54 protein-coding genes and 1 other RNA gene (2 of these 55 running past the window's edge) are annotated in these 55,851 nt (G+C 69.6%); 18 read left to right on the top strand and 37 right to left on the bottom strand.

Features of this window, described 5'->3' with window-relative positions:
* From FHR90_RS09070 to FHR90_RS09050, 5 genes are all read left to right on the top strand, one after another.
* Positions 1-2,265, top strand: partial view of a sensor histidine kinase gene (locus FHR90_RS09070; protein WP_183275083.1) — the 3' portion only. 336 nt of this gene lie to the left of the window's left edge; the window shows 2,265 of its 2,601 coding nt (coding positions 337-2,601); its start codon lies off the left edge, out of view; its stop codon occupies positions 2,263-2,265.
* 24 nt (positions 2,266-2,289) lie between these two features.
* Positions 2,290-2,976: a response regulator gene (locus FHR90_RS09065; protein ID WP_176626645.1), complete on the top strand. Its 687-nt coding sequence runs from the start codon at positions 2,290-2,292 to the stop codon at positions 2,974-2,976.
* Positions 2,977-3,078: 102 nt separating this feature from the next.
* Positions 3,079-3,921 carry an NAD(P)-dependent oxidoreductase gene (locus FHR90_RS09060; RefSeq protein ID WP_183275082.1) on the top strand — a complete coding sequence of 281 codons (843 nt, stop codon included), beginning with the start codon at positions 3,079-3,081 and terminating at the stop codon, positions 3,919-3,921.
* A 68-nt stretch (positions 3,922-3,989) separates the two neighbouring features.
* Positions 3,990-4,280 carry a type II toxin-antitoxin system RelE/ParE family toxin gene (locus tag FHR90_RS09055; RefSeq protein WP_176625089.1) on the top strand — a complete coding sequence of 97 codons (291 nt, stop codon included), beginning with the start codon at positions 3,990-3,992 and terminating at the stop codon, positions 4,278-4,280.
* A complete protein-coding gene (locus FHR90_RS09050; protein ID WP_176625091.1) occupies positions 4,270-4,572 on the top strand; it encodes a HigA family addiction module antitoxin in 303 nt (100 codons plus the stop codon). Before FHR90_RS09055 ends, FHR90_RS09050 begins: the two co-directional genes overlap by 11 nt.
* A 43-nt stretch (positions 4,573-4,615) precedes the next feature.
* Here the strand turns inward: FHR90_RS09050 and FHR90_RS09045 are convergent, their stop codons facing one another.
* The 4 genes from FHR90_RS09045 to FHR90_RS09030 form a co-directional block, all read right to left on the bottom strand.
* Positions 4,616-5,113 (bottom strand): hypothetical protein, encoded by a 498-nt coding sequence (locus tag FHR90_RS09045; protein WP_176625093.1) that lies wholly within the window; start codon positions 5,111-5,113, stop codon positions 4,616-4,618.
* Positions 5,114-5,141: 28 nt separating this feature from the next.
* Entirely contained in the window at positions 5,142-8,630 is a 3,489-nt protein-coding gene (gene mfd, locus FHR90_RS09040; RefSeq protein WP_408871433.1) for a transcription-repair coupling factor, read from the bottom strand.
* Positions 8,631-8,710: 80 nt separating this feature from the next.
* The gene (locus tag FHR90_RS09035) at positions 8,711-8,998 is read right to left on the bottom strand and encodes an FAD assembly factor SdhE (RefSeq protein ID WP_176625567.1); all 288 of its coding nucleotides are present in this window, start codon (positions 8,996-8,998) and stop codon (positions 8,711-8,713) included.
* A 33-nt stretch (positions 8,999-9,031) separates the two neighbouring features.
* Complete coding sequence (locus FHR90_RS09030) at positions 9,032-10,378, bottom strand: amidohydrolase family protein (RefSeq protein ID WP_176625569.1); 1,347 nt, start codon at positions 10,376-10,378, stop codon at positions 9,032-9,034.
* An 81-nt stretch (positions 10,379-10,459) separates the two neighbouring features.
* Between FHR90_RS09030 and recG the strand changes: the two genes are divergently transcribed.
* Complete coding sequence (gene recG / locus FHR90_RS09025) at positions 10,460-12,574, top strand: ATP-dependent DNA helicase RecG (protein ID WP_246330137.1); 2,115 nt, start codon at positions 10,460-10,462, stop codon at positions 12,572-12,574.
* A gap of 71 nt (positions 12,575-12,645) precedes the next feature.
* Here the strand turns inward: recG and FHR90_RS09020 are convergent, their stop codons facing one another.
* From FHR90_RS09020 to FHR90_RS09005, 4 genes are read right to left on the bottom strand one after another with little or no spacing between them, the layout of a single operon-like run.
* Positions 12,646-14,010, bottom strand: a complete 1,365-nt coding sequence (locus FHR90_RS09020; RefSeq protein ID WP_176623656.1) for a TIGR00366 family protein — start codon at positions 14,008-14,010, stop codon at positions 12,646-12,648.
* Between the two features lie 55 nt (positions 14,011-14,065).
* Positions 14,066-15,268, bottom strand: a complete 1,203-nt coding sequence (gene pcaF, locus FHR90_RS09015) for a 3-oxoadipyl-CoA thiolase (RefSeq protein ID WP_176623654.1) — start codon at positions 15,266-15,268, stop codon at positions 14,066-14,068.
* Entirely contained in the window at positions 15,265-15,912 is a 648-nt protein-coding gene (locus FHR90_RS09010) for a 3-oxoacid CoA-transferase subunit B (RefSeq protein ID WP_176623652.1), read from the bottom strand. The genes pcaF and FHR90_RS09010 overlap by 4 nt, the downstream gene beginning before the upstream one ends.
* On the bottom strand, positions 15,912-16,619 hold the full coding sequence (locus tag FHR90_RS09005; protein ID WP_176623650.1) for a CoA transferase subunit A: 708 nt from the start codon (positions 16,617-16,619) through the stop codon (positions 15,912-15,914). The genes FHR90_RS09010 and FHR90_RS09005 overlap by 1 nt, the downstream gene beginning before the upstream one ends.
* 127 nt (positions 16,620-16,746) lie before the next feature.
* On the opposite strand from FHR90_RS09005, the gene FHR90_RS09000 reads away from it, so the two are divergent.
* On the top strand, positions 16,747-17,556 hold the full coding sequence (locus FHR90_RS09000) for an IclR family transcriptional regulator domain-containing protein (RefSeq protein ID WP_266152784.1): 810 nt from the start codon (positions 16,747-16,749) through the stop codon (positions 17,554-17,556).
* Positions 17,557-17,595: 39 nt separating this feature from the next.
* Here FHR90_RS09000 and FHR90_RS08995 read toward each other — a convergent pair whose 3' ends face one another.
* The 13 genes from FHR90_RS08995 to FHR90_RS08935 form a co-directional block, all read right to left on the bottom strand.
* On the bottom strand, positions 17,596-18,543 hold the full coding sequence (locus tag FHR90_RS08995) for an alpha/beta fold hydrolase (protein ID WP_176623648.1): 948 nt from the start codon (positions 18,541-18,543) through the stop codon (positions 17,596-17,598).
* On the bottom strand, positions 18,540-19,475 hold the full coding sequence (locus FHR90_RS08990; RefSeq protein ID WP_221188240.1) for an SDR family NAD(P)-dependent oxidoreductase: 936 nt from the start codon (positions 19,473-19,475) through the stop codon (positions 18,540-18,542). The genes FHR90_RS08995 and FHR90_RS08990 overlap by 4 nt, the downstream gene beginning before the upstream one ends.
* On the bottom strand, positions 19,472-20,200 hold the full coding sequence (locus FHR90_RS08985) for an SDR family NAD(P)-dependent oxidoreductase (RefSeq protein ID WP_183275080.1): 729 nt from the start codon (positions 20,198-20,200) through the stop codon (positions 19,472-19,474). Before FHR90_RS08985 ends, FHR90_RS08990 begins: the two co-directional genes overlap by 4 nt.
* A complete protein-coding gene (locus FHR90_RS08980; protein WP_183275079.1) occupies positions 20,197-21,672 on the bottom strand; it encodes a flavin-containing monooxygenase in 1,476 nt (491 codons plus the stop codon). Before FHR90_RS08980 ends, FHR90_RS08985 begins: the two co-directional genes overlap by 4 nt.
* A gap of 100 nt (positions 21,673-21,772) precedes the next feature.
* Positions 21,773-22,897 carry a 3-isopropylmalate dehydrogenase gene (leuB, locus tag FHR90_RS08975; RefSeq protein WP_176625826.1) on the bottom strand — a complete coding sequence of 375 codons (1,125 nt, stop codon included), beginning with the start codon at positions 22,895-22,897 and terminating at the stop codon, positions 21,773-21,775.
* Positions 22,898-22,910: 13 nt separating this feature from the next.
* Positions 22,911-23,537 (bottom strand): 3-isopropylmalate dehydratase small subunit, encoded by a 627-nt coding sequence (gene leuD, locus FHR90_RS08970; RefSeq protein WP_176625828.1) that lies wholly within the window; start codon positions 23,535-23,537, stop codon positions 22,911-22,913.
* Positions 23,537-24,964 (bottom strand): 3-isopropylmalate dehydratase large subunit, encoded by a 1,428-nt coding sequence (gene leuC, locus FHR90_RS08965; protein WP_183275078.1) that lies wholly within the window; start codon positions 24,962-24,964, stop codon positions 23,537-23,539. Before leuC ends, leuD begins: the two co-directional genes overlap by 1 nt.
* Before the next feature lie 14 nt (positions 24,965-24,978).
* Complete coding sequence (gene rplS, locus FHR90_RS08960; RefSeq protein ID WP_176626009.1) at positions 24,979-25,371, bottom strand: 50S ribosomal protein L19; 393 nt, start codon at positions 25,369-25,371, stop codon at positions 24,979-24,981.
* Positions 25,372-25,400: 29 nt separating this feature from the next.
* Positions 25,401-26,126 carry a tRNA (guanosine(37)-N1)-methyltransferase TrmD gene (gene trmD, locus FHR90_RS08955; RefSeq protein WP_183275077.1) on the bottom strand — a complete coding sequence of 242 codons (726 nt, stop codon included), beginning with the start codon at positions 26,124-26,126 and terminating at the stop codon, positions 25,401-25,403.
* Entirely contained in the window at positions 26,123-26,656 is a 534-nt protein-coding gene (gene rimM, locus FHR90_RS08950; RefSeq protein ID WP_183275076.1) for a ribosome maturation factor RimM, read from the bottom strand. Before rimM ends, trmD begins: the two co-directional genes overlap by 4 nt.
* 15 nt (positions 26,657-26,671) lie before the next feature.
* Positions 26,672-27,016 (bottom strand): 30S ribosomal protein S16, encoded by a 345-nt coding sequence (rpsP, locus tag FHR90_RS08945; RefSeq protein ID WP_176624639.1) that lies wholly within the window; start codon positions 27,014-27,016, stop codon positions 26,672-26,674.
* 43 nt (positions 27,017-27,059) lie between these two features.
* On the bottom strand, positions 27,060-28,493 hold the full coding sequence (ffh, locus tag FHR90_RS08940) for a signal recognition particle protein (RefSeq protein ID WP_176624641.1): 1,434 nt from the start codon (positions 28,491-28,493) through the stop codon (positions 27,060-27,062).
* A 173-nt stretch (positions 28,494-28,666) separates the two neighbouring features.
* The gene (locus FHR90_RS08935) at positions 28,667-31,306 is read right to left on the bottom strand and encodes a TonB-dependent receptor plug domain-containing protein (RefSeq protein WP_246330136.1); all 2,640 of its coding nucleotides are present in this window, start codon (positions 31,304-31,306) and stop codon (positions 28,667-28,669) included.
* A gap of 446 nt (positions 31,307-31,752) precedes the next feature.
* Here FHR90_RS08935 and FHR90_RS08930 point away from each other — a divergent pair, with 446 nt between their 5' ends.
* Positions 31,753-34,389 carry a TonB-dependent receptor plug domain-containing protein gene (locus tag FHR90_RS08930; protein ID WP_246330135.1) on the top strand — a complete coding sequence of 879 codons (2,637 nt, stop codon included), beginning with the start codon at positions 31,753-31,755 and terminating at the stop codon, positions 34,387-34,389.
* Between the two features lie 39 nt (positions 34,390-34,428).
* Here FHR90_RS08930 and der read toward each other — a convergent pair whose 3' ends face one another.
* From der to FHR90_RS08915, 3 genes are read right to left on the bottom strand one after another with little or no spacing between them, the layout of a single operon-like run.
* Positions 34,429-35,901 carry a ribosome biogenesis GTPase Der gene (gene der / locus FHR90_RS08925; protein ID WP_183275075.1) on the bottom strand — a complete coding sequence of 491 codons (1,473 nt, stop codon included), beginning with the start codon at positions 35,899-35,901 and terminating at the stop codon, positions 34,429-34,431.
* Positions 35,901-37,280: an outer membrane protein assembly factor BamB family protein gene (locus FHR90_RS08920; protein ID WP_176626460.1), complete on the bottom strand. Its 1,380-nt coding sequence runs from the start codon at positions 37,278-37,280 to the stop codon at positions 35,901-35,903. The genes der and FHR90_RS08920 overlap by 1 nt, the downstream gene beginning before the upstream one ends.
* A complete protein-coding gene (locus tag FHR90_RS08915; protein ID WP_183275074.1) occupies positions 37,277-38,008 on the bottom strand; it encodes a tetratricopeptide repeat protein in 732 nt (243 codons plus the stop codon). Before FHR90_RS08915 ends, FHR90_RS08920 begins: the two co-directional genes overlap by 4 nt.
* A gap of 107 nt (positions 38,009-38,115) precedes the next feature.
* Between FHR90_RS08915 and FHR90_RS08910 the strand changes: the two genes are divergently transcribed.
* A complete protein-coding gene (locus FHR90_RS08910) occupies positions 38,116-38,520 on the top strand; it encodes a hypothetical protein (RefSeq protein WP_176626342.1) in 405 nt (134 codons plus the stop codon).
* A 131-nt stretch (positions 38,521-38,651) separates the two neighbouring features.
* On the opposite strand, the gene FHR90_RS08905 is transcribed toward FHR90_RS08910, so the two are convergent.
* Complete coding sequence (locus FHR90_RS08905; RefSeq protein WP_176626340.1) at positions 38,652-39,026, bottom strand: hypothetical protein; 375 nt, start codon at positions 39,024-39,026, stop codon at positions 38,652-38,654.
* Positions 39,027-39,137: 111 nt separating this feature from the next.
* Between FHR90_RS08905 and FHR90_RS08900 the strand changes: the two genes are divergently transcribed.
* Positions 39,138-39,947: a creatininase family protein gene (locus FHR90_RS08900; RefSeq protein WP_183275073.1), complete on the top strand. Its 810-nt coding sequence runs from the start codon at positions 39,138-39,140 to the stop codon at positions 39,945-39,947.
* On the opposite strand, the gene FHR90_RS08895 is transcribed toward FHR90_RS08900, so the two are convergent.
* The 6 genes from FHR90_RS08895 to FHR90_RS08870 all read right to left on the bottom strand — a co-directional run bounded on the left by FHR90_RS08895 (position 39,929) and on the right by FHR90_RS08870 (position 42,979).
* Positions 39,929-40,381, bottom strand: a complete 453-nt coding sequence (locus FHR90_RS08895; protein ID WP_176626975.1) for a DUF2147 domain-containing protein — start codon at positions 40,379-40,381, stop codon at positions 39,929-39,931. The genes FHR90_RS08900 and FHR90_RS08895 overlap by 19 nt on opposite strands.
* Entirely contained in the window at positions 40,374-40,844 is a 471-nt protein-coding gene (locus tag FHR90_RS08890) for a DUF1178 family protein (protein WP_183275072.1), read from the bottom strand. Before FHR90_RS08890 ends, FHR90_RS08895 begins: the two co-directional genes overlap by 8 nt.
* A gap of 18 nt (positions 40,845-40,862) precedes the next feature.
* A complete protein-coding gene (grxC, locus tag FHR90_RS08885; RefSeq protein WP_176627173.1) occupies positions 40,863-41,138 on the bottom strand; it encodes a glutaredoxin 3 in 276 nt (91 codons plus the stop codon).
* A gap of 32 nt (positions 41,139-41,170) precedes the next feature.
* Positions 41,171-41,977 (bottom strand): ComF family protein, encoded by an 807-nt coding sequence (locus FHR90_RS08880; RefSeq protein ID WP_221188239.1) that lies wholly within the window; start codon positions 41,975-41,977, stop codon positions 41,171-41,173.
* Between the two features lie 11 nt (positions 41,978-41,988).
* Positions 41,989-42,612 carry a hypothetical protein gene (locus FHR90_RS08875; protein ID WP_183275071.1) on the bottom strand — a complete coding sequence of 208 codons (624 nt, stop codon included), beginning with the start codon at positions 42,610-42,612 and terminating at the stop codon, positions 41,989-41,991.
* Between the two features lie 97 nt (positions 42,613-42,709).
* Complete coding sequence (locus FHR90_RS08870; protein WP_176624603.1) at positions 42,710-42,979, bottom strand: DUF2312 domain-containing protein; 270 nt, start codon at positions 42,977-42,979, stop codon at positions 42,710-42,712.
* Positions 42,980-43,152: 173 nt separating this feature from the next.
* On the opposite strand from FHR90_RS08870, the gene zwf reads away from it, so the two are divergent.
* Genes zwf through FHR90_RS08850 form a run of 4 tightly spaced genes read left to right on the top strand, consistent with a single transcriptional unit; the run spans position 43,153 to position 45,977 of the window.
* A complete protein-coding gene (gene zwf, locus FHR90_RS08865; protein ID WP_176624601.1) occupies positions 43,153-44,610 on the top strand; it encodes a glucose-6-phosphate dehydrogenase in 1,458 nt (485 codons plus the stop codon).
* 2 nt (positions 44,611-44,612) lie between these two features.
* Positions 44,613-45,098: a hypothetical protein gene (locus FHR90_RS08860; protein ID WP_176624599.1), complete on the top strand. Its 486-nt coding sequence runs from the start codon at positions 44,613-44,615 to the stop codon at positions 45,096-45,098.
* Positions 45,099-45,108: 10 nt separating this feature from the next.
* Positions 45,109-45,720 (top strand): ubiquinol-cytochrome c reductase iron-sulfur subunit, encoded by a 612-nt coding sequence (petA, locus tag FHR90_RS08855; protein WP_176624597.1) that lies wholly within the window; start codon positions 45,109-45,111, stop codon positions 45,718-45,720.
* A gap of 11 nt (positions 45,721-45,731) precedes the next feature.
* Complete coding sequence (locus tag FHR90_RS08850; protein WP_176624595.1) at positions 45,732-45,977, top strand: DUF333 domain-containing protein; 246 nt, start codon at positions 45,732-45,734, stop codon at positions 45,975-45,977.
* A gap of 6 nt (positions 45,978-45,983) precedes the next feature.
* Here the strand turns inward: FHR90_RS08850 and FHR90_RS08845 are convergent, their stop codons facing one another.
* From FHR90_RS08845 to FHR90_RS08820, 6 genes are read right to left on the bottom strand one after another with little or no spacing between them, the layout of a single operon-like run.
* Complete coding sequence (locus FHR90_RS08845; RefSeq protein ID WP_176624593.1) at positions 45,984-46,958, bottom strand: ABC transporter ATP-binding protein; 975 nt, start codon at positions 46,956-46,958, stop codon at positions 45,984-45,986.
* Positions 46,951-47,937: an ABC transporter ATP-binding protein gene (locus FHR90_RS08840; protein ID WP_183275070.1), complete on the bottom strand. Its 987-nt coding sequence runs from the start codon at positions 47,935-47,937 to the stop codon at positions 46,951-46,953. Before FHR90_RS08840 ends, FHR90_RS08845 begins: the two co-directional genes overlap by 8 nt.
* Positions 47,927-48,901 carry an ABC transporter permease gene (locus FHR90_RS08835; protein WP_176621958.1) on the bottom strand — a complete coding sequence of 325 codons (975 nt, stop codon included), beginning with the start codon at positions 48,899-48,901 and terminating at the stop codon, positions 47,927-47,929. The genes FHR90_RS08840 and FHR90_RS08835 overlap by 11 nt, the downstream gene beginning before the upstream one ends.
* On the bottom strand, positions 48,901-49,890 hold the full coding sequence (locus FHR90_RS08830) for an ABC transporter permease (RefSeq protein ID WP_256123718.1): 990 nt from the start codon (positions 49,888-49,890) through the stop codon (positions 48,901-48,903). Before FHR90_RS08830 ends, FHR90_RS08835 begins: the two co-directional genes overlap by 1 nt.
* Positions 49,890-51,602 carry an ABC transporter substrate-binding protein gene (locus tag FHR90_RS08825; protein ID WP_176621956.1) on the bottom strand — a complete coding sequence of 571 codons (1,713 nt, stop codon included), beginning with the start codon at positions 51,600-51,602 and terminating at the stop codon, positions 49,890-49,892. The genes FHR90_RS08830 and FHR90_RS08825 overlap by 1 nt, the downstream gene beginning before the upstream one ends.
* A gap of 14 nt (positions 51,603-51,616) precedes the next feature.
* On the bottom strand, positions 51,617-53,245 hold the full coding sequence (locus FHR90_RS08820; RefSeq protein WP_183275069.1) for an FGGY-family carbohydrate kinase: 1,629 nt from the start codon (positions 53,243-53,245) through the stop codon (positions 51,617-51,619).
* 107 nt (positions 53,246-53,352) lie between these two features.
* On the opposite strand from FHR90_RS08820, the gene rnpB reads away from it, so the two are divergent.
* From rnpB to ftsL, 4 genes are all read left to right on the top strand, one after another.
* Positions 53,353-53,778: RNase P RNA component class A (gene rnpB, locus FHR90_RS08815), an RNA gene on the top strand.
* A 243-nt stretch (positions 53,779-54,021) separates the two neighbouring features.
* The gene (mraZ, locus tag FHR90_RS08810; RefSeq protein ID WP_183275068.1) at positions 54,022-54,486 is read left to right on the top strand and encodes a division/cell wall cluster transcriptional repressor MraZ; all 465 of its coding nucleotides are present in this window, start codon (positions 54,022-54,024) and stop codon (positions 54,484-54,486) included.
* Positions 54,483-55,472 carry a 16S rRNA (cytosine(1402)-N(4))-methyltransferase RsmH gene (gene rsmH, locus FHR90_RS08805; RefSeq protein WP_183275067.1) on the top strand — a complete coding sequence of 330 codons (990 nt, stop codon included), beginning with the start codon at positions 54,483-54,485 and terminating at the stop codon, positions 55,470-55,472. The genes mraZ and rsmH overlap by 4 nt, the downstream gene beginning before the upstream one ends.
* A protein-coding gene (gene ftsL, locus FHR90_RS08800; RefSeq protein WP_183275066.1) for a cell division protein FtsL crosses the window boundary here: on the top strand, positions 55,469-55,851 show its start. Its footprint extends 631 nt past the window's final position; only the first 383 of its 1,014 coding nucleotides appear in the window; its start codon is at positions 55,469-55,471; the stop codon falls past the right edge of the window. Before rsmH ends, ftsL begins: the two co-directional genes overlap by 4 nt.

Raw genomic sequence — 55,851 nt, 5'->3', positions numbered from 1 at the left:
TGGGAGGATGTCGCCGAACTGCGCGCCGCCGGGCTGGACGTGTGGACGACGCTGAACGTCCAGCATCTCGAAAGCCTCAACGATGACATCTTCCGCATCACCGGGGTGCGGGTGCGCGAGACGCTGCCGGATTGCGTGCTGGAGGAGGCCGACGAGGTCGAGCTGATCGACCTGCCGCCCGAGATCCTGCGCGAGCGTCTGCGCGCGGGCCAGATCTACCGCCCCGATGCCGTACAGCGCGCACTCGACGGCTATTTCCGCGAAGGCACGCTGACCGCCCTGCGCGAGATCGCGCTGCGCCGCACCGCCGCCCATGTCGACGAGAGCCTCACCGACTGGATGACGGCCAACGCGGTCAGCGGGCCATGGCCGGCGGCGGAGCGCATCCTCGCCCTGATCGGCCCGGATGCGGCCGGCGAGGCGGTGGTGCGGCAGGCCAAGCAGCTCGCCGACGCGCTGCACGCACCGTGGCTGGCGCTGCATGTCGAACACGCGGCCGAGGCACCGCGGCGCCGGGTGTCGCTGCCGCTCGCCGCCAGGCTGGGGGCGGAGACCGAGACGCGCTCGGGGCACGACCTGCTCGCCGTCGCCCTCGACGTCGCCGCCAGCCGCCGCATCACCCAGATCGTCGTCGGCCAGCCGCAGGGAGCCGCGATGCGCCGCTGGCGTCCGGGACGGCGCAACCTCGCCCGCGCGCTGCTGCGCCATGCGGGGCCGTTCGCGGTGCATGTGGTGCCGACCCTGCCCGCACCCCCGCGACCACGACAGCGCGCGGCAACGCCGGACTGGCGCCCCTGGGCGGCGGCGGCCATCGCGCTCGCCGCGGTGACCCTGCTCGGCCTCCAGCTCGACCGGCTGATCCCGCAGGAGGCGATGGGGATGATCTTCCTCGCCGTGGTGGTGGCCGCCGCCAGCCTGCACGGCCTGCGGCTCGCGCTCAGTGCGGCCTGCGCCGGATTCCTGCTGTGGGACTTCTTCTTCATCCCGCCGGTCCACACCATCACCATCGCCAACCCGCATGATCTGATCGGGTTGATCGTGTTCTTTGCCGTCGCCTCGATCACCGGCATCCTCGCCGGGCGGGTGCGACGCGAGGCGCGTGCCGGACAGGCGCGGATCGACAGCCTGCGCCGCATCGGCGCCTTCAGCCGCCGGCTCGCCATCCCCGCCAGCGAGAAAGCGCTGATCGAGGAGATCGCCGCCCAGGCCGCCGCCATCGCCGGCGAGGCGGTGGTGCTGACCGCCACGCCGGGCGATGCGGGGCTGCGTCTGGCCGCCCGCGCGCCGACCGGTCCCGCGCTCGACGAGGGTGCCGAGGCGGCGGCGCGCTGGAGCGGGGCGAACGGGGTGGAGACCGGCAGCGGCACCGCCACCCTGCCCTCGGTCGGCTGGCGTTTCCTGCCGATGCAGACCAACGACACGGTGCTCGGCGTGGTCGGCATCCGCAGCGGCGACGCCGCCAGCCTGCCGGAGCCCGCGCTGCAGGCCGCGAGCACGCTGGTCGGCCAGGCGACGATCGCGCTCGACCGGCTGCGCCTCGCCGCGCTCGCCGCGCGCGCCACCGCGATGGAGGAGACGCAATCCTTGCGCACCGCGCTGCTGAACTCGCTCAGCCACGATCTGCGCACGCCGCTGACCTCGATCCGGGGCGCGGCCGAGACGCTGCATCACACCGCCTCGCTCGATGACGCCACGCGCGGCGACCTGCTCGGCGTGATCGAGGACGAGACCACCCGGATCACGAAGTTCCTCGCCAATATCGTCGACCTCACCCGGCTGGAAAGCGGCCAGATCCGCCCGCGTCTCGCGCCGCTGCTGCTGGCCGATGCCGCCGAGGCAGCCGCCGCGCGCGTGCCGGGCGCCTGGGCGACCGCCATTTCCTGCCCGGCCGGGCTGAGCGTGCTGGCCGACGCGACGCTGCTGGAGCAGGTTCTGGTCAACGTGCTCGACAATGCGGTGAAGTTCTCCAGCCCCGGCAGCCCGATCGCCCTGCGCGCCCGCGCCGACGGCGCGCTCGCCCGCATCGAGATCGCCGACGAGGGCATCGGCGTCGCGCCCGCCGCGCTGCCTTACCTGTTCGACAGCTTCTTTCGCGCCCAGCGCGGCGATCGCGGCCCGTCCGGCACCGGGCTGGGGCTTGCCATCGCGCGCGGCATGGTGGAAGCGATGGGCGGCACCATCTCCGCCACCTCCCCGCGCCCCGACCTGCCCCGCGACGGCGCGGCCGGCCTGACCATCACCCTCACCCTGCCACTGGCCGCATGACCCCCGACTCATGACCACCGACGCATGACCACCGATGCCTTGGGCACGCATATCCTCGTCATCGACGACGAGCCGCAGATCCACCGCTTCCTGCGTCCCGCGCTCGAGGCCGCCGGCTACCGCATCTCACGCGCCGACACCGCCCGCGACGGCCTGCACCTCGCGGCCAACCTCGCGCCGGAACTGATCCTGCTCGATCTCGGCCTGCCCGACCTCGACGGCCATCAAGCGCTCGCCGAACTGCGCGGCTTCACCCGGGTGCCGATCCTGATCCTCTCCGCCCGCGACCAGGACGGCGAGAAGATCGCCGCCCTCGACGCGGGTGCGGACGACTATGTCGAGAAACCCTTCAGTGTCGGCGAGCTCCTCGCCCGCCTGCGCACCGCGCTGCGCCACACCCGCCACGCCGACGCGGCCCCGCAGACCCTGTCCGTCTCCGGCCTAGACCTCGATTTCGCCGCCCACCGCCTGAGCATCGACGGCGCCGAAATCCCGCTCACCCCGCGCGAATTCGCGCTCATCGCCGTCCTCGCCCGCAACGCCGGCCGCGTGCTCACCCACCGCCAGCTCCTCGCCGCCACCTGGGGTCCCGGCCATGCCGAGGACGTGCAGTATCTCCGCGTCTATATCGGCCACCTCCGCCGCAAGCTCGGCCCGGCAGCCTCACGCCTGCAAACCGAAGCCGGAATCGGCTACCGCTTCGGCGCCTGAACCCGTGCGTGGGTGACGCCCCCGCCCCCGATCGGTGTTCGGCGTAACAAGCCGCATCGTGACGCGTTCACACCTGCCTGATCTCATCGCGGAGCACCGGACATGGATGTCGCCTTCATTGGACTGGGTCAGATGGGATCGGGCATGGCGGGACGGCTGCTCGATGCCGGCCATCGCGTCACGGTCTGGAACCGCGACAGTGCCAAGGCGGCAGCCCTCGTCGCGCGCGGCGCGATCCTCGCCGACAGCCCGAAGGATGCCGCCCGTGCCGGCGTGGTCCTGTCGATGCTCGCCGATGACACGGCACTCGACGCCGTCTGCCTCGGTGGGCACGGCATTCTCGCCGCCGGTTCCGGCGTGCTGCATGTGTCCTGCAGCACCGTCTCCGTGGCGATGACCGACCGGCTGGCGGCGGCTCATGCCGAGGCTGGGCAGCAACTCGTCTCCGCCCAGGTGCTCGGCCGCCCGGACGTCGCCGCCGCCGGCAAGCTCAGCGTGATCGCCGCCGGCGCGGATGCCGATCTCGACCGCGCCGCCCCGGCGCTGTCGGCCATCGGCGCGCGCACCATCCGGATGGGCGAGCGTCCCGCGATGGCCGCCGCCGCCAAGGCCGCCGCCAATTTCGGCATCGGCGGCATCATTGAGATCATCACCGAGCAACTGCGCATCGTCGCAGCCCAGGGCGTGCCCGCGGAACGGATGGTCGCGCTGCTGCTGGAGGCCGAGTTCGGCGCCCGCATCTTCGCCAGCTACGCCCCGATGATCGCCGAAGCCCGCTTCGAGCCCGCCGGCTTCCCGATCACCCTGGGTCGCAAGGATATCGGCCTCGCCATCGCCGCTTCGAACGGTGCCGACCTGCCGCTGGCCGACCTGCTGGCCGCCCGGCTGGACGCGATCATCGCGACAGGCGGCGGCGCGCGAGACTGGTCATCGCTGGGGCAGTAGCGGCAGGGCAATGACCGCGGCGTCAAGTATGACTTGACGGCAGAGGTGGAAAGTCATACTTTCCATCGGTGGACATCGACAGCATCCGCCATAAAGGCCTGCGCCGCTTCTTCACCACCGGCAATTCAAAGGGCCTCGTCGGTGACGTCGATCGTCTACGCAAGATGCTGGCGTTCATCGACGCGGCAGGATCGTTCGAGGAACTCGATGTGCCGCCGAATTACGGACTGCACCCGTTGACGGGCGATCGCGTGGGAAATTGGTCGATGACCGTGACGAGAAACTGGCGGCTGACCTTTTGCGTCAACGACAACGGCGCTCTCGAGGACCTCGATCTGGAGGACTATCATGGCTCTTAAGATGCATCGCTCCCTGGCCGTTCATCCGGGACCTTGGCTGCGGACCGAGATCGTCGAGCCTGCTGACATCCGTGTCGGCCATCTGGCCGCCGCCTTGAAGGTCTCGCGTCAGGCAGTCAGCGCCATTCTGAGCGGTCGCGCATCTTTATCTGCAGATATGGCTTTGCGCCTCGAACAGGCCCTCGGTGTGAGCGCTGATACGCTGATGCGCATGCAGACCACCTACGATCTTGCCCAGGCGCGACAGCACGATCTTCTTCCCGCGATTCAACGCCTGATCGCGGCGGCATAACCGGCCCCTCTGGGTCATGTTGTCCTGCGACGTCCTCGCCTGTTCAATCGCCCGTCTGCGCCCGACCCCAAGCCCAGCACTCATCTCGACGCGCTTGATGAAAAGCCACCTCGTCGGTGATCAGATGGTTGAGACGTCTCGCGCAGGCAATGAACCCGCGAAGCGCCTCGCCCTTCAATACGCCTGTTTCGACATCCTGCTGATTGACGACGAGCGCCGTCAGAAACGGCAACCCTCGCGCATGGCACAGGTCTGACAGACGATCGAGATGCCCATTGGCACCATCCATCTGGCGGCGAGCCAACGACCAAGGTACGTCGCTTGCCTGCGCCAGTGCCCCATATGTCGTACAAACCTGCATAAGAGCTGCGTTCTTCAGCAGTTCCATCGAGCGATCGATCCTCAGCTTATGGGTAAGCTGACTGCGCCGGGCACGTTCTTCCAGCAGTGATCGATACAGAGGCGTTTCGGTGAGCTTGCGCTCCTCGTGATTGGCAATCCAGCGATCAAGTTCGGCGTCGGTCTTCGAACTCAGCTCCACGTCTGCCCTCAAGGTATCTTCAAGCCCGTCAGGACACCTTGTTCCCTTTACCCGTGTTTGCCAACCGCGCGAGATGCCCCACCACCTCGTGCGCCAGCCCGATCCGCTGCGCCGTTGTCATCTCCCGGCTTACCGCCAGCTTGTGATCCGGCCGCAGCCGCATCTCCTTCGCCCGGCTGCCGATCCATCCCACCAGACCGGCGGGATTGTCGAAGCGGTTGTGGCGGAACTGGATCACCATGCCCTTCGGGCCGGCTTCGAGCTTCTCCACCCCCGCCTCGCGGCACAGGCGCTTGAGGGCCACGACGCGCAGCAGGTTGTCGACCTCGTCGGGAAACTTGCCGAACCGGTCGACCAGCTCGGCGGCGATCGCCTCGCTCTCGGCGTCCGAGGTCAGCGCTCCGATACGCCGATACAGGCCCAGACGGACGGGCAGGTCGCGCACATAGGTCTCCGGGATCAGCACCGGCAGACCCAGCGAGATGTTGGGCGTCCAGTCGCGCGCATCGCGGTCGCGCCTGCCGTCGCTGTGGCGCAGATCGGCGACCGCATCTTCCAGCATCTGCTGATACAGCTCGATGCCGACCTCGCGGATATGGCCGGACTGCTCGTCGCCGAGCAGATTGCCCGCGCCGCGCAGGTCGAGGTCGTGCGAGGCCAGCGTGAAGCCCGCACCCAGATTGTCCAGCGTCTGCATCACCTCCAGACGCTTCTCTGCCGCCGCCGACAGCCGATGCGTCTGCGGCCAGGTGAGATATGCATAGCCACGCTGCTTGCCGCGCCCCACCCGGCCCCGGAGCTGATACAGTTGCCCGAGGCCGAACATGTCGGCGCGATAGATGATCAGCGTGTTGACCGCCGGCATGTCGAGACCGCTCTCGACGATGTTGGTCGACAGCAGGATGTCGTACTTCCCATCCCCGAACTCGGTCATCACCCGTTCGAGCTCGCTGGGTGCGAGGCGGCCATGTGCCTCGACCATGCGCGCCTCGGGCACGATCTCGCGCAGGCGCTCGGCCATGCGGCCCATGTCCTCGATGCGCGGCACCACGCAGAAGATCTGCCCGCCGCGGAACCGCTCGCGCTGGATCGCCTCGCGGATCACCACATGGTCGAACGGCATGATGAAGGTGCGCACCGCGAGCCGGTCGGTCGGCGGGGTGGCGATGATGCTCATCTCCCGCACCCCGGTCAGGGCCAGCTGCAGCGTGCGCGGGATCGGGGTCGCGCTCAGGGTGAGCACATGCACGTCCTCGCGCAGCGCCTTGAGCTTCTCCTTGTGGGCGACGCCGAAATGCTGCTCCTCGTCGACGATCAGCAGCCCCAGATCGGCAAAACTGATGCCCTTCGCCAGCAGCGCATGCGTGCCGACGACGATGTTGACGCTGCCATCGGCGACACCCGCCTTGACCTTCGCCGCATCCTTGGCGGTGACCATGCGCGAGAGCTGCGCGACGTGCACGCCGAGCCCCTCGAAACGGGCGGCAAAGGTGCGGTAGTGCTGGCGCGCCAGCAGCGTCGTCGGCACCACCACCGCCACCTGCGCGCCCGACATCGCGGCGACGAAGGCGGCGCGCAACGCCACCTCGGTCTTGCCGAACCCCACATCGCCGCAGATCAGCCGATCCATCGGCCGTCCGGCGGCCATGTCCTCCAGCACGTCGGCGATGGCGCGCGCCTGATCCTCGGTCTCGGCGAAGGGGAAACGCGCACAGAACTCGTCCCAGCTGCCCTCGGCGGGTGCGAGCGTCGGGGCTTCGCGCACCTTGCGCGCGGCGGCAACCTTGATGAGCGCACCGGCCATGTCCTGGATGCGCTGCTTCATGCGCGCTTTCCGCGTCTGCCAGCCCGCACCGCCCAGCTTGTCGAGCGCCACCCCGTTCTGCTCGCTGCCGAACCGCGACAGCAGCTCGATGTTCTCGACCGGCAGGAACAGCTTCTCGCCGCCATCGTAGAGCAGCCGCAGACAGTCATGCGGAGCACTGCCGACGGCCAGCGTGGACAGCCCGTCATAGCGCCCGATACCGTAATCCTGATGCACCACCAGATCGCCCTCGGCGATCTCGGTCGCCTCGGCGATGAACTGGTCGGCGCGCTTGCGCTTGCGCGGCGGCCGCGCGATCCGCTCGCCCAACAGGTCCTGTTCGCTCACCAGCGCGATCGGCGCCCCGCCCCGGGCGAGAAAGCCGCGTTCGAGCCCGAGCACCACCAGCCCGACCGTGCCTGGCTTCAGCTTCTGCGCCGACGCCCAGTCCTCGACCATCTGTGCGGCGATTCGGTGGTCGCGCAGCAGCACCGCGAGGCGCTCGCGCGAGCCGCGCGTCCAGGCGGTCACCAGGCTCACGCGCGGCGGCTTCGCTCCCGCCCATTGCGACACCTGTGCCGCAAGCTGCGGGAACACCTCCGCATGCCCGCCGGTGCGCGCGAAGATCGGGCCCGGACGCCCGCCGACATCGATGCCGGGCGCGCCGTCGGGCCGCGCATAGGGGCTGAAACGGAAGACGGGAAGCTGCGCCAGCATCGCCGCCCAACTCGCGGCATCGAGATAGAACAGTGCCGGCGGCAGCGGCCGATACGGCACCTCGCCGTCGCGGGCCGGGGCGCGGCGGGCCTCGTAATGGTCGGCGATCATCTCGAAGCGCGCCTCGAGCACCTGATCGGACTGGTGATCGAACGAGATCGTCACGCGAGGCAGGTAGTCGAGCAGGGTCTCGAGGCTGTCATGGAAGAACGCCAGCCAGTGCTCGACACCATTGTGCCGGCGCCCCTCCGAGACCGAGACGTAGAGCGGATCGGACGTCGAATCGAGACCGAAATGCTCCCGCCAGGCACTGCGAAAGCGCGAGATGCTGTCCGGGTCGAAGGCGATCTCGGAGACGGGGCGCAGTTCGATCCGCTCCACCTTGCCGGTGCTGCGCTGGGTGGCGGGATCGAAGCGGCGCAGGTCCTCCACCTCGTCGCCGAACAGGTCGAGCCGGACGGGCTCGCTGTCGCCGGAGGGGAAGATGTCGACGATGCCGCCGCGGATGGCGAACTCGCCCGGCTCCATCACCGTGTCGGTGCGGGTATAGCCTTTCGCCGCCAGCACATGCACCAGATGCTCGGCATCGAGCTCGGCGCCGGCGGTGACGGTCAGCGACGTGCCCTCCAGGGCGGCGCGCGGCGGCACGCGCTGCACCAGCGCATTGATCGTGGTCAGCACAATGCGCGGATGCGCGGGGTCGGGGGGTGTCAGCAGCCGTGTCAGCCCCGCGACGCGCTCGGCGACCAGGGCCGGATTGGGCGAGACGCGGTCATACGGCAGGCAGTCCCAGGCCGGAATGCGCACGATCTCGAGTTCGGGGGCGAAGAAGCCGAGCAACTCCGACAGCCGCGCCAGACGGGCGTCGTCGCGCACCACATGCAGCACCGAGCCGGTATGCTCCGCCCGACGCTGCGCGAGCAGCAGCGCATCCATCCCCTCCGGCACGCCCCAGATCGTGCCGGCGGTGGCCGCCGCCCGCTCCGCCTCGGCGATACGCTCCGCCGGCGAGACGATCGCCGGATGGACCAGCTCGCTGACCGGCGCGCCGCGATCGCCGCTCATGCCGCCCTCGCTCATCGCCCGGCCTCCCTCGCCTGCTCCGCGCGTTCGAGCGCGGCCTCGCGCATCCTGTGCAGCAGCGGTGCCACATCGAGATCGGGGATCGCGCGGCGGCCGGTCAGCCAGTCGGCGAGATCGACGTCGGGCAGCTCCATCAGCGCCTCGAGGGCCGCCAGCTCGGCCTCGTCGAAGCTCGCCAGACGCGGCTCGACGAAGCCGCCGATCAGGCGGTCCGTTTCGGTGGTGCCGCGATGGGTGGCGCGAAACAGCAGGCGGCGGCGTCTGGCATCGGGCGCGGTCATCGCCGTGCCATATAGACAACCCAACCCGGAATGTCAGCCCGGACCGCGCTCGCGGGCGCCATTCTCCCAGGTCTCGACGATGCGATCGACATTCGCGATGTCGCGCGACGGATCGCCATGCACCACCAGCAGGTCGGCCCGCCGGCCCGGCGCGATCACCCCGCGATCGGACAATTCCAGCAGGGCCGCAGCCTGCGCGGTGGCGATCCCGATCGCCTGCATCGGGCTCAGCCCGGCCTGCACCAGCAAGGCGAGTTCACGGTGCTCGGCGACACCGGGCACACGCAGCGGGGTCGCGCCGCTATCGGTGCCGAACCCGATCCTCACCCCCGCATCGTGCAGGGTCTTGATGTTGCGCAGGTTCATCGCCAGCGAGGCGCGCGCCTCGTCGGCCTTGCGACCCGTGCTGTTGGCCCTGTCCCAGGCAGGATTGTCGATCTCGCCGGCGAGCGGCGCGGACAGCCCGGCGCGGGCGAACGCCGTGCGCGTCCACGGCGCATGCTCGGCCCAGGCCGTGGTGGACTCGTCGAGTTCGAGCGTCGGGATATACCAGATGCCGCGCCGTTTCAGCGTGGCGACGAAATCGGCCGGCACCGGCCTGTCGCGCACGCCATGGGCGAGGATGTCGACCCCGTCGGCGACCACCGCCTCCGCATCGTCGAGATCGTGGATATGGGCCGCGACGCGCAATCCCCGTCGATGGCTCTCGGCAACCACGGCGCGGATGATCGCAGGCTGCATCTTCACCTTCAGCGTGCCGGCGAAATCATCCACCCAGATCTTGACCAGATCGGTGTGCTCGTCGGCCATCCGGTCCACCGCCGCGCGCGCCTCGTCCGGGGTGGTGGGACGAAAGAGCTGGTCGGCGGCACTCATCGTCATCTTCTGCGGCGGCGCACCGTTCGGCACGCCGATCCCCTGATCCACGCCGTAGAGATCGGCCGGCAGCGTCCCGGCATGCGCCTCGGCGCGCAGCGTGTCGAACAGCGGGCGGTTGTTGCCGAGTGCGGTGACGGTGGTCACCCCATAACGGCGATACTGCGCGAGTTCGGCGGTGATGGCCTCGCGCGTGTAGTTGACCGGGCCGGTGCCGGTGCCCCCCACCTGACCGACATGGCTGTGATCGGAGATCAGCCCCGGCAGCACGCTGTCGCCGGCACGGTCGTGCACCTCCGCCCCGCCCGGGATCGCCACGTCCGTGCCCGCGGCGACGATGCGGCCGTCGCGGATCAGCACGGTGCCGTTCTCGACCGGCGCGCCCCCCTGCCCGTCGATGATGCGGATATGGGTGAGTGCCACCGTGTCCGACGGTGCCGCGAGGGCGGGTGCGGCCAGACCGCACAGGCCGGACAGGACAATGCGTGCGAGCGCCTGCGTCATCCCCGCGCAACGCCGCCCGGCCGCGCGCGGTTGCCCCGCCCGGTGCGCGCGGGCAACTGTGCGGGGATGGCGCCTGCTGAGTTGCTCCTCCCCGAGTCGCGCTCGGACCCGCTGGCACCGCTACTGGCGCCGCTGACCGCGCTGCCCGGCATCGGCCCGGCGCTGGCGCGGCTGCTAGCGCGCGCGATCGACGGCGAACGTGTGCTCGACCTGCTGTTGCATCTGCCCGACGAAACGCTGATCGACCGCCGCGAGCGCCCGACGGTCGATCAGGCCCGGCCCGGCAGCATCGCGACACTCGCCCTTCGGGTGGTCGATGTCCGCGCACCCTCGCATGGCCGTGCCCCCTGGCGGGTGCGCGGGGCGGATGCGAGCGGCACCATCGAGCTGAGCTTCTTCGCCCGCGGACGGCCGAAACTCGCCACACCCGGGCTGGACATCGTCGCCTCCGGACGCATCGAGCTCTATGGCGGCCGTCCGGTGATGACCAATCCGGACCATGTCGTGCTCGCCGCCCAGGCCAACACCATCCCCGCGCTGGAACCGGTCTGGCCACTGACCGCGGGGCTGAGCGGGCGGATGCTCGGACGGGCGATGGCGGCTGCCCTCGCCTGTCTGCCGGAGCTGCCGGAATGGCAGGATGCCGCCGTGCTGCGCACGCAGCACTGGCCGGGCTTCGCCGAAGCGCTGAGCCTGCTGCACGCGCCGGAACGCGCACTCGCCACGCTGTCGCCCGGCGACATCCGCATCCGTCAGGCCCGCGCCCGCGCCCGGCTCGCCGCCGACGAACTGCTCGCCGACGCGCTGGCGCGGGCGGAGGCGAAGCGGGTGCAGCGCGACCGTCCGGGCCGCGCCCTGACCGGCGACGGCACGCTGCGAGACGAGGCACTGCGCCGCTTCGGCCACCCGCCGACACCGTCCCAGACGCGCGCCCTGGCCGAGATCGACGCCGACCTCGCCGCCCCCACCCGCATGCTGCGCCTGCTGCAGGGCGATGTCGGCGCAGGCAAGACCCTGGTCGCCACACTGGCGATGCTGCGCGCGGTCGAGGCCGGCGCGCAGGCCGCACTGATGGCGCCGACCGAGATCCTCGCCCGCCAGCACCACCGCACGCTGTCGTCGCTGTGCGCAACTCCGGTCGGGCTGCTGACCGGCTCGGTGAAGGGGGCGGCGCGCACGAAGCTGCTGCGCGGCGTCGCCGATGGCGGGCTGCGGCTGGTGGTCGGCACGCATGCGCTGTTCCAGTCTGGCGTGCGCTTCGCCGATCTCGGCCTCGCGGTGATCGACGAACAGCACCGCTTCGGCGTCGAGCAGCGCCTGCAGCTCGGCGAGAAGGGCGCGACCACCGACGTGCTGGTCATGACCGCGACGCCGATCCCGCGTACCCTGCTGCTGACGCAATGGAGCGAGATGGCGGTGTCGCGACTGTCCGGCAAGCCCGCCGGACGACAGCCGATCCGCACCACGCTGCACAGCATCGGCGCGATGGCGGCCCTGATCGCGGCGATCGCCCGCGCGCTCGACGGTGGTGCGCAGGTGTTCTGGGTGTGTCCGCTGGTCGCCCAGGGCGATCCGGCCGATCTCGCCGCGGCCGGGGCGGCGGCCGAGGAGCGGCACCGCAAGCTGCTGAAGCATTTCCCGTCGATCGGGCTGGCGCACGGGCAGATGCCGGCGGAGCTGCGCGAGGCGGCGCTGCGCGACTTCGCCGAAGGGCGCACGCGGCTGCTGGTGGCGACCACGGTGATCGAGGTCGGCGTCGACGTGCCGCAGGCCAGCGTGATGGTGGTCGAGCATGCCGAGCGCTTCGGCCTCGCCCAGCTCCATCAGCTGCGCGGCCGGGTCGGGCGCGGTGCCGCGCAGAGCTACTGCCTGCTGCTGCACGACGACGAGCTGACCGCCTCCGCGCGCCGCCGCCTCGCGCTGCTGCGCGACACCGAGGACGGGTTCGTCATCGCCGACGAGGATTTCCGCCTGCGCGGCGGCGGCGACCTGCTCGGCCGGCGCCAGTCCGGTCAGGCGGCGTGGCGGGTCGCGGGCGGCTTCCTCGACGACACCTCGCTGCGCCGCGCCTGGCAGGACGCCGAGCGCGTCATCGAGGCCGATCCGGAGCTCTCCGACGGGCGCGGACGGGATCTGCGCACGCTGCTGAGGGTGTTCGGACGCGACGACGTGCTGCGCACGCTGCATTCAGGCTAGGGTGTCTCGCGCGGCGCCCGGAATGCCCGGGCTCACCCGTGCCGGCGCGTGCACGCCAAGCCACGGTCCCGTCAGAGAAGCAGCAATCCGGCGGCGTACAGGACCAGCGACACGCAGAAGGTGATGACGGTGTATCCCATCACCTTCTGCACCTCGATGCCGGCCATCGCCACGATCGGCACCGCCCAGAACGGCTGCAGCATGTTCGAGACGTTCTCCGCCATCGCGACACCCATCGCCGTGCGGGCCGCGTCGGCATGCAGGACGGCGGCGGCCTGCATCGCGAACGGCCCCTGCACCGCCCAGTGTCCGCCGGCGCTCGGCACCAGGAAGGTGATGACCAGCGAGGCGACATAGGTCCAGACCGGCAGCGATGCCGCGGAGGCGATGGCGACGAAGGCGCCGGCGATGGCGGCGGCCAGACCGGTCGCGCTCATGATCCCCATGATGCCGCCGTAGAACGGGTATTGCAGCAGCATCGCGCCGGTCTGCGCCGCGGCCCGGCGCACCGCGTCGGCATAGGCCGACGGCGAGCCCTGCAACACCAGTCCGGCCAGCAGGAACAGCAGGATCGTGGTGTCGATGTCGAGCGCGAAGCGGTGGTGGACGCACTGCATCGTGATCCAGCCGGCCCCGAAGACGACGACCACCACCACCCCGAGCGGCGAGCCGCCGAGCCAGGCGGCCGGGCTGCCGTCACGCGGGGCCGCACCATGCGCCTCCGGCGTCGGCGCTGCGTCGTTCTCCCGCCCGGCGAGATGCACCGCACCGGTCGCCGGATGGATCCACACGAAGATCAATGCCATGACCACCACGACCGCCACGGTCGGCACCCACACGAAAGGCGCGAACAGCGTGTGCCGCAGGGCGATCGTCACACCGAGGAACTTCTCGGCGAAATTCAGCGGATTTCCCGCCGACGCCTGCGACAGGGCGATCGAGCTCGACAGACCGTTGTTGCAGACCGACCAGGCCGAATAGGCGCCCGCCACCAGCCAGCCGAAATCGACCGGCGCACGCCGCCCGACCTCGCGGGAGAGAAACGCCGCGATCACCAGCCCCAGTCCCCAGTTCAGCCAGGCGGCGATCGCGACGGCGGGGAAGACCAGACAGACCGCCTGCAGCGGGGTCTCGACATGCGCGGACAGCCGCGCGAGCAGACGCTGCACGGGTCTCGAATCCGCCACCGCGTAGCCGGTGACCAGGATCAGCAGCATCTGAAAGGCGAACGGCAGGATCCTGAACATGCCCGACTGCCAGCCGGCGAGCAGCGTGTCGGAATCGCCGTGGGGTGCGAAACAGACGGCCGCCACCGCGACCAGCAGCGTCAGCCCGATCGACAGCACGAACGGTTCCGGCATGAAGCGCTCGAACAGGGCGACGAGCGCGCCCGTCAGCCCCGAACTCCGGGCGACCGGGTCTGGTCTCGATGACATCACGTTCTTCCTCCCATCGCGCGCCCTGTTTCCGGGCGTCGCGTTCTGCAAACCTTCACACGCGCTCGAGAATCAGCCCGAGCCCCTGCCCCGCGCCGATGCAGAGGAACACCAGGGCGCGCCGCCCTCCGGTGCGCTGCAGTTCCTCGACCGCCGTCAGCGCGATGCGGGCGCCCGACATGCCGAGCGGATGGCCCAGAGCGATCGCCCCGCCATTGCGGTTGACGCGCGGATCGTCCCACGCGACGCCGAGGTCGCGCAGGGTGGCGATCGCCTGGCTGGCGAAGGCCTCGTTGAGCTCGATGACGTCGAAATCGTCGATCGACAGCCCAGTGCGCGCGAACAGTCGATGCGCGGCCTGCACGGGTCCGACACCCATGATGCGCGGCGCCACACCGGCGGACGCCATGGCGACGACCCGCGCGCGCGGCGTCAGCCCATGGCGGGCAGCCGCACGCTCGGAGGCGACCAGCATCGCCGCCGCGCCATCGTTGAGACCCGAGGCATTGCCCGCGGTCACGGTTCCATCCGCACTCACCACCGGCTTGAGCTTCGCCAGCGCCTCGAGCGAGGTCGCGCGCGGATGCTCGTCGCGATCGAACACGACCGGCTCGCCCTTCCTCTGCGGGATCGACACCGGTTCGATCTCGGCCGCCAGGCGTCCGCTGGCCTGCGCGGCGGCGGTCTTGTCCTGACTGGCCAGCGCGAAACGGTCCTGCTCCTCGCGCGAGACATTCCATTCGCGGGCGACGTTCTCGCCGGTCTGCGGCATCGTGTCGACGCCATAGGCCGCCTTCATCGCCGGATTGACGAAACGCCAGCCCAGGGTGGTGTCCTCGAGCTTCTGCGCCCGATCGAAGGCAGCGCCCGCCTTGCCCATCACATAGGGCGCGCGCGTCATGCTCTCCACACCACCGGCGAGGATGAAATCGGCATCGCCGGCGCGGATCGCCTGCGCGGCCATGCCGACCGCGTTAAGCCCCGAACTGCACAGCCGGTTGACCGTGACACCCGGAACCGCTTCCGGCAGGCCGGCCAGCAGCACCGCCATGCGCGCGACGTTGCGGTTGTCCTCGCCCGACTGGTTCGCACAGCCCAGGATCGCATCGTCGAGGGCGGCCCAGTCGACACCCTGGTTGCGCGCCATCAGCGCGCGGATCGGATGGGCGGCGAGATCGTCGGCGCGCACGGCCGACAGCGCACCGTTGAGGCGACCGATCGGGGTGCGGATCGCGTCGCAGATGAAGGCCTCGCTCATGCCGGCACCGCGCTCAGATAATGCGCCGTGACCTTCGCCGCGACTTCCGCTTCGTCGACCCCCGGGGCGAGCTCGATCAGCCGGAAGGGGCTCGCGCGGTCGGGCCGCTCGAACACGCAGCGATCGGTGACGATCATGTCGACGACGTTCTTGCCGGTCAGCGGCAGCGTGCATTCGGGCACGAATTTCGGCGAGCCGTTCTTCGCTGCCAGATCCATCACCACGATGATCTTGCGCACCCCGGCGACGAGATCCATCGCCCCGCCCATGCCCTTGACCATCTTTCCCGGCACCGTCCAGTTGGCGAGGTCGCCGTGCTCGTCGACTTCCATCGCGCCGAGCACGGCCATGTCGATATGCCCGCCGCGGATCATCGCGAAACTGTCGGCCGAGGAGAAGAAGCTCGACGTCGGCAGTGCGGTCACGGTCTCCTTGCCGGCATTGACCAGATCGGGATCGACCTCGTCCTCGAAGGGGAACGGCCCGATGCCGAGCATGCCGTTCTCGGACTGCAGCGTCACCTCGACGCCGGCGGGGACGTGGTTGGCGACCAGCGTCGGGATGCCGATACCGAGATTGACGTAGTATCCGTCACGGAGTTCGCGGGCCGCGCGGGCGGCCATCTCGTCACGCGTCCAAGCCATCAGACGGTCTCCTTCCTGCGCACGGTGCGCTTCTCGATGCGCTTCTCGTTGAGCGTCGACAGCACGATGCGGTCGACGAAAATGCCCGGCGTGTGGATGCAGTCCGGATCGAAGGTGCCCTCAGGCACGATCTCCTCGACCTCGGCGACGGTCACCTTCGCGGCGGTGGCCATGTTCGGATTGAAGTTGCGCGCCGTCTTGCGGAACATCAGGTTGCCGGCGGGGTCGGCGCGCCAGGCCTTGACGATGGCGAGGTCCGCCCGCAGCCAGGTCTCGCGGACATACATCTGCCCGTCAAATTCCTCGACCGGCTTGCCCTCGGCGACGACCGTGCCGTAGCCGGTGGCGGTGTAGAAGGCCGGAATACTGGCCCCGCCCGCCCGGATGCGTTCGGCGAGCGTGCCCTGCGGGTTGAGCTCGAGTTCCAGCTCGCCGGAGAGATAGAGTTCCTCGAACAGCTTGTTGTCGCCGATATAGGACGAGATCATCTTCCTAACCTGCCGGCTCTGCAGCAGCATCCACAGCCCGAACCCGTCCGCGCCGGCATTGTTCGAGATCACCGTGAGGTTCTTCACGCCGGAGGCGCGGATCTCCGGGATCAGGCTCTCGGGATTGCCGGATAGGCCGAAGCCACCCGACATGATCGTCATCCCGTCGAACAGCAGCCCCGACAGGGCTGCCGCCGGTGTGTCGTGGATCTTCTTCATTTCCCCCTCCGTCACTGCCCGAACACCCGGAACCGGGCCATCGGCGCTGGTGAGACTTGACCGATTATCGTACACTGTATACGATTAGCGACCAGAGATAAGCTGCACTCAAGGCCCGGAGGCTGCCGTGGTCAAGTCCAAAGATGATTCCACACCCAGTGACGCCGAACGTCTGGCGCGATTCTCGGGCGATCCCGATTTCATGCTGTCGCTGGCCCGAGGCCTGCTGGTGCTGCGGGCGTTCGAGCGCGAGCCCAGGCTGACCATCGCCCGCGCGGCCCTGCTCACCGGCCTGCCGCGCCCCGCGGCACGGCGTTGTCTCTATACGCTCGAACAGCTCGGCTACCTGACGGCGGAGAATGGCGGCTGGGTGCTGCGCCCGCTGCTGCTGTCGCTGGCGCGCACCTACCTGACCTCGACCCGCCTTGCCGAGACCGCGCAGCCATTCCTCGACCGGCTGCGCGACGAACTGGGCGAGTCCTGCTCGATTGGCGTGCTCGACGGCGACGAGATCGTCTACATCGCCCGTGCCGAGACCCGGCGGATCATCTCGATCGCCCTCTCGGTGGGCTCACGCCTGCCGGCCTACTGCACCTCGATGGGCCGCGTCCTGCTGGCCGCCCTCGACCGCGATCAGCGCAGACAGTTTCTCGACGCCGCGCCGTTCGCCGCGCGCACGCCCTACACCAGGACGGGTGCGGCCGAGCTCGAAGATCTTCTCGACCGGGTGGGCGTCGACGGTTTCGCCCTCATCGACCAGGAGATGGAACTCGGCCTGCGCTCCATCGCGGTCCCGATCCGCGACCGCTCGGGCCGGGTGGTGGCGGCGGCCAATGTCGGCGTGGCCGCCCATCGCGCCGACGCCGCCGAACTGCGAACCCGTCTGCTGCCGGCCCTGACGGGCATGGCCACGGCCCTGCGCAACGACATCGCCTGAACGAGGGTCACGGCCTACCCTTCCGTCATCGCGCGCCCGCTAGAGGCTGTCGGCGAACGCGGTCAGCCAGTCGGCGACCACACGGGGCTGGGTAAGCGGAATCATGTGGCCGCCCTCGACGCGAGTGATGCGCACATCCGGTGCGACACCCTCCAGCGCCTCGCCATGACGCCTGGGATCGAGGATGGTGTCGCCGGTGCCGACGATGACCGCGACCGGCACGTCGAGCGCCGGATAGCGGGCGGCGAGGCCCGGCAGCGAGTCCGGCAGGGCGGCGAGGTCGGTGGACGCATGATAGAACGAGACCGGACGGGCGCCGAGCGCGCCGCCGCCGGCGATCGGGAAATCCCCGGGCACGGCATCGGGCGAGAACAGCCCGGCCAGCACCGCATCGCGTCGCGCGATCGACAGCGGCAGCGCGATGCTCCAGGCCACCAGGCGTCGCAGCAGCGGCGAGCGGATCGCCAGCGCCTTGAGCGCCTCGGGCGGCTCGTCCTGCGGCATCACCAGCGGGGTGATCAGCGCCAGACCCCGGTAGCGGCCGGGATTGTCGAGTGCTGCGGCCAGCACCAGCGCACCGCCGAGCGAATGGCCGACCAGGATCGGCTTGTCCACCGCCAGCGCATCGAGGAAGCGGGTCAGCAGATCGGCCTGCACGCGCAGATCGGCATCGGCATCGGCCACACGGGTAGAATAGCCCGAGCCCGGACGGTCCAGCGTCAGCACGCGGAAGTGCTTGGCCAGCAGATCGGCCAGCGCATAGGTGAAATTGCGCCCGTTGCCGCCCAGTCCATGCACCAGCACCACCGCCGGACCGCTGCCCTGGTCGAGATAGTGGATGGAATTGCCGTCGATATCGATGAACCGGCCCTGCGGCGGGGCTGCGGCCTCGATGCGGCGCGACAGGATCGACAGCGTGCCGACCACACCGCCGGCGGCGAGTCCCGCCAGCCCCGCCACGATGCTCACACGACGCAGGATGCTCATGATGTCTTCCTTGCAGAGGCCCGTTCGAACACGGCGCGCATGACCGTCGGATAGCCCACCGGGCTTGCGCGTTCGAGCGCGGACAGCAGCTTCGCGTCAAGCCCGACCAGCACCCTGTGCCGCCGCTTCCTCACCGCATCGACGATGATCCGGCCGGCGAGGTCGGGGTCCATGCGCAGGAATTTCTCGGTGGCGGCACGCTCGCGCGCCGCACGGGGATCGTCCTTCAGCGCGGCGGCCAGAGGGGCGTCGCGGGCGATGGCGGTCTTCACGCCGCCCGGATGCACCACGGTCACCGAAACCGGGGTGCCGGCCAGCTCGCCGCGCAGGGCCGTGGCAAAGCCGCGCACGGCGAACTTGCTGGTCGAGTAGGCGACCTGTCCGGGCGGGGCGATCAGGCCGAACAGGCTGGAGGTGAACACCAGCGCGGAATCGTCGCCGGCCCGCAGCAGCGGCAGGAACAGCCGGGTGAGATCGACGACCGCATCGAGATTGATGCCCAGCAGCCAGTCGAACTCGGCGGCCGAGACACGGGCGAAATCGCCGCCCAGGGCGACCCCGGCATTGTTGAACAGCAGATCGACCTCGTGATGCACCGCGACCACCGCATCGCGCATCGCGACATTGGCGGCGGCATCGGTCACATCGACGACATGGGTGCTGATGCGCAGCCGGTCGGGGCCGCCGCGCAGCTCGCCCGCGAGCGCTTCGAGCGGTCCGGCATTGCGATCGACGAGGGCGAGATTGCAGCCCTGCCGGGCGAGCGCCCGCGCGATGCCGCGTCCAATGCCGCTCGCCGCCCCGGTGATCACCGCCGTGCGGCCGGCCAGCGCCATCGGCAGCGGCGCGAGTGCGCGGCGGAGCGCCAGTGTGGCGCCGGAGAGGGCGACGGTGGCGAGGCCGAGACCGGCCAGCTTGCGAGACGCGCTCATGCCCGCACCCCCAGGCGCGCAGCCGCGCCGATCAGACGCGACTGCGCGACGGGAAACGCCCGATCCAGCCAGGACAGCGCGCGTGCCGCACCGCCGACGATGACCCGCCGCCGGCCGGACGCCGCCGCGTCGATCGCCGCGCGGGCCACCCTGTCGGGCGGCTGCGTAGAGGTCGCGTAGACCACATGCACGCTGCCGCGCCCGGACAATGCGAGCTCGTTGCCGAGGCCGCTGGCGAAGCCGCGCAGCGCGTAATGCGCCGCCGCATCCACCGCCCCCGCGCCGGTCGCATCCAGCCCGCTGCGCTCCGCGAACACCACCACCCGCCCCGCTCCGCCAGCCACCAGGCTCGGCAGCAGCGCACGGACCAGCGCGATCGGCGTGCGCGCCACCACCGCCATGACGCGATCGAATTCGCCCGCCGGCAGATCGGCGAAGGCACGATCGGCATCGGCCCGCGCGGCGGCATAGAGCTGATCGACTCGGCCATGCACGGCCAGCGCCGCCGTGGCGACATCGGCGGCGGCACCGGGATCTGCCGGATCGGCGACATGCGTGGAGACGACGATCCGGTTCGACGCCAGCTCGCGCTCAAGGCGCGCCAGCGCGCCCGCATCGCCATCGACCAGCGCGAGGCTGACGCCCGACTGGGCCAGGCGGCGGGCCAGGGCGGTGCCGAGCCTCTGTGTCGCGCCGGTGATCACCGCCACATTCCGAGGACTCATCGCCAGCTCTCCCGACCGTTGCGGCTGAAGCGCAACACACCGTCCTTCAGCGGCCGGAGCCGGAACATCGGCGTGTCGCGCAGGACATTCTGGAACAGTCGCCACGGCGCACGCTCGCCCTGGCTGGGCAGCAGATGGCGCGCCCGCTCGACATACCCCGCATCGAGCTCGAGCAGCGCGCGCTCGCCCACCGACGGATCGCGCACGGCCACCGCCGTCGCATAGCCGCGCCGGCGCATGAAGTTCAGCAGCCTCGCGGTGAAATGCGACACCAGATCGGCCTTCAGCGTCCACGACGCGTTGGTGTAGCCGACGACGAAGACATGGTTGGGCACGTCGCTGAGCATCGCGCCCTTGTAGACCATCGCACGCGCGGCATCGACCGCCGCACCATCGACATCGAGCGCGATGCCGCCCATCGGGCGCAGGCTCAGCCCGGTGGCGGTGACGATGATGTCGGCCTCCACATGCGCGCCGGACTCCATCACGATGCCGGTGGCATCGAACCGCTCGATCCGCCCGGTCTCGACCGTCACGTGACCATCGCGGATCGCATCGAACAGGTCGTTGTCGGGCACCAGGCAGAAACGCTGGTCCCACGGGTCGTAGCGCGGGGCGAAATGGACATCGACCGGATAGTCGGGCCCGAGCCGGGCGACGATCGCCTCGCGCACCTTGCGCCGCACCAGCGCGGGGCGGCGGCGGGCGAGCTGGAACAGCGCGATCTGCTCGGCGATCCTGGCCGCGCGGGTCAGCCGCGCCGCGCGACCCGGCGACAGGTGGCGTTCGAGCCAGCCCTGCAGCCGATCGCGCGACGGGCGCGAGGCGATGTAGCCCGGCGAGCGCTGCACCATCGTCACCTGCGCGCCGCGCGCGGCGAGTGCCGGCACCAGCGTCACCGCGGTGGCACCGCTGCCGATCACCGCGACGCGGCACCCTCGGACATCGAGATCGCCGGGCCAGAACTGCGGATGCACGATCCGCCCGCCGAAGCGCTCCTGCTGCGCGAACACCGGCGCATGGCCGCGATCGGCGTCGTAATAGCCGGCACACAGCACCAGGAAACGGCAGGTGAAACGTTCGCTCGCGCCGTCATGAGCGGCGCGGACCGTCCAGCGCGACGCCGCACTGTCCCATGACGCCGATTCGACGCGACGGCCGGTGCGCAGGTGGGGTCCGAGCCGCTCCTCGCGGGCGGTGGCCTCGATATAGGCCAGGATATCCGCCCCGCTGGCGATCGACTGCGGCGAGGTCCAGGCACGGAAGCCGTAGCCGAGCGTGTGCATGTCGGAATCCGACCGCACGCCGGGATAGCGGAACAGGTCCCAGGTGCCGCCCGGGCGCGCACGGCCCTCGAGGATCACGAACCGCGCCCAGGGTGCGCTGCGCCGCAGCCGGGCCGCCATGCCGATGCCCGACAGGCCTGCGCCGACGATCACCACATCGCCGGACCATTCGGGCGGATCGCCCATCGCGTCTGTCTCCCGTGTCGTGCCGGGAGCGATGCGCTGCCGTCCCGGTCGTTTGGCCCGGGAGCGTGCGGTGTGCGGACGCCGCTGTCCAGCCCGGCCTTCAGGCCGGGATGCGGGAAGCCACCATCTTGTCGAGCTCGCGCAGCACCGCCTCACCCATCACCCGCGTGCCCACACGGGCCATGCCGGGGCTCATGATGTCGGCGGTCCGCAGGCCGCTGGCCAGCACGCCCGCGACCGCGGCCTCGATCAGGGCCGCGTCCTCCTCCAGGTCGAAGGAATAACGCAGCAGCATCGCGAAGCTGAGGATCTGGGCGAGCGGATTGGCCGCCCCCGTGCCGGCGATGTCGGGGGCCGAGCCATGGATCGGCTCGTACAGCCCCGGCAGGCGGCCGTCGGAGGTGCGCGCGCCCAGCGTCGCCGAGGGCAGCATGCCGAGCGATCCGGGCAGCACGGAGGCGAGATCCGACAGCAGGTCGCCGAACAGGTTGCCGGTGACGATCACGTCGAACTGCGACGGCTTCTTGACCAGCTGCATCGCGCAGTTGTCGGCCAGCATGTGGCTGAGCGTCACGTCGGGGTATTCGCGCTCGTGCAGCGCGGTCACCACCTGCTTCCACAGCAGGCCGCTCTCCATCACGTTGCATTTCTCGACGCTGGTGACGTGATTGTTGCGCTTGCGGGCCAGCTCGAAGGCGACACGCGCGACGCGCTCGATCTCGCGCGTGGTGTAGACTTCGGTGTTGATGCCGCGCTGGCTGCCGTCCTCCAGCGTCTCGATGCCGCGCGGATGGCCGAAATACACCCCGCCGGCGCTCTCGCGCACGATCATCACATCGAGCCCGCGGATGATCTCCGGCTTGATCGGGGACGCGTCGATCAGCGGATCGAAGGCGATCGAGGGGCGCAGGTTGGCGAACAGGTCGAGCTCGCCGCGCAGCCGCAGCAGGGCCACCTCGGGGCGGTTGTCGAACGGCTGGTCGGCCCATTTCGGACCGCCCACCGAGCCGAACAGGATCGCGTCCGCGGCCTTGGCACTCTGCAGCGTGCTGTCGCGCAGCGGCGTGCCGAAGGCGTCGATCGCGGCACCGCCGACCAGATCCTCGGTGATGTCGAAGGAGATCCCGCGCTCGCGTTCGAGCCAGGAGGCGACCAGGCCCGCCTCGCGCATCACCTCCGGGCCGATGCCGTCACCGGCGAGGACGAGGAGCTTCTTCTTCGGCATGGCGGTGCGGCTTTCAGAACGCGGCGCTGACGGACGGGAACCAGGACTGCTCGACCGTGCGGCGATGCTCGAAGCGGTCGATCGCCGGCGCGCGTTGCAGCGTCTGGCCGATATCGTCGAGCCCCTCGACCAGCAGATGCTTGCGCATCGCCTCGATGTCGAAGGCGATTTCCTCGCCATCGGGCCGGATCACCACCTGTCGCGGCAGGTCGATGGTGATGCGCGCATTGCCACCGAGCGCCGCATCCTCCATCAGCGCATCGCACACCGCGCGCGGCAGCCGGATCGGCAGGATGCCGTTCTTGAAGCAGTTGTTGTAGAAGATGTCGGCGAAATCCGGCGCGATCACGCACCGGATGCCGAAATCCAGCAGCGCCCAGGGCGCATGCTCGCGCGACGACCCGCAGCCGAAATTCTCGTGCGCGATCAGGATCTCCGCGCTCCGGTACGCCGGCTGGTTGAGCACGAAGTCCGGCCGCTCCTCGCCCTGCGGCGTGTAGCGCAGACCGTCGAACAGATGGCGCCCCAGACCGGTGCGCTCGATGGTCTTGAGAAACCGGGACGGGATGATCTTGTCGGTATCGACATTGGCCATCGGCAGCGGGGCGGCGACCCCGGTGAGCGTGGTAAACGCGCGCATCAGACCGCCTCCTCGCGCACACGGGCCAGCTCGCGCACATCGCCCAGGCGGCCGAGCACCGCGGCGGCGGCGGCCATCGGCGGCGAGCACAGATGCGTGCGCCCGCCCGGCCCCTGCCGGCCCTCGAAATTGCGGTTCGACGTGCTGGCACAGCGCTGGCCGGGCCTGAGCTTGTCCTCGTTCATGCCGAGACACATCGAGCAGCCCGCCTCGCGCCATTCGAAGCCGGCATCGAGGAAGATGCGGTCCAGCCCCTCTTCCTCGGCCATCCGCCTGACGATGCCCGAACCCGGCACCACCAGCGCGCGCACCCCGCTCGCCACATGGCGCCCCTCGACGATGCGCGCGGCCGCACGCAGGTCCTCGAGCCGCGAATTGGTGCAGGAACCGATGAACACCACATCGACCGGCACGCTGTCGATGCGCTGGCCGGCATGCAGGTCCATGTAATCGAGCATGCGCTGCAGCCCCGCGGCGCGGGCCGGATCGGTCTCGGCAGCCGGATCGGGCACCACCCCGTCGATGGCGATCACGTCCTCCGGGCTGGTGCCCCAGGTCACGTTGGGGCGGATGTCCTCGCCACGCAGACGCACCACGCGGTCGTACTGCGCGCCCTCGTCGGAAGCGAGCGTGCGCCACCAGGCCACCGCGCGGTCGAAATCCTCGCCCTTCGGCGCGAAACGGCGCCCGCGCACGAAGGCGAAGGTGGTCTCGTCGGGCGCCACCATGCCGGCCCGCGCCCCGGCCTCGATCGACATGTTGCAGATCGTCATCCGCCCGGCCATGTCGAGATCGCGGATCACCTCGCCGGCGAACTCGATCACATGGCCGTTGCCGCCGGCGGTGCCGATGGTGCGGATGATCTCCAGCATCACGTCCTTGGCCGTCACCCCCACGCCGAGCCGGCCATCCACCTGCACCAGCATGTTCTTCGCCGGCTTCTGCAGCAGGGTCTGGGTGGCCAGCACATGCTCGACCTCCGAGGTGCCGATGCCGAAGGCCAGCGCACCGAGCGCGCCATGGGTGGAGGTATGGCTATCGCCGCAGACGATGGTCATGCCCGGCAGCGACGCCCCCTGCTCGGGCCCCACCACATGCACGATGCCCTGCGCCTCGCTGGTCAGCGGGATATAGGGCACGCCGAACGCGGCGACGTTGCGCTCGAGGGTTGCGACCTGCAGCGCGCTCTGCGGCTCGGCGATCGGCCGGTCACGCGCCTCGGTCGGCACGTTGTGATCGGCGACCGCGAGGGTCGCATCCGGACGGCGCACGGGGCGGCCGGCCGCCCGCAGACCCTCGAAGGCCTGCGGCGACGTCACCTCATGGACGAGATGGCGGTCGATATAGAGCACCGCGGTGCCATCGTCGAAGCGGTCCACGACATGCGCGTCCCAGACCTTGTCGAACAGCGTGCGCGGTGCAGCCATGACCTGAGCCTCTCTTACTCCGCCGCGGCAGTCGCGGTGGTGTTGACCTCGCGGGCCTTCTCGGCGATGCGTGCCGACTTGCCGCGACGGCCGCGCAGGTAATACAGCTTCGCGCGGCGCACGTCGCCGCGACGCACCACGGCGATCTCGGCGATGGTCGGCGCATACAGCGGGAACACGCGCTCCACACCCTCGCCATAGCTGATCTTGCGCACGGTGAAGTTGCTGTTCAGCCCCTTGTTCGAGCGCGCGATCACCACGCCCTCATAGGCCTGGGTCCGGGTCCGCTCGCCCTCGACGACGCGCACCGACACGCGCACCGTGTCGCCGGGAGCGAACTCGGGCACCGCGCGGGCCTCGGTGAGACGGGCGATCTCGCCGGCCTCGTACTGCTGGATGATGTTCATCGTCGTGGTCCTTTCGAGACAGTGGTCAGTTACGGCGCGGCAGGCGCGCCGGCAAGCGTTGGCGTCACAGAACGGCAATGCAGCGCCCACAGATCGGGCCGGCGTGCCGCGGTGATGGCTTCGGAGGCCGCGCGCCGCCAGGCGGCGATCGCGGCATGGTTGCCCGAGAGCAGCACCTCGGGCACGGCGCGGCCACACCATTCGGCGGGCCGCGTGTAATGCGGATATTCGAGCAGGCCGTCGGCGAAGCTCTCGTCGCGCCCGCTCTCGGCAGAGCCCATCACCCCGGGCAGCAGCCGCACCACCGCGTCGAGCAGCACCAGGGCGGCCGGCTCGCCACCCGACAGCACATAGTCGCCGATGCTGATCTCCTCGGCGGCATGCGCGTCCAGCACGCGCTGGTCCATCCCCTCGAAACGCCCGCAGATCACGCGCAGGCCGGGGCCGGCGGCGAAACGCGCGACATCCGGCTGCCCGAGCGGCCGCCCGCGCGGCGTCAGCACGACCAGCGGCAGGTCGCCCGCCGCCATCGCCGCGATCCCGGCATCGAGCACGTCCGGGCGCAGCACCATGCCCGCACCGCCGCCGAACGGCACGTCATCGACGCTCCGGTGACGCCCCAGCCCGTGGTCGCGCAGGTCATGCGTGCCGAGCGACCAGAGGCCGGTCTCGAGCGCGCGCCCGGCCAGCGAGTGCCCCAGCGGACCGGGAAACATCCCGGGGAACAGGGTGAGGATCTCGGCGCGCCAGCTCATGCCGACAGCTCCGTATCCTCGTCATGCACCTCGACCTCGTCGGGCAGCTCGATGCGCACGAAACCGCCGGCGACATCGACCACCGGCACGCAGGCCCGCGTGAACGGCAGCAGCAGCGGCCCCGCCCCCTCGCGAGCGATCTCCAGGCTCGGCCCGGCACCGTAATCGTGCACCTCGGCGACGCGGCCGATCACCGCATCGCCGCCGTCACGCGCCTCCAGCCCGACCAGATCGGCGAGATAGAACTCGTCCTCCCCGGCCGGCGGCAGCGCCTCGCGCGGCACGTACAGCCGCCGGTTGGTCATCGCCGCCGCCGCCTCGCGGCTGTCGAGCGCACGCCCCTCCCCATCCCGCAGCTCGGCGATCCCGGCACCGCGCCAGACCAGCGTCCAGCTCCGGCCGCGATCGTCGCGCAGCGAAGGATAGTCGGCGAGACTGTCCGGCTCGGCCGCGTAGCTGTGCAGATGCACCAGCCCGCGCACGCCGTGCGGCCGTCCCACCACCCCCATCAGGATGAGGCTGTCAGGCATCGATCCGCGGCAGGATCAGGCCGCGGCGGCGGCAGCGGCCGCCTTGGCGCGCTCCTGCGCCTTCTTCTTCGGCGCCGACTGCTTCGGCTGCTCGTTGTAGGCCGGCTTCTCGACCAGCCCGGCATTGCCGAGGAAGCGGGCGACGCGGTCGGTCGCGACCGCACCGTTGCTCAGCCAGTGGCTGATGCGCTCGCCGACCAGGCGCACGCGATCGGCGTGGTCCGACGGCAGCATCGGGTTGTAGGAGCCGACCTTCTCGATGAAACGGCCGTCGCGCGGGCTGCGGCTGTCGGCGACGACGATGTGGTAGTACGGGCGCTTCTTGGCACCGGCGCGCGAAAGGCGGATCTTCAGGCTCATCGGACGAACTCCAGCGTGTTCAATAAAAACGAGAAAAACGGGATCAGCGGAACTTGCGGCCGCCACCGAAGGGGTTGCCCCCTCCGAAGCCGCCCGGACCGCCGGGCGGCGCACCGCCGCCCATCCCCTTCGACATCAGCGCACCGAGGCCCTGACGCATCAGGCCCTTGGTACCCAGCTTGTTCATGCGCTTCATCATCGTCGACATGTCGTCGAACTGCTTGAGAAGCTTGTTGACCTCCTGCACCGTCGACCCCGAGCCCGCCGCGATGCGCTTCTTGCGGCTGGCCTTGATGATGTCGGGGGTCTTGCGCTCGGCCTTGGTCATCGAGGAGATGATCGCCGCCTGGCGCTTGAGGATCGAGGTGTCGATATTGGCACCCGCGAGCTGCTCGCGGACCTTGCCCATCCCCGGCAGCATGCCGAGGATGTTGTCGATCGAGCCCATCTTGCCGATCTGGCGGAGCTGGGTCGCGTAGTCGTCGAGGTCGAACTTGCCCCGCATCATCTTGGACGCGAGCTTCTCGGCCTCCTCCTCGTCGAAATGCTCCGACGCCTTCTCGACCAGGCCGGCGATGTCGCCCAGGCCCAGGATGCGGCCGGCGATGCGCTCGGGATGGAATTCCTCCAGCGCCTCGAGCTTCTCGCCCGAGCCGGTCAGCTTGATCGGCGCCCCGGTGACCTGACGCATCGACAGCGCCGCACCACCGCGCGAATCACCGTCCATCCGGGTCATCACGATGCCGGTCACACCCACCGCCTCGTTGAAGGCGCGCGCGGTCTGCACCGCGTCCTGGCCGGTCATCGCATCGACCACCAGCAGCGTCTCCGCCGGCCGCGTGATGTCGCGGATCGCGCGGACCTCGTCCATCAGCGCGGCATCGATCGACAGCCGCCCGGCGGTATCGAGGATGACGACGTCATAGCCCTCGCGACGGCCGGTCTCCATCGCCCGCTCGGCGATCTGCGTCGGGGTCTGCCCGGCCACGATCGGCAGGGAGGCCACCTTCGCCCGCTCGGCGAGCTGCGCGAGCTGGAGCTGGGCGGCCGGGCGCTGGGTATCGAGCGAGGCGAGCAGCACCTTTTTGCGCTCGCGCGAGGCCAGCCGCAGCGCGATCTTGCCCGAGGTGGTGGTCTTGCCCGAGCCCTGCAGGCCCACCATCAGCACCGGCACCGGCGCAGTGGCGGCGAGGTTGAGCGGCACCGCCCCTGCCCCGCCGAGCTGCTCGACCAGCACGTCATTGACGATCTTGGCCACCTGCTGGCCGGGCGAGATCGCGCTGAGCACTTCCGCGCCGAGCGCGCGCTCGCGCACCTTGGCGGTGAAGTCCTTGACCACCGGGAGGGCGACGTCGGCATCCAGCATGGCGAGGCGAACCTCGCGCAACGCCTCGGTCACGTCGGCCTCGCCCAGCGTCCCGCGCTGGCGCAGCCGATCGAAAACGCCCGTCAATCTGCCCGACAGGGAGTCGAACATGCAGCCCCTTCATCGCCCATCCGGGCACAACAGATGACGCGCCGCTGCGCGAGCCTTCGCGGAGCGACGTGTCGATGAGAGGGCGGTCGATAAGCCCTCGCCCGCCCCCTGTCAAAGAAAAACGGCGCCCCGGAGACCCGGAGCGCCGCCTGCCGTCCGACCGGGCGGTCGGATCAGAACGTCAGGTTGACACGGCCATAGTAGAAACCACCGGTCATCGGCACCTGCGCAGAGTCGATGTCGTAGTACTGCACGCCGAGATAGGAGGTGATGCCGGGCATCCTGCGCGGACGGATATTGAACAGGTTGTTGCCGCCCACCGCCAGATGCAGGTTGTCGAGCAGGCGGTAGCCGACCTCCAGATCGGTGGTCCAGCGCGGCGTGTTCTTGAACTCGTAGAAATACTGGTTCGAGTACTGCAGGTTCGGATCGGTCTCCTGATCCTGGTAGGTGACGTTGTTCTTGGTCTGGCCCCAGCGGGTCTGACGGACGTTCACGTCGAACTTCTGGATCTGCCAGAACGCGTTGAGGATCAGCTTGCTGCGCGGCGAGGCGGTGGTCAGCCAGCCGACCGTCTGCGCATTTGCATACGGGTTGTGGTCGGGCGTCGAATCGTTGCCGATATGCGTCACCCGGGTGCGGTTGAGGTCGAGATCTGCCGTCCAGGTCACCCGGCCCCACCGGCCGAAGCGGGTGAGATAGTTCCAGTTCAGATCAAGGCCCTGGGTACGGGTCGACACGCCGTTGGCGAAATACTGCGCGCTGACGTCGGCGTTGTTGGCCGCCGAGAACACCGGCAGCACGGTACCTGTCGCCTCGATGGCCTCCGCGGCGGCATCACCGGCCAGGCCACCGGCCAGCACGACGCGGTCGCGGATGTTGATCTGGTAGACATCGACGGTGACGGTCATGTCTTGCACCGGGGCGAGCACGATGCCGCCGCCGATGTTCCACGAGCGCTCGGGCTTGAGCGGGATCGCGCCGATCGCGGAAGCCGCGGGCGAGTTGGCGGCGAGAATGCCCTGCGCGCCGGTCGGCGAGACGTTGAGGGCGGAGAAATGTTCCTCCGCCAGCGTGGGGGCACGGAAGCCGTTGCCGACCGTGCCGCGGACGGCGATCTGCTTGGTGAAGTCGTAACGGGTCGAGACCTTGCCGGTGAAGGTGTGCTGGCTGTCGGTGTAGTATTCGTAGCGGCCGGCGAGATCGAGATCCCACTGCTTGAGCGGGTGCATGTCGTCGTCGATGTAACCGGCCCAGACATCACGGTGCCATTGCCCGGCATTCGACGGCAGCAGACCCGCGAAGCCCTGGGTGCCGCCCAGCAGCCACGACGCCGGATCACCCGAACCGAGCTTGTAGTCTTCCATGCGCTCTTCGGCGCCGAAGGCCAGCGTCATCGGCATGCGGAAGACGTGGAAGGCGCGGCTGAAATCGAGGTTGTTGGTCCACTGGCTGGTGATCATCGTCTGGGCGCGCACGGTGGTCGGCGTGTAGCCGCCGAGATATCCGTACTGCAGGATCGCGGCATAGTTCGCCGCCGTGTCCGGGCTGTAGAGGCGGGTGTTGGCGGTGTTCTTGTTGCCGATGTCGAGATTGTCCTGGCCCCAGGTGGTGGACAGATCGACATGGAAGCCGAACATGTCCGGCGCCTTGAGGCCGAGCGTCGCACCATACTGGTTCTCGTAGACGGTCTCGAGCGGCGAGAAGCCGATCGGCCATACCTGCGGCAGCCGGGTGGGCGTGCGGTAGTTCTCGTAGCTCTCCGCGTAGCGGCGACCGTAGCTGACGAAACCGTAGGTCTGCAGCCCGCCGATGAAATCGGGCGCAACGGTGCTGCCCCAGGCGAGTGATGCGGTCTGGCGGGTTTCCTCGGGCGTGGAGAGGATCTTGTTCGAGTTTGCCGGGAAGCCACCAGCCGCCGCACGGTCATCGACCGTATTGGTCACGAAATGGTCGGCGTGATAGCTCTGGAAGCTGGCATGCACGTAGCCGTCATTGCCAAAATAGAAGCCCTTGTCGGCGTCGAACTGATACTGCCAGCCGTCGCCATTGTAGGCATTCGCACCGGTCAGGAAGGAGACGCTGCCGGAGGCGTTCTTCTTGAGAATGACATTGACCACGCCGGCGATGGCGTCGGAACCGTATTGGGCGGCCGCGCCGTCGCGCAGCACCTCGATATGGTCGATGGCAGCGGCCGGGATCAGGTTGATGTCGACCGGGGTCGCGCCGCCTTCCGGGCCACCATCGGCGGTGATGTTGGAGGTGCCGTTGCGGCGCTTGCCGTCGATCAGCACCAGCGTCTGGTTCGGATTGAGACCACGCAGGCGGATCGAGCTGGTCAGGTTGGCGGTGTCCGCACCCATCGCCTTGGTATTGATCGAGGCATTGGTGGTGATCAACGCGCCGACCAGGTTGGGCTGGCCGGTGCGGGCGAGCTGCGCGGAGGTGATGACATCGACCGGAGTGGTGCTGTCACGCGCCTTGCGGCTGACACGCGAGCCGGTGACGATCACGGATTCCGAGGTGTCGACCGGTGCCGACGAGCCGCGACGGCGCGACACCACTGCCGGCGCCGGCATGCCCGGCTGGGGCGAGGACGCGGCCGCGGCTGCGGCCGTTGCGGCCGGGCCTGCGGCGGCTTTCCGGTGCGAGGCGACCGTCTTCTTCTTGTGGTGGACGGTGTGGGTCGTGGTGCTCGCGGTCTGCGCCTGTGCTGCCGCTCCCAGCATCGTGAGGGTCAGCGGGCAGACACCGAGCAGCAGGGCCAGGCGCCAGCGGCGGTTCTGCGCAATGCGCGTGGCGGAGGTTGGCATGGGTTTTCGGTCTCCCCGGTATCCAGCAAGCGATTTGGACCTCCCGCCACACATCGGCAGCGAGATATTCACGCTACCGTAGCAATTCCCGTGCCAGATCGAACCAGAGTCGAATCCAAAACCGGAAATGAACCGCCACGCGCCCATCCCCGCCCCGGTGGAAGCGTCCTTGGGTCTGCTAGGATCGTCGTTTCAGGATCCGATCCGACAACCCTGATGCAGGGATGCCGAATTTTCGGGCATCGATTGCATAACGATTGCGCGCGGACCGTTCGCACTCCGCACCGCCGGACGCATTGTGCCGGCGCACGTATCACTTCAACCCAAGTGGTTACATTTAAGCAACAAGACAGCGGGGATGCGCAACGCTCTTTGTTCGTTTATTGCAATAATCACGAATCCGTGACGGTATGCCTCCCATTCGAAATCTCCAGGAGACCGACACGATGCGGATGGCCGCCACGCGCAGATTGCAGACCCCGGGATGGCGCCTCGCCCTGCTGCTCGGGGCCTGCCCGGCGATCATGGCCGCATCGTCCGTTGCAGCCCTGTCGCAGACCACCGCGCCGCATGCCGTGCACCACAAGAAGAAGCCGGCGGCCCACAGGAAGGCCGCCGCAGGCCCGGCCGCAACGGCCGCGGCCGCGTCCTCGCCCCAGCCCGGCATGCCGGCACCCGCGGCGATCTCGCATCGCCGCGGCGCGTCGGCACCGGTCGACACCTCGGAATCCGTGATCGTCACCGGCTCGCGTGTCAGCCGCAAGGCGCGTGACAGCACCACCCCGGTCGATGTCATCACCTCCGCGCAGCTCGCCCGCACCGGCCAGCCGAACCTGGTCGGCGCGCTGATCACCACCAACGCCTCGATCAACACCAAGTCGATGGGCCAGGACACCGCCAACCTGACCAGCTCGATCCGCATGCGCGGCCTCAACCCCAACGAGACGCTGGTGCTGATCGACGGCAAACGCCGCAACGGCACCTCCAACATCACCGCTGATGGCGGCCCCGAGGCGGGTGCCACCCCGGTCGACATCAACCTGATCCCGGCCGCCGCCATCGACCATATCGAGGTGCTGCGCGACGGCGCGGCGGCGATGTACGGCTCCGACGCCATCGCCGGCGTCGTCAACGTCATCCTCAAGAAGAACGCCTCCGGCAGCGCGTCTTTCCTGACCGGCGCGAACGCCTACAATGGCGATGGCTGGCAGTATCAGGCCGATCTCGACAAGGGTTTCTATTTCGGCAGCGACGGCTACGTGCATGCCAGCTTCCAGAGCTTCCACGCCGACCATTTCGTGACGAAAACCTTTGACCTCCGCTCCCTCAGCCCGGCCGCGAACGGCGTCTTCCCGCCCGATTCCAACAAGATCCTCTCCACGCCCGAGGAAACCCGCCAGACCGCCTCGCTGAACTGGGGCAGCACCGTCGCGCCGGACGTCTTCGGCGGGCTGCAGACCTATGGCGTGATCACCTATGGCCGCCGCTACGGCGAGAGCTACGAGAACTACCGCACGCCCACCCGTCTGCCGCAGGTGTGGCCGATCGGCTTCTCGCCGCTCGAGACCATCTTCGAGAACCAGTACAGCGCCGTGCTCGGCCTCAAGGCGCCGGACATGTTCGGCTTCCATGTCGATCTGTCCACCACCTGGGGCCAGGACAATCTCGACATCGGCAACAAGAACACCGCCAACACCCGCCTGTACGCGCCCGGCACCGCGGCCAATTTCGCCGCCATCCGGCCCTACGGCTATCGCGGCGGCTACACGCCCACCACCGTGCGCGCCCAGACGATGATCAACAGCCAGTGGACCAACAATCTCGACTTCAGCCGCGCCTTCCACGTCTTCACCATGCCGATGACACTGGCCTTCGGCGCGGAAGAGCGCATGGAAGACTACAAGCTGGGCGCCGGCGATCCGGCCTCGTGGCTGCTCGGCGGCACCCAGGGCTTCGCCGGCCTGCTGCCCTCCAATGCCGGCCAGTGGCATCGCGACGTCTGGGCGGCCTATGTCGATGACGACGTCCATCCGGTGAAGCAATGGGACGTCGATCTCGCCGGCCGTTACGAATACTACACCGACAGCCAGCACACCTTCACCGGCAAGGTCTCCACCCGCTACGACTTCACCAGGCAGATCGCCATCCGCGGCACGGTCGGCAACGGCTTCCGTGCGCCCACCCTGGCGGAGGAACATTTCTCCGCCCTCAACGTCTCGCCGACCGGCGCGCAGGGCATCCTGGCTGCCAATTCGCCGGGTGCCGCCTCGATCGGCGCGATCCCGCTCAAGCCCGAGCGGTCGTGGAACATCGGCGGCGGCATCGTGCTCGCCCCGGTGCGCGACATGTCGGTCACCGTCGACGTCTACCAGATCAACATCCGCGACCGCGTGGTGCTGGCCGGCGGCCTGTCGGGCGATCCCGCCGCGGCCGCGATCGTCGCGACCGGCACGCAGCTGCCGGTGTTCTCCAACAACAGCAACGCCAATGTCAGTGCGCAGTATTTCGCCAACGGTGTGTCGACCCGCACCCAGGGGCTGGATCTGAACTGGAACTACCTCACCCGCTTCGGCCAGTTCGGCCGGGTGACCTGGAGCGCGGATCTCGACCTCAATCGCACCCGCGTGACCCATGTCGGCAACGATTCGACGCCGCAGCACGCGCCTTACGCCAACGCCCAGACCATCGGCTGGCTGACCACCGCGACGCCGCGCAGCAAGCTGATCCTCAACGCCCTGTGGCAGATCGACAAGTTCGACGTCAACGTCCGCCAGACCCGCTGGGGCGAGACCAAGAACAACGTCAAGTACCAGGATCAGGAACCCAATCCCGTCCTCCAGTACTCCAACGTCTACTTCTACGAGTTCAGGAACACCCCGCGCTGGACCACCGATCTCGAGGTCGGCTACAGGCTGCTCGACAACCTGCATCTGGCCATCGGCGGCGATAACCTGTTCAACATCCGCCCGCGTCGCAAGCCGCTCGTCGTGACCAGCCTCGGCGTTCAGTACTACGACAACGACTCCGCCCAGGTGCCGATGACCGGCGGATTCTACTACGGCCGCCTCAACCTGACGTTCTGAGCGGTCCCGGGCGGGGTCGTCCCCGCCCGGCCCCTGTCATCAGTCATCCGCATAGGGATTGCGCGTGCCGCGGCACTGCAGCCGGATCGGCACACCGGGAAGGTCGAAACTCTCGCGCAACCCGTTGACCAGATAGCGCCGGTAATCCTCCGGCATCTGCTCGGCCCGGGTGCCGAACACCAGGAAGGTCGGCGGCCGCGCCTTGACCTGCGTCATGTAGCGCAGCTTGAGCCGCCGCCCGTCCACCAGCGGCGGCGCATGGCGCTCGAGTGCGGCCTCGAACCAGCGGTTGAGCGCGCCAGTCGCGACCCGGCGGTTCCACACCGCCAGCAGCTTGCGCACCGCCGGCAGCAGCCGCTCCACCCCCGCCCCGGTCATCGCCGAGATGGTGACGACGGGGATGCCCTTCATCTGGGCCAGCGAGGTCTCGAGCCGGTCGGCCACTGCCTGCCGCGTGACCGAACGGTCCTCGACCGCATCCCACTTGTTGAGCACGAGGATGCAGCCGCGCCCCTCGCGCTCGATCAGCCGCGCGATCTGCAGGTCCTGCTCGTGCACGCCCTCGGTCGCATCGATCACCAGCACCGCGACCTCGGCCATCTTCAGCGCCTCGATCGACGCACTGACCGACATCTTCTCCAACGGCGCCTCGATGCGTGCCTTGCGACGCAGCCCGGCGGTGTCCACCAGCTCGATCGGCCCCTCGGCATCGGAAAGCTGCACGGCGATCGAATCGCGCGTCAGCCCCGGCTCGGGGCCGGTGATCATCCGCTCCTCGCCGAGCAGCCGGTTCAGCAGCGTCGACTTGCCCGCATTCGGCCGCCCGACGATGGCCAGCCGCAGCGGCCCGGGCGGACGATCGTCGGGGGCCGGGGTCTCGTCATCGGTGGCGTCCGGCACGGGTGCAAGCACCTCCGCCTCCTCAGGCTCCACGGCCTCCGGCTCGGGCGGCAGCCGGTCCGTGATCTCGCCCATCAGATCGGCGATGCCCTCACCATGCTCGGCCGAGATCGCCACCGGGCTGCCCAGGCCCAGGCTGTAGGCGTCCATCGCGGCGTCCGCGCCCGCGCGCCCCTCCGCCTTGTTGGCGACCAGCAGCACGGGCCGGCCCTGACGACGCAGCCAGTCGGCGAAATGCGCATCCGCCGGCGTGATCCCGGCCCGCGCATCGACCACGAACAGCACCAGATCGGCCCCGGCCACCGCCGATTCCGACGAGGCCCGCATCCGCCCGGCCAGCGTCTCGGGAGCACTTTCCTCCAGCCCCGCGGTATCGATCACCCGCACCCAGCGGCCGCGCAGCAGGGCGGTGCCCTCCTTGCGGTCGCGCGTCACGCCGGGCGTGTCGGCGACCAGCGCCTGTCGGCGCCCGGTCAGCTTGTTGAACAGGGTGGACTTGCCGACATTCGGTCGCCCGGCCACCGCCACCACCGGCAGCACCGCGCCGACAGGCGGCTTCGGCCGTGGCCTGGGCCGCTCGGGCTCGGACCGGCCGCGACTGCGCTGCGCCATCAGGCGCGGCCGTAGGCGGTCAGCTTGCCGTCATGGGTGACGACCAGCATCACCCCCGACGCCGCCACCGGTGCGAGGGCCGCCGGCGCGGTCAGCTTGACGGTGGCGATGATCTTGCCGTTCGCCGCATCCACCGCGATCAGGCGGCCGTCATCGGAGGTCAGATGCAGCTGGCCGCCGGCGAGCAGCGGCCCGTTCCAGGTGATCGCACCCTTCTGCTTGTTCGGCTTCTTCCAGTGCGGCAGATCCACCGCCCAGCGCACCGCACCCGTGGCCGGGTCGATCGCCGCAAGGCGCTGCTCGACGGAGAGGATGAACAGCCAGCCATTGGCGATCACCGGCTCGTCCTTGCCGGCCACCGCGCGCTCCCAGATGCGGCGCCCCGAGCGCAGGTCCACGGCAGTGAACACATCGCCCATGCTGATCAGATAGACCGTGCCATCCTTGATCAGCGGCAGCGCATGCACCGAGGCGAGGTCGGTGACCGACACACGGCCATTGCCGGCGCCGAGACTGTCCGACCAGATCTGCACGCCGCTGTCGGCGCGGAGCGCGACGATGTCGCCCGAGCCGAAACCCGCGACGACGAAATCGCCGTCGATGGCCGGTGCCGGCTGGCCGAGCGTGATCGTCGTCGAGGGCGAGGCCTGGTAGGACCACAGGGTCTTGCCGGAAGCCGCATCGAGCGCGATCAGCCGCTCGTCGATGGTGCCGAAGAACATCCGCCCGTCGACCACGCTGGGTGCGGAGCGGCCCGGCGTGCCGATATCGACCGACCACAGCTCCTTGCCCGAGCCCGCATCGAGGGCGAGCGCGCTGGCCATGCCGTCGACCACGTACACGACGCCGCCGACCACGCAGAGCCCGCCGCCCATGTTGGAGCTGCGCGACTTCTTCGGCTTGGTCGCATGCGTCCAGACGCTGTGTCCGGTGCGCAGGTCGAAGGCGCTGACCAGGCCGACGCCGTCCATGGTGAACACACGCCCGCCGGCGACCACCGGCTCGGCGGTCAGTGCGGCGCGCCCGCTGTCGACGGAGCCGATCGACACCTGCCACAGCCTGGCCGTGCCGGGCAGCGCGACATGCCCGACGTCATGGCTCGGCACGCGGCCGGCGATCGCCCAGTCGGGATTGTCGAGCGGGGCGCCGAGATCGACCGGGCGGACGTCGCCTGAGGGTTCGAGCCCGTCATTCTTGGTACCGAGCACCGGCTCGCGCTTGCCGATCACCGGCACCTTGTCGTCGTCGTCGAAGATATGCGACAGCCAGGTGCAGCCGGCGAGAGGCATCGCGGCCGCGCCCAGCAGCACGCTGCGCCGGGCCAGACGCCCCGCCTGCCGTGCGGCCGAAACCGTGTCGCGTGATCGATGCGTGGTCATCCCGCCTTGCCGCCCGTTGTGGTTTTCGCGTGGTTGTCGTCAGCAGAGGCGGCCGGCGCGGGCAGCGTCTGCAAAAGCCCCTGGGCGCGCTGGCGCGCACCTTGCGGCGCATCGGCCGACATCGAGACCTGGGTCAGCAGGGCGCGCGCCGCCGCCTGATCGCCGGCCCCCAGATCGGCCAGCGCCTCCGCCTCCTGGGCCAGCGCGCGCCAGGGCGCGCCCGGCGCCTCGAGCGGTGCGAGACGTGCCTTCAGCGCCGGCAGGGGATCGGTACCGATGCGGCTGCTGCAGTCGAGCAGAGTGGCGAGCGAACGCTGTGCGGCCGGAGCCGCGTCATCCGCCTCGACCTGCACCCATTCGGCATGGGCGGCGGCGAGGTCGCCGAGTTGTGCGGCAAGACCGGCCACGTGCAGCCGCGCCAGCACCGCGATCCCGTCCGGCGCGTCCCTTGCCACGGCAGCGAACGCATCGCGGGCCTTGCCGGCCGCCGCGCGGTCGAGCACACCGCCGGGGCTGGCCTTCTGGGCGAGCTGGTCGGCGGCGAAATAGGCGGCCGATGCCGCCTCGGCACGCTGTTCGGCACGATGGCGCAGATATTGCCACAGCCCGATTCCGGCCAGCAGCAGCACGATCGCGGCGGCAATGACGGGCGCGAGGCGACGGGCCAGGGCGACAGCACGCTGGGCGCGCAGATCGTCGTCCACCTCGGAATCGAAACTCGTCAACACCGCACCCCGTCCGTCGAAGGCGCGGACCATAGCGGCGCGCGGGAGAGACCGCAAACGTCCATGCCATGCTCTCGGCTTAGCGGTTTCTTAACGGATCGCGGCGCTCAATGGCTGCCATCGTGACGAACCGCTTCCCCCTGTTGTGGCTGATGGTCTGTCTGAGCGCGCTGTGCGGCTGCGTGCCCGGCACGGTGGTGCCGGTGGCCGGGCTCGCCGGGCTGGACATCGCCGCCTTCCATCGCTCGGTGCCGGACATGGTCTATTCGGCCGTCACCGGGCGGGACTGCTCGATCGTGCGGCTCGATCGCGACGAAAGCTACTGCAAGCCACCCCCTGCCCCGCTGCCGCCGCAACCCTACTGCACGCGGAGCCTCGGAGGCGTCGATTGCTGGGCCGCCGGGGCGGACATGCCCAATCAGGCGCCACAGCTCGCCCAGGGCCGCTACGGACTCACCCCCGAGCAGCAGCGCTGGCAGACCGCCCCCTGGCCGGCCTCACTGACCGCAAGATAGATGTTCTTTCTTGAAAGAAAGAACCAAAGACCTTCTGAAAGTCGCAAGCGGTTCGGAATCTCCAAGCACACCCGCTCTCCCCCGAAACCTTCAAAAGTCTTTTTGCTTCTTTTTCTTCAGAAAAAGAAGACCTACTTCTTCAACTTCGCCCCTGCCGCCTTGAGCGCTGCCGAATCCCTGGTAAAATTCGCCGTGATCCGCCCCTGGATGGTGCGCGCCGACGCGCTGATCGCCTGGTTCTGCTTCACCGCCTCGGCATTGTTGGCCGCCTGCTCGGCGCTGACCTCGCGCACCAGGCAGTCGTTATAGGTGCGGGCCGCCTTGGCATAGGCGTTGAAGGCATCGACCGACGCGTTGTACTGCTCGACGGTGCCCAAATGCAGGGTGGGCGCGTCCGGCTCGCTGCCGCATTTCGACGGCGACCAGCCGGCGGCCTGTGCCGTGGCGGTGGCCAGCCAGCTTCCTGCGGCGAGCAGGGCCGCGGTACGGAGGAGGGGCAGGCTCATCGACAATTCTCGCCTTTCGGGCTAGCGCTCAGCAAAGTGCTTTAGAAACTGTCACTTGCAGCCCCGGACCGCAAGACCATGTCCCATCGCGGCAACCATGCCTCTGTCTTGATGTCCGCCTTGCCGGCCGCGAGCGTGCGCGCAGCCCTGTTCGGCACACCGCCGGCAACGGTGATCCTGCCGTTCGGCAGCCATGAGGATCACGGTCCCGGTGTGCCGATGGGCGATTTCCGGCTGGCGGAGGCAATCGCCGCGCGAATCGCCGAGCGGGCGCGCGCCGACGGCCATCCCGCACTGGTCGCACCCGCGGTGCCGTTCGGGGGTGCCGACTTCTTCTCCCTCGTGCCGGGCGGGCTGACGCTGTCGCCGGCGACGCTGCGGGCGGTGATCGACGATCTGCTCGGCGGGCTGGTGCGGCAGGGCGTGCGGCGGATGCTGGTGATCAACGGCCATGGCGGCAGCCTCGGCCCGCTGCTGGATGCGTCGCGCGCGCTGCGGCACGCGCACGGGCTGCTGGTGCCGACGCTGTCGATCTGGAAGGCGGGCGCGGCGCTGCTGCGCACGCAGCTCGGCGAGACGGACGCGGCCGCCCGACTCGGCCATGGCGCGGACCCGGTGCGCAGCGTCAGCCTCGCGCTGTTTCCCGACCAGACGGCGGCGGCTGCGCCGCCAGATCGGGCCGTGCCCGACGTCGGCGGGCTGCCGATCACCTCGTTCTCGACGCTGGGCCTCGACGGGGTGGAGATCGACCTGCCGCTGGAAAGTGCCGAGGTTGCGCCGGAGGGGCTGTTCGGCGGCGACCCGTCGCTGGCCGACGCGGCAACCGGGGCGGCGCTGGTCGAACGGCTGGCCGGGATCGGCGCGGCGCTGATCGGCAGGCTCGATGCGCTGAGTGCGGCGCTTCAGCCCGGCAGGATGTGACAGGCGGCGGTCAGCCGACCGGAAAACCGGGTCCAGCGCTGGCTGGCCCCGAACAGCGGCACCAGGATGTAGCCGCGCAGCCTGACCGCATCCGGCCCGTCCGGGCGCAGGGTGGCGTGATAGACCTTGCCGCTGTCGGGATCGGTGATGGTGCCGTTGAGCACGCCGTCCTCGTCGGGACGGAAGTCGCGCATCAGCGGCCAGCCGCATTGCGGGGTCTTGGCATAGGTCAGCGGCATCGCGCCGCTATAGTCCATGCCGACCAGCGTGCCGCAGACGGCATCGCCGCAGGGCGCGACACGGACCACGCCGTCATGCTCGGGAGTCCAGAACGTACCAAGCACGGCGTCCCGAGGCCCGGCCCAGGCGGGCACGGCGAGACAGAGCCCGGCGACGGCGAGGCTGGCGAGCCAGCCGAGGGTGCGCTCAGCCATCGGCGCGGGCAACCCAGGGGATCACCGCCACCTCGACACCCTCGTCGGCGAGGCGCTCGCGCTCGGCCTCGGTGGCGTCGCCGTGGATGGAGCGATGCTCGATCTCGCCGCGATGCATCGCCAGCGCCTGCTCGGCGAAATCGGGGCCGACATGCTCGGAGGTGCGCTCGACCTCCGCGCGCAGGCGTTGCAGCGCGGCGCGCACACCGTCGGGCATCACCGCCCGGGTCGGCATGGGAGTCGCCACGGCGGTCGGCACGGCGGCGGCCGGGACCGGCACCGGTGCCGGCATCTCTGCCCGACGTGCGAGAGCGGGTGTCATCAGCGCGCGGTCCACGGTGGTGGTGCCGCATTCCGGACAGGCGAGCTGCCCGTCGCGCGCCTGCGCCTCATAGGTGGCGCTGTCACGGAACCAGCCCTCGAAACCGTGACCGGTGGCACAACGCAGGCTGTAGCGGATCATCGTCGCCCGGGCGGGAGATCAGGCGGCGGCTGTCGGGCCGGTGGCCAGCAGCGGATCGAGCCCGCCGGCACGGTCCAGGGCGACAAGATCGTCGCAGCCGCCGATATGGCGTCCGTCGATGAAGATCTGCGGCACCGAGGTCCGCCCGCCGGAGCGCTCGCGCGCCTGCAGACGGGCCTGCGAACCGCTCGGCGCGTCGATCTCGGTGACGCTCACACCCTTCTTCTCCAGCAGGCCGAGCGCGCGGGTGCAATAGGGGCACCAAGGCTGGGTATAGATCTCGATCAGCGGCATCGCCGGGCCTTTCGTGGTGTCGGAGCTATCATCTAGGTCAATCCGCCGCCGCGGCAAGTGTCGGGGCCATGCTCGGGCACGGTGCGGGCGGCGACCAGCAGGTCGACCGAGCGCGCACCGGCGGCGAGCAGGGCCCCGGCGCAGGCATTGGCGGTGGCGCCGGTGGTGAGCACATCGTCGACCAGCACGATGGCGCGGCCGCGCAGCCGGTCGGCACGTCGCGGATCGACGGCAATCGCGTCGCGCATGGTGGCCGCGCGCGCCCGCACGCCCTGGCCGGCAAGGCTGGCGGTGCGATGCGGCCGGCGCAGCGCATCGACGAGGAGTTCGCGCCCCGACAGCTTGCCCAGCCGTCGGGCGATCAGGGCGGCCTGGTTGTAGCGGCGGGTGAACAGCCGCCAGCGGTGCAGCGGCACCGGCACGATCAGCTCCGCCGCCTCCAGCAGCCGCGCGCCGGCGCGATACATCTGGGTGGCGAGCAGGGCGGCGTTCTCGGTGCGGTCGGCGTATTTGAGCGGCAGGATCAGCCGGCGCGAGAAGGTGTCATAGACGAAGGCGGCGCGGGCCGAGCGCCAGGCCGGTGGGTCGGCCCGGCAATCGGTGCAGACCAGACGGCCGTCCGTGCCGGTGGCGGCGGTGAACGGGCTGCCGCAGGCCGCACAGCACGGCTCGACGATGAACGGTGCGCGGCTGAAGCAGGCGGCACAGAAACCGCCATGCCTGCCCACCGGCGCATCGCAGCCCTGGCAGACCGGGGGCAGCAGCAGATCCACGCCCGCTTCGGCGATGCGGCGGACGAGGCGCAGGGCCGGGCGGCGCGGGGCGATCGCCTGCGACATCGCCGGCGGGCTCAGGATTCGCGCGGCGGCCAGCGCAGCCTGGGCTCGTGGCGGGGGGCATCGCCGCGATCGGGCTCCGGCGGCCGCTGGCCGCGCGGCGGCGAGGACAGCCGGCGCTGGTAGTCGTCATGGCCGTAGGCGTCGTCAGGGGCGGGAGCCGGGCGTGCGAGCGGGGGGCGCGGCGGCAGCGTCGGGCGGTAGGCGGAGTCCGGCGCCGGCGGCACGGGCGGCTCGCGCCACGACGTCTCGTCGGGCTCCGGATACGGTTCGGGATACGGTTCGGGCGGGCGGGGTGCTGCGGCGCGCTGCGGCGGCATGCGATACGCCGTATCACCGGGGGTGCCGCGGGTCACCACCGCCCCGGGCGCCACATCGGGCGCCGCCTCGCGCGCCATGGCGCTGCGCAGCGCCTCGTAGCGCGCCGCCGAGATCGGCTCGGGCATGCGCTGGGCGATCATGCGCAACTGCGCCTGCACCTCGTCGAGCTGTTCGGTGGCATAGGCCAGCCTCGCACGCAGGCCGATGACGATGAACGGCGCGATGACCCAGGCGATGCCGACGACCACCGCCGCCAGCCACAGCAGCATCTGCGCCCACCAGGGCATCCAGTCGGGAAGAATCGCGGGCAGGGTCATCGCGGCAGGATAGGACGCGGCGAGGGGCGCGGGAACAGGTGGTTTGTGACGAGGTGTTAACGGGTCAGGGCGGTCGCGGTGCCGGCCGCGCGCACCCTCACATGCCCAGCGCGCGGCGGTAGATGTCGAGCAGGGTCTCCTGCTCCTCCACCTCGGCCGGCTCCTGTCGGCGGATGCGGATGATCTGACGGATCACCTTGACGTCGAACCCCGCCGACTTGGCTTCCGAGAAGATGTCCTTGATGTCGCCGGCCAGCGCCTTGCGCTCTTCCTCGAGGCGCTCGACGCGCTCGATGACGCTGCGCAGCCGGTCGGCCGCGATGCCGCCCACCGCGGGGTCGGATTTCGGCAGGTGGGGGCTGTCCATGCCCGCGTCGAGGTCATCATCCGCCTCATAGGCCATGGCAGCTCTCCTTGGGTGATCGTGTTCGGGTGGTCCGGTTGGCCCGCGGGGGTAGCCTGTCCCGGGCGCGCGGGTCAATTGCCGATCCGCCGCCGCTTCGACTAGGCTCGCCGCGCACCCCAAGGAAAGCTCTCCTCATGGCGACACCGCTCGAGCCGTTCGACTACGTCGTGTTCGGCGCCACCGGCGACCTGACGATGCGCAAGCTGCTGCCCGCACTGTACTGGCGCTATCGCGACGGGCAGATGCCGAAGGGCGCGCGCGTGATCGGCACCGCCCGCTCGGCCCTCGACGACGCGGCCTTCCGCGACCGCGCGCGCGACGCGCTGGGCAAGTTCATCAAGCCGGCCGATCTCGATCCCGCGCAGCTCGCCGAATTCCTCGACATGGTGTTCTACGTCTCGCTCGACGGTGCAAAGGCGGATGCGGACTGGTCGGCGATGAAGGCGGTGTTCGCCGATGCACCGCCCGAGCGGGTGCGGGTGTTCTATCTCGCCACCTCGCCTGAGCTGTACGGCGATATCTGCCGCAACCTGTCCGACCAGGGGCTGGTCACGCCGGCCGCGCGGGTGGTGCTGGAAAAGCCGATCGGCCACGACCTGGAATCCGCGCGCCAGATCAACGATTCCGTCGGCCAGTATTTCGCCGAGACCCAGATCTTCCGCATCGACCACTATCTCGGCAAGGAGACGGTGCAGAACCTCATCGCGCTGCGCTTCGCCAACCCGGTGTTCGAGCGGCTGTGGGACAGCGACGCGATCTCGTCGGTGCAGATCACCGCCGCCGAGACGGTGGGGGTGGAATCGCGCGCCGCCTATTACGACCATTCCGGCGCGCTGCGCGACATGATCCAGAACCACCTGCTGCAGGTGATGTGCCTGGTCGCCATGGAGCCGCCCGCCTCGCTGGCCTCCGAGGACGTGCATATCGAAAAGCTCAAGGTGCTGCATGCGCTCAAGCCGATCACGCCCGGCGATGTCGGCCAGGTGGTGGTACGCGGCCAGTACGCGTCGGGCGAGATGGATGGCAAGCCGGTGCCGGGCTATGTCGAGGAACTCGGCCACGACAGCAACACCGAGACCTTCGTGGCGCTGCGTGCCGAGGTGCATTCGTGGCGCTGGGGCTCGGTGCCGTTCTACCTGCGCAGCGGCAAGCGCCTGCCCAACAAGGTGAGCGAGATCGTCATCACCTTCCGCCGGCCGCCATGGTCGATCTTTCCCAACCTCTCCGAGCCCAACAAGCTGGTGATCCGCCTGCAGCCCGAGGAGGGCATCGAGCTGTCGATCATGAGCAAGGACCCCACCCCCGACGGCATGACGCTGCGTCCGGCCGACATCGACATCAGCTTCGAGAAGGCGTTCGGCCGGCGCTACCCCGACGCCTACGAGCGGCTGCTGATGGACACGGTGCGCGGCGATTCGGTGCTGTTCATGCGCCGCGCCGAGGTGGAGGCGGCCTGGACCTGGGTGCAGCCGATCCTCGACGCTTGGAAGCACGGCTCGCCGAAACCCTACAAGGCCGGCACCTGGGGCCCGGAGGCGGCACGCGCGATGCTCGATGCCGACAACCGCCGCTGGCACGAGGACATGGGCTGAGCATGGCGCCCGTCTCCACACGCCGCCGCCCGCCGCCGACGCGACGGCTGATCCGTCGCGTCATCGCCGCCCTGCTGTTCGGCTTCGCGCTGCTCGCACTGCTCAAGAGCGGCCTGCTGCCGCAATCGGCCCTCGGACCGCAGCCCGGCGCGCCGGAAGCGGTGTCCACGGGTCCGCTGGCGCGACTGGAGGCGCGGATCTTCCCGCCCAAGGTGGACTGGTCCAACGACTACGCGATGGTGCAGGAACTGCGCCGGCGGATCGCCGCCGACGGGCTGTCGGACGCGAAACCGAACTGCCTGCTGTTCATCATCAACGGCAACGATCCGCCCGCCGACACCCGCGTGCGCGTGCTGGCCAAGCACAATGCCGAATGCGGCGGCGATCCGAAGACGATGCCGGATCTGTTCCTGGTCAAGGTGGATCGCAGCAAGGGTACCGCTCTCGCCGATGCCGGCCAGCGCGGCCAGTTCAAACCTCTCAAATGACGGGGATCCGATGAGCGGCGACACCACCTGCGAGACCTGCGTCAAGCGCCGCGACCTGCTCTCGACGGGGGTCGGTGCGATGGCGCTGGCCGGCGCGGCGGCGGCGGCGGTCCCGGTGATCGACAGCCTGGCGCCCAACCCCGACGACGTCGCCGTCACCACGCTCGACATCGACCTGCACGACCTCGCCCCCGGCACCCAGCGCGTGGTCGCCTGGGCCGGCAAGCCGATCCTCGTCGTGCACCGCACGCCGCAGCAGCTCGCCATCCTGCAATCGCCCGCCTTGTTCGACCGCCTGCGCGATCCACAGTCGAAGGTCCTGCAACAGGGCGCCTATGCGGCGAACTGGCATCGCTCGATCGATCCGGCGTTCCTCGTCGTGGTCGGCATCTGCACCCATCTCGGCTGCGTGCCGCGCTTCGATCCGCAGACCGACGGCAACGGATGGCTGTGCCCGTGCCACAACTCGCATTTCGATCTTTCGGGCCGTGTGCTGAAAGGTTCGCCCGCACCCTACAACCTGCCGGTCCCGCCCTATGCGGTCGTCAAGCCCGGCACGCTGCGGCTCGGCGAGAACCCCGCAGGCAGCAGCTTCAGTCTTGCCGACATCGTCCAGATCTGAGGTCCGAGGCGATGAAGACCGCGTCCCTGCTCGCCGCCTGCCTGTTACTTGGCGCACCGATGACGGCGCACGCGATCCCCAACCCGGCTGCGGTGTTCTGCCTGAAGATGTCGGGCAAGCCCGTGATCGCCAGGCTGCCGGATGGCGGCGCGATCGGGCTGTGCAGACTGCCGAACAACGGGATCGTCGAGGAATGGACCCTGTTTCGCATGTTCGGCGGCAAGGTGCCTGCGCCACGGGACAACCCGTTCCGCTGAGAGTCGTCAGGCGAGCGGAAAATGGCAGGCCACCATGCGGCCGTCCTGTCCGCCGAGCTCCGGGCGCCGTTGACGACACAGCGGCGCCACGTTCGCGCAACGCCCGGCGTAGCGGCATCCGATGTCGCTGTCGGCGCCCGTTACAACGGGCGGGGCGGAGGCGCGGCGCCGGAACGGCAGATGCGGATCGAGCACGGCGTCCAGCAGGGCGGCGGTGTAGGGATGCGCCGGACGATGCAGCACGGTGTCGGTGTCGCCGAGTTCGACGATGACGCCGCCATACATCACCGCCACACGGTCGGCGATCTGCCGCACCACGCCGAGATCGTGGCTGACGAACACATAGGTCAGACCGAGGCGCTGCTGGAGGTCGACCAGCAGGTTGACGACCTGCGCCTGGATCGACACGTCGAGAGCGGAGACCGGCTCGTCGGCAACGATCAGCTTCGGCGACAGCATCAGCGCCCGCGCGATGTTGACGCGCTGGCGCTGGCCGCCCGACATCTCGTGCGCGTAGCGTTGCAGATGCGTGCGGTTGAGCCCGACCAGGTCGAGAAGTTCGTCGATGCGCTCCGCGATCTCGGCCGGCGTCCAGGCAGCGCCCGCACGCCTGCGATGCACGCGCATCGGCTCGGCGAGCAGCGCGCCGATGCGGCGCTTCGGGTTGAGTGCGGCATAGCTGTCCTGAAACACCATCTGCATCTCGGGACGCAGCCGGCGCATGTCGCCGGCGGACAGGGCGATGATGTCGCGTCCCTCGAAGAACACCTCGCCGCTGTCGGGCTCGTGTAGGCGCAGCAAGGTGCGGCCGAGCGTGGACTTGCCGCAGCCGGACTCGCCGACCAGCCCGAGCGTCTCCCCGCGCGACACCGAGACCGAGACGTGATCGAGCGCGGGGCGTGCCCGCCGCCGCCGCGACAACAGCCCTCCCCCGCCATAGGTCTTGGTGAGATCGCGCGCCTCGAGCAGCACCTCAGACATGGTCGGGCTCCGCGGCGACGGCAGGCAGGATGCAGGCGATCTCGTGCGCGTCGCCAAGCGGCACGATCGGCGGCGGCGTGTCGCATCGTGCGCTCGCATGCGCGCAGCGTGGCGAGAAGGCGCAGCCGGGCGGGCGCAGCGCGGCATTCGGCGGGCTGCCGGGGATCGCGGCGAGACGGGCGACGCGCGGCCCGTGCAGACGCGGGATCGAGCCGAGCAGGCCGGCGGTATAGGGATGCACCCGCGCATGCGCGCCGAACATCGCCTCGCGCGGGCCGCGCTCGGCGATACGGCCGCAATACATTACCGCAACGCGGTCGGCGATCTGGGCGACGACGCCGAGATCGTGGGTGATGAGCAGCACCGCGGAGGCGAACTCGTCGCGCAGACGCAGGATGAGCTCGAGGATCTGCGCCTGCACGGTGACGTCGAGTGCCGTGGTCGGCTCGTCGGCGATCAGCAGGTCGGGATCGCACGACAGCGCCATGGCGATCATCGCGCGCTGGCGCAGGCCGCCGGAAAGCTGATGCGGGTAGGCTGACGCGACACGCCTGGGGTCGGCGATGCCCATGGCGGAAAGCAGGTCGAGCACGCGGGTCTCGGTGGGACGACGCGAAAGATCGAGATGGGCGCGGATCTGTTCGGCGATCTGCCAGCCGATGCGATAGACCGGGGTGAGGGCCGACATCGGGTCCTGGAAGATCATCGCGATGCGCCGGCCACGCAGCGCGCGACGCTCGGCCTCCGACAGCGCGAGCAGCTCCGTGCCCCGAAAGCCGATCTGCCCGCCCACCCGGCCCGGCGCGGGGATCAGCCCCATGATCGCCAGCGACGTCAGGCTCTTGCCGGACCCGCTCTCGCCGACCAGGCCGAGGATCTCGCGCGGAGCGATCGAGAACGACACGCCATCGACGAGATCGACCCCGCGTCCGAAGCCGACGCGAAGATCGCGCACGTCGAGCACCGCCTCAGCGTCCATCGCGCACCCTGGGGTCGAGCACGGCATAGAGGATATCGACCAGCGCGTTGGCCAGCACCACGAACACCGCCGAATACATCACCGTCGCCATCACCAGCGGCAAATCGAGATTGGCCAGCGCCTGGTAGGTCAGCCGGCCGACGCCCTGCAGGCCGAACACCACCTCGGTGAGCAGCGCGCCACCGCCGACGAGCTGGGCGAAATCGAGGCCGAACAGTGACACGAACGTCACCATCGAGGTGCGCAGCCCGTGGCGCAGCAGGACGCGCGCGGGCGACAGCCCCTTGGCGCGTGCGGTGCGGATGAAATCCTCCTGCATGGTGGCGACCAGATCGGCGCGCAGCACGCGCCCGTAGATGCCGACGAACAGCACCGCCAGCGTGCACCACGGCAGCACCAGGGCCTTGAACCAGCCGATCGGACTGGTGCTGAACGGCACGTAACCGAGCCCCGGCACCCAGGAGAACGCCCAGCTGTGATGCAGGCGCGACTGGGTGAACAGGTTGACCACCTCGCCGAGCCAGAACACCGGCAACGAGATACCGATCAGCCCCGCGATCATCAGCACGCGATCGAGCAGCGAGCCGCGCGTGGCGGCCGCCAGCGTGCCCATCAGCACCGAGGCGAAAACCCAGATCACCGCCGCACCGCCGACGAGGGACATCGTGACGGGCGCGGCGTGCAGCACCTCGGGGATCACCCGCTCGCCGCGATCGACGAAGCTGGCGAGATCGCGGGTGATGAACAGCTTCTTCATCAGCATCGCGTACTGCACCGGCATCGACCGGTCGAAGCCGTATTCGTGACGCACCGCGGCCAGCGTCTCGGGGCTCGCGCCACGCCCGGCGATGCGTGCGGAGGGGTCCGCACCCGGGGTGGCGAAGAACACCGCGAACACCAGCACCGAGATGCCGAACAGCACGAACACGGTCTGTCCGAGCCGGCGGAGGAACGCGCCCGCCATCAGCGATCCCCCTCGCGCGCATCGAGCGCGTCGCGCAGGCTGTCGCCGAGCACGTTGAGCGCCAGCACGGTGACGACGATCGCCAGACCCGGCGCGATGGCGACCATCGGACGGGTATAGATCAGGCCCTGGCCGTCATTGATGATCGTCCCCCAGCTCGCCGCCGGCGCCTGCACGCCGATCGACAGGAACGACAGTGCGGATTCCGCCAGCATCGCCAGCGCCATCACCAGCGGCGCAAGCACGATCAGCGTGGGGGCGACATTGGGCAGGATGTCGCGCAGCAGGATCCTCGCCTCCCGCACCCCGAGCGAGCGCGCGACGGTGACGAATTCGGCATGACGCAGGCTGAGCACGCGGCCGCGGATCGGGCGCGCGGCGTAGGGGACGTAGACGATGGCGATGATGACGATCGGCAGGATCAGGTTGTCCGACGCGATGGTGATCGGACCGAGATGAAGGTCCTGGGCGACGGTGACGATCGAGAGCGAGATCGCGAACAGATAGACCGGGATCGCCCACATGATGTCCATCATCCGCGACAGGGCCGCGTCGACGAAGCCGCCGAAATAGCCGGCGAGGATACCGACCACCGCCGCCATGGCGATGCACAGCAGCGAGGCCGAGGCGCTGATCAGCAGCGAGTTCCGACCGCCATAGAGCAGGCGGGCGGCGACATCGCGCCCTTGCGGGTCGGAGCCGAGCAGGTACTGCACACTCCAGGTCGGACCGATCGGGGTCAGGCCGAGATGCAGCGGGTTGTCGTTGGGCTGCATGATGTCGGTCAGCTGGCCGTGCAGGGTGATGGCGGCGGCGACGTCGGAGGTGAAGGGATCGGTGTGCGCGACATGGCGTGCGTAGAGCCCGGCGGCGAGACAGGCGAGGGTCACCAGGGCGAGCACGGCGATCGCAGCCAGAGCGGACGGATCGCGACGCAGGCGGCGCAGCGCGAGGCGGGACGGGCTGAGGATGGTGGCATCGAGCGGCATCATCGTACCCAGACCTGCGAGAACAGCAGGTGGTAGAGATCGGTGGTGAAGAAATTGCCCAGCCGCTTCGAAACCACGTTGACGCGATCGATCTGGATCAGCGGCGCGGTGGGCGCCAATGCCTGGATGGCGCGACCGGCATCCGCCCAGAGCTGCGCGCCCCTGGCCCTGTCGGTCACGGACACCACGCCGGCGCGATCCATCAGCGCCTCGATGCCCGGGTCGCACAGGCCGGTGATGTTGATCGAGGCATCCGAGCCGGGATGGAACGAGGTGCAGCTGAACAGATCGTAGATGAAGTCGGACGGCTTGGCGTAATCGGCGTACCAGTCGGTGAGCGCGATCTGCACCCTGTTGTTGGTGTTCTGGATGTAATTGAACTGGATATCGTTGGTGATTGCCTTGAGCGAGGTCTTGTAGCCGAGTTCGGTGAGCATGCTCTGCAGATACGCACCCATCGCCTGTTCGGCGGCCCGGTTGGAGATGATCAGCGTGATGTGCTGGCCCCTGGTGCCGCTCTGTTCGACGAGTTGCTTGGCGCGCTCCATGTCGGGTGCCGCCCAGGCGGGTGCGGGATGGTCGAGATCCGCACCCTTCGTATAGGGGCAGGTGCCGACATGACCGGCGATGCCGGGCGGGGTCATGTCGCACAACGGCTGCGAGATCGCGGTGCCGCCATAGAGGATCGAGATCGCATGGCGGTTGACGGCGTAGTTGATCGCGCGCCGGACCAGCACATTGTCGAACGGCGCGAGACGGGTGTTCATCGTGATGTAGTAGATCGCATACAGCCCCTCGATATGGGTCTGCGCGGTGAAGCGGTCGCCGAGCTCGCCGAGACGGTCGAGCGGAATATTGTCGAAGCCCCAGTCGTACTGGCCGTTCTCCACCGCGGTGACCTGCGCCTCGTCCGGCACGCCGAAGGTGTAGACGATGCGATCGGCATAACCGTCTGGCTGGGCCTCGGCATTCCAGACATGGAAGAACGGGTTGCGCTCCATGACCAGCTGGCTGTTGGGATTGTAGGACACGAAGCGGTACGGCCCGGTGGTCGGCGGGGCGTCGTTGCCCAGATCGTGCAGCGGAGTGTCGGCGGGCAGGATCGAGGCGTGCGGGAAGGCCAGCTTGTCGAAGAAGTCGGCATCCGGGTGGGTGAGGTGGAAGGTGATGGTGCCGGCCGCCTCGTCGCCGATCACGCCGGGCAGGGTGCAGTGCGAGGAATCGCGCAGGCACGCATCGGCGCCGACGATGCTGCCGAAGAAACTGCCCGAGGTGGGCGAGTGCACGATGAACAGGCGGCGCATCGAGGCCACCACATCGGCGACCCGCACCTCGCGTCCGTCGGAAAAGCGGATGCCGCGCCGGAGGTGAAACACATAGGTCAGGCCGCCATCGAGCGGCTCGGGCAGGGCCTCGGCAAGGTCGGCGATCGCCTCGTCCGAGGCGCGGCCGCGCGCCTTGCGGAAGGTTGTCAGCCCGTCATAGGTGACGGTGAAGAGCTGGGCGAACTCGCTTTGGTAGTTGATCGCCGGGTCGATGGTGCCGCCGGGGCCGTCCGCGGCAAGGCGCAGCGTGCCGCCGCGATGGGCGGGGTCGTACTGCGTCGCCGGCAGCAGGTCTGCGGGCATGGCGGGACCTGACCACACCAGACCGGCGAGAAGAATCGAGCGAAACCGCATGGCGGCGCAGAATGACGAAGCCGGGCCAGCCATGCAATGCGTGCAAATCAGACAGTCGCCATCAGCGCCCGATAGGCCATCTGGTCGTCGTGCATCCGGCGGAACACGGCATATTTGGCGTCGTGGTAGCGGCGCACCGCGCCGCCGGCGGGCTCGATGACCTCGCCGGCGCGGCTCATCGCCGCCATCGCCGCCTCGATCGCCGGATAGGCGCCGCCGGCGACGGCGCCGAGGATCGCCGATCCCAGCAGCACCGCCTCGGGCTCCTCGGGCAACACGATGCGACAGCCGGTGGCGTCCGCATGCTCGCGCAGGAACAGCCGGTTCTTCGTCCAGCCGCCGCAGGCGAGGATCAGGTCGATCGCATAGTCGCCGCTCGCGTCCAGGGCCTCGATGATCTGGCGGGTGCCATAGGCGAGGGACTGGCAGGTGGCGAGATACAGGCACGCGAGGTCGTCGCCGGAAGCCGACAGGCCCAGTCCGGAGATCATGCCGCGCAGCGAGGCGTCGGCATGGGGCGAGCGATTGCCGAGAAAATCGGGCAGCACGTGCAGACCGGCACTCAGCGCAGCGGGCACCGCGAGACCGGACGAGAGGGTGGCGACACGCCGGTTCAGGGTGTCGAACACGTCCGCGCCGTCGGCGGCGAGGTCCGCGCGGCCGGCATGGCTCTGCACCAGGTGGTCGATCAGCGAGCCAACGGCGGACTGCCCGCCCTCGTTGAGCCACAGGCCAGGCACCATCGCCGACCGATAGGGCCCCCACACACCCGGCACGAAGGCAGGGCCGGACGAGACCGCCATGTGGCAGCTCGACGTGCCCATGATCAGCGCAATCCGCGCGGCGAGGGTGCCGCCGCCCGCAACCTGCGCGCCGATCAGGCCGATCCCGCCGGCATGGGCGTCGATCGCCGAGGCGCTGACCGGCAGGCCGCCGGGCAGGCCGAGTTCGGCCGCCCCCTGCGCGCTCAGCCCCTGTCCGACCGCCTCTCCCGGAGGCAGCACCTCGGTGCCGATACGCGCGAACCCCTCGTCGGCGAGCATGCCGAGCCCGATCCGGCGGAAATAGTCCTCATCCCAACGCCGCTCGTGACCGAGATAGGTCCATTTGCAGACCAGCGAGCACAGCGAGCGCGACCGCGCACCGGTGGCGCGGAAGGTGAGCCAGTCGGGCAGGTCGAAGAAATCATGCGCGGCAGCGAAGGCGCGGGGCAGGTTCTCCGCCAGCCAGAGCAGCTTCGGCGTCTGCATCTCGGGCGAGATGCGGCCGCCCACATAGCGCAGCACCTCCGCGCCCGTCGCGTTGATCCGCGCGGCCTGGTCGGTGGCGCGCTGGTCCATCCACATGATGATGTCGTGGTCGTCGCGGCCGGTGGTGCTGAGCGAGACCGGGCCGCCGGCGGCATCGGTCGCGACCAGCGAACAGGTGGCGTCGAAGCCGATGCCGCACGGTTCGACCGGCGATGCCGAACGCGCCTGCGCCGCCGCCATCGCCCCGCGCACGCAGGCACAGACCGCCGACCAGATATCGGCGCTGGACTGTTCGACATGGCCGGGCGCGGGCCGGAACTGCGCGATCGGGTGGGTCCGGCTGGCAAGTGCGCGCCCCTCGAGGTCGAACACCCCCGCCCGGGCACTGCCCGAACCGACATCCACACCGATCACCACCTCGGTCATACGTCCCTCCCCCGCGGTCTGCCGCCGCCCGTTCGCTCCATGCTCCGAGCCTGCGACGGGCTTGGCAAGGCTTGACGAAGCCCGAGGCGGGGAACATTTTCCGCCCGCCAGACGGCCGGACGGTCGCTGCGCGGGCCCGGCGACGGGTTTCGCGTGGAGGAAAGTCCGGGCTCCAGAGGAAAGCGGTGCCGGCTAACGGCCGGCGGGGGCGACCCCAGGGACAGTGCCACAGAAAACACACCGCCCGCACGGGGCCGGTCGCCTGTTCGCAGGTCCGGCTTGCGGGTAAGGGCGAAACGGTGCGGCAAGAGCGCACCGCGCCGGCGGCAACGCAGGCGGCAGGGTAAACCCCACCGGGAGCAAGACCGAATAGGGGCGACAGGCGGGCGTGTCATGCGCCGCGCCAGGGGTGTTTCCGCCCCCGTTGCCCGGGTTGGTCGCGCGAGGCGCGCAGCGATGCGCGTCCCAGAGGAATGACCGTCCCGCAGCGGTGACGCTGCGGACAGAACCCGGCTTACAGGCCGTCTGGCACCTCTTTTTTTCGAACCCCATGAAGCACAGCGGGGATTGTTTCACGTGGAACAAAACGTGAATAGATAGTTAACGGGCCTCAGTTCATGCGGCGACTGCACTTCTTCGCGCTAAATAACTGATTTGACCAATCTTTACGCTTTGTTTTCTTTTGCTCCCCATGATTTCCCATGTTATCCCATGTCTGCCCACGCCGAGACATGTTCGCGGCGTGGGCGCGAGATCGCTGGAGAGGAACCGCAAGGGTGGGTGTGTTTCTCGGCACACATCAGAACCGGCTGGACGCCAAGGGCCGGGTTTCCGTGCCCGCCGGCTTCCGCTCGGCCCTGCGCGGCGGCGGCGAGGCCAGCCCGTTCGTGGTGCTGCGCCCGTCGCACAAGCACCCCTGCATCGAAGGCTGGCCGCCGGCCGCCTTCGCCGAGCTCGCCACCCCGCTCGACCGGCTCGACATGTTCAGCGAGGATCATGAAGACCTCGCCGCCGCACTTTATGCGGATGCCTTCCCCGTCGATGCGGACAAGGAAGGCCGAATCGTGCTTCCAGAAGCCTTGGTGGCCCATGCGGGGCTCGCCGATTCGGTCGTCTTCATGGGGTTGGGGCGGATTTTCCAGATCTGGGAACCACAGGCGGCAGCGGCCCGGCGCGAGAGCGCGCGCCAGCGTGCGCGCTCGGTGACCCTGCCGGCCGCCACGAAGGCGGGCGCGGCATGATCGACACCCACGCGCCCACCCCCGCATTCGGTCACGTTCCGGTGATGCTCGACGAGGTGCTGACCGCCCTCGCGCCGCGTGATGGCGGGCTGTATCTCGACGCCACCTTCGGCGGCGGCGGCTATGCGCGCGCCATCCTCGACGCCGCCGACTGCACGCTGTGGGCCATCGACCGCGACGCCGACGCCATCGCCCGCGGCGCGGAGCTGGCGAAGCTCTATCCCGGCCGGCTGCACCTGGTCGAAGGCGGCTTCGGCAACCTGCTGGCCCTGCTCGCGGCGCGCGGCATCGACAGCCTCGACGGCGCGGTGTTCGACCTCGGCGTATCGTCCTATCAGATCGACGATCCGGCCCGCGGCTTCAGCTTCCGCTTCGACGGGCCGCTCGACATGCGCATGGGCCGCGAGGGACAGACCGCCGCCGACCTGGTCAACACCCTGGCCGAGGCCGAGCTCGCCGACGTGCTCTACGAGTTCGGCGAGGAGCGGCTGTCGCGCCGCATCGCTCGCGCCATCGTCGCCGCCCGCGCCGACGCCCCGATCGAGACCACTGCCCGGCTCGCCGACATCATCCGCTCGGTGGTGCCGCGCGACCGCTCCGGCATCGACCCGGCCACCCGCTCCTTCCAGGCCCTGCGCATCCGGGTGAACGACGAGCTCGGCCAGATCGAGGCCGGCCTGCGCGACGCCGCCGCCCTGCTCGCCCCCGGCGGGCGGCTGGTGGTGGTGTCGTTCCACTCGCTCGAGGACCGGCTGGTCAAGCGCTTCACCCAGGCCGCCGCGGGCCGCACGCCCGCCCCCTCGCGCCACCATCCCGGCCTCGCCGCCCCGGTCGCGCGGGCCGGCTACCGCCTGCTCGGCAACCGCCCCGTCCTGCCCGGCGAAGCCGAGACCGACCGCAATCCCCGCGCCCGCAGCGCCCGCCTGCGCGGCCTCGAACGCCTGCCCCTCCCCCAGCCGACCGACCTCGCGGAGACCGCACGATGATCCGCCCGTTCACCTGCTTCTGCGCCGTCCTCGCCGGAGCCTCGGGGCTGTATCTCTATACCGAGAAGCACCGCACCACGCTGCTCGACCAGCAGATCTCGCAGATCGTCGCACTCACCGGCCAGTCGCAGGACCGCACGGCGATGCTGAAGGCGGAATGGGCGCTGCTCAGCCAGCCCGATCGCCTCGCCAGGCTGTCGGCACAGTTCCTGCCCAGCCTGCAGCCGCTGGCGCCGCAGCAGTTCGTGCAGGTGGCCGACGCGGTGGCGCATCTGCCGCCGAAGGAGGAGCCCAAGCCCGTCGCCGATCCCGACGCCATCGCCCCGCCGAGCGACGCCACGCCGCCGGCCGCCACCGGCCCGGACGACAGCGCGGGCGC

This window comes from Endobacter medicaginis, from assembly GCF_014192375.1.
Classification (GTDB): Bacteria; Pseudomonadota; Alphaproteobacteria; order Acetobacterales; family Acetobacteraceae; genus Endobacter; species Endobacter medicaginis.
The sequence above is the reverse complement of the archived record's forward strand: the minus strand, read 5'-3'. Positions and strand labels throughout refer to the sequence as shown.

Excerpts from the sequence above, each read along its gene's own strand:
- zwf (WP_176624601.1), top strand. The coding sequence starts at position 43,153 with ATGGCGACACCGCTCGAGCCGTTCGACTACGTCGTGTTCGGCGCCACC.
- rpsP (WP_176624639.1), bottom strand. The coding sequence starts at position 27,016 with ATGAGCCTGAAGATCCGCCTTTCGCGCGCCGGTGCCAAGAAGCGCCCG.
- FHR90_RS08875 (WP_183275071.1), bottom strand. The coding sequence starts at position 42,612 with ATGACCCTGCCCGCGATTCTTCCCGACTGGATGCCCTGGTGGGCGCAG.
- FHR90_RS08995 (WP_176623648.1), bottom strand. The coding sequence starts at position 18,543 with ATGAGCATCCTGCGTCGTGTGAGCATCGTGGCGGGGCTGGCGGGACTC.
- FHR90_RS08980 (WP_183275079.1), bottom strand. The coding sequence starts at position 21,672 with ATGGGCGATCCGCCCGAATGGTCCGGCGATGTGGTGATCGTCGGCGCA.
- grxC (WP_176627173.1), bottom strand. The coding sequence starts at position 41,138 with ATGCCGCTGATCGAGATCTATACCCAGCCTTGGTGCCCCTATTGCACC.
- FHR90_RS08895 (WP_176626975.1), bottom strand. The coding sequence starts at position 40,381 with ATGGCTGAGCGCACCCTCGGCTGGCTCGCCAGCCTCGCCGTCGCCGGG.
- FHR90_RS08870 (WP_176624603.1), bottom strand. The coding sequence starts at position 42,979 with ATGGACAGCCCCCACCTGCCGAAATCCGACCCCGCGGTGGGCGGCATC.
- FHR90_RS08930 (WP_246330135.1), top strand. The coding sequence starts at position 31,753 with ATGCGGATGGCCGCCACGCGCAGATTGCAGACCCCGGGATGGCGCCTC.
- der (WP_183275075.1), bottom strand. The coding sequence starts at position 35,901 with ATGGCGCAGCGCAGTCGCGGCCGGTCCGAGCCCGAGCGGCCCAGGCCA.
- FHR90_RS09065 (WP_176626645.1), top strand. The coding sequence starts at position 2,290 with ATGACCACCGATGCCTTGGGCACGCATATCCTCGTCATCGACGACGAG.
- FHR90_RS08890 (WP_183275072.1), bottom strand. The coding sequence starts at position 40,844 with ATGATCCGCTACAGCCTGCGTTGTGCCACCGGTCACGGTTTCGAGGGC.
- petA (WP_176624597.1), top strand. The coding sequence starts at position 45,109 with ATGAGCGGCGACACCACCTGCGAGACCTGCGTCAAGCGCCGCGACCTG.
- ffh (WP_176624641.1), bottom strand. The coding sequence starts at position 28,493 with ATGTTCGACTCCCTGTCGGGCAGATTGACGGGCGTTTTCGATCGGCTG.
- FHR90_RS08835 (WP_176621958.1), bottom strand. The coding sequence starts at position 48,901 with ATGGCGGGCGCGTTCCTCCGCCGGCTCGGACAGACCGTGTTCGTGCTG.
- FHR90_RS08860 (WP_176624599.1), top strand. The coding sequence starts at position 44,613 with ATGGCGCCCGTCTCCACACGCCGCCGCCCGCCGCCGACGCGACGGCTG.
- FHR90_RS08935 (WP_246330136.1), bottom strand. The coding sequence starts at position 31,306 with ATGCCAACCTCCGCCACGCGCATTGCGCAGAACCGCCGCTGGCGCCTG.
- FHR90_RS08920 (WP_176626460.1), bottom strand. The coding sequence starts at position 37,280 with ATGACCACGCATCGATCACGCGACACGGTTTCGGCCGCACGGCAGGCG.
- leuC (WP_183275078.1), bottom strand. The coding sequence starts at position 24,964 with ATGGCTGCACCGCGCACGCTGTTCGACAAGGTCTGGGACGCGCATGTC.
- FHR90_RS08910 (WP_176626342.1), top strand. The coding sequence starts at position 38,116 with ATGGCTGCCATCGTGACGAACCGCTTCCCCCTGTTGTGGCTGATGGTC.
- FHR90_RS09050 (WP_176625091.1), top strand. The coding sequence starts at position 4,270 with ATGGCTCTTAAGATGCATCGCTCCCTGGCCGTTCATCCGGGACCTTGG.
- FHR90_RS08990 (WP_221188240.1), bottom strand. The coding sequence starts at position 19,475 with ATGAGCGCGTCTCGCAAGCTGGCCGGTCTCGGCCTCGCCACCGTCGCC.
- pcaF (WP_176623654.1), bottom strand. The coding sequence starts at position 15,268 with ATGAGCGAGGCCTTCATCTGCGACGCGATCCGCACCCCGATCGGTCGC.
- FHR90_RS09030 (WP_176625569.1), bottom strand. The coding sequence starts at position 10,378 with ATGACGCAGGCGCTCGCACGCATTGTCCTGTCCGGCCTGTGCGGTCTG.
- trmD (WP_183275077.1), bottom strand. The coding sequence starts at position 26,126 with ATGAGCTGGCGCGCCGAGATCCTCACCCTGTTCCCCGGGATGTTTCCC.
- leuD (WP_176625828.1), bottom strand. The coding sequence starts at position 23,537 with ATGCGCGCGTTTACCACGCTCACCGGGGTCGCCGCCCCGCTGCCGATG.
- FHR90_RS09060 (WP_183275082.1), top strand. The coding sequence starts at position 3,079 with ATGGATGTCGCCTTCATTGGACTGGGTCAGATGGGATCGGGCATGGCG.
- FHR90_RS08820 (WP_183275069.1), bottom strand. The coding sequence starts at position 53,245 with ATGACCGAGGTGGTGATCGGTGTGGATGTCGGTTCGGGCAGTGCCCGG.
- FHR90_RS09010 (WP_176623652.1), bottom strand. The coding sequence starts at position 15,912 with ATGGCTTGGACGCGTGACGAGATGGCCGCCCGCGCGGCCCGCGAACTC.
- FHR90_RS08845 (WP_176624593.1), bottom strand. The coding sequence starts at position 46,958 with ATGTCTGAGGTGCTGCTCGAGGCGCGCGATCTCACCAAGACCTATGGC.
- FHR90_RS08900 (WP_183275073.1), top strand. The coding sequence starts at position 39,138 with ATGTCCGCCTTGCCGGCCGCGAGCGTGCGCGCAGCCCTGTTCGGCACA.
- FHR90_RS08840 (WP_183275070.1), bottom strand. The coding sequence starts at position 47,937 with ATGGACGCTGAGGCGGTGCTCGACGTGCGCGATCTTCGCGTCGGCTTC.
- FHR90_RS08985 (WP_183275080.1), bottom strand. The coding sequence starts at position 20,200 with ATGAGTCCTCGGAATGTGGCGGTGATCACCGGCGCGACACAGAGGCTC.
- FHR90_RS08880 (WP_221188239.1), bottom strand. The coding sequence starts at position 41,977 with ATGTCGCAGGCGATCGCCCCGCGCCGCCCGGCCCTGCGCCTCGTCCGC.
- rimM (WP_183275076.1), bottom strand. The coding sequence starts at position 26,656 with ATGCCTGACAGCCTCATCCTGATGGGGGTGGTGGGACGGCCGCACGGC.
- FHR90_RS08905 (WP_176626340.1), bottom strand. The coding sequence starts at position 39,026 with ATGAGCCTGCCCCTCCTCCGTACCGCGGCCCTGCTCGCCGCAGGAAGC.
- leuB (WP_176625826.1), bottom strand. The coding sequence starts at position 22,897 with ATGCCGAAGAAGAAGCTCCTCGTCCTCGCCGGTGACGGCATCGGCCCG.
- FHR90_RS09035 (WP_176625567.1), bottom strand. The coding sequence starts at position 8,998 with ATGACCGCGCCCGATGCCAGACGCCGCCGCCTGCTGTTTCGCGCCACC.
- FHR90_RS08850 (WP_176624595.1), top strand. The coding sequence starts at position 45,732 with ATGAAGACCGCGTCCCTGCTCGCCGCCTGCCTGTTACTTGGCGCACCG.
- rplS (WP_176626009.1), bottom strand. The coding sequence starts at position 25,371 with ATGAACATCATCCAGCAGTACGAGGCCGGCGAGATCGCCCGTCTCACC.
- FHR90_RS09020 (WP_176623656.1), bottom strand. The coding sequence starts at position 14,010 with ATGTCATCGAGACCAGACCCGGTCGCCCGGAGTTCGGGGCTGACGGGC.
- FHR90_RS08825 (WP_176621956.1), bottom strand. The coding sequence starts at position 51,602 with ATGGCTGGCCCGGCTTCGTCATTCTGCGCCGCCATGCGGTTTCGCTCG.
- FHR90_RS09005 (WP_176623650.1), bottom strand. The coding sequence starts at position 16,619 with ATGAAGAAGATCCACGACACACCGGCGGCAGCCCTGTCGGGGCTGCTG.
- rsmH (WP_183275067.1), top strand. The coding sequence starts at position 54,483 with ATGATCGACACCCACGCGCCCACCCCCGCATTCGGTCACGTTCCGGTG.
- FHR90_RS08830 (WP_256123718.1), bottom strand. The coding sequence starts at position 49,890 with ATGCCGCTCGATGCCACCATCCTCAGCCCGTCCCGCCTCGCGCTGCGC.